The sequence below is a fragment of the Nocardia arthritidis NBRC 100137 genome (assembly GCF_001612765.1).
Classification (GTDB): domain Bacteria; phylum Actinomycetota; class Actinomycetes; order Mycobacteriales; family Mycobacteriaceae; genus Nocardia; species Nocardia arthritidis.
The window spans coordinates 1-45,112 of record NZ_BDBB01000010.1 but is presented as its reverse complement, the minus strand read 5'-3'; the positions used below and the strand labels follow the sequence as shown (position 1 = coordinate 45,112).

At 69.1% G+C, this 45,112-nt stretch carries 46 protein-coding genes and 1 pseudogene; 40 read left to right on the top strand and 7 right to left on the bottom strand.

All coding sequences use genetic code 11. The annotated features are described in order from the left end of the window. Window positions 1-49 precede the first annotated feature (49 nt). From NA8_RS09975 to NA8_RS09935, 9 genes are all read left to right on the top strand, one after another. Window positions 50-649 carry an ATP adenylyltransferase gene (locus NA8_RS09975; RefSeq protein WP_063050105.1) on the top strand — a complete coding sequence of 200 codons (600 nt, stop codon included), beginning with the start codon at window positions 50-52 and terminating at the stop codon, window positions 647-649. A gap of 23 nt (window positions 650-672) precedes the next feature. Beyond that, on the top strand, window positions 673-1,368 hold the full coding sequence (pgsA, locus tag NA8_RS09970) for a phosphatidylinositol phosphate synthase (protein ID WP_063050104.1): 696 nt from the start codon (window positions 673-675) through the stop codon (window positions 1,366-1,368). An 88-nt stretch (window positions 1,369-1,456) separates the two neighbouring features. Continuing rightward, complete coding sequence (locus NA8_RS09965) at window positions 1,457-2,425, top strand: phosphatidylinositol mannoside acyltransferase (RefSeq protein ID WP_063050103.1); 969 nt, start codon at window positions 1,457-1,459, stop codon at window positions 2,423-2,425. Further along, the gene (locus tag NA8_RS09960; protein ID WP_063050102.1) at window positions 2,422-3,546 is read left to right on the top strand and encodes a glycosyltransferase family 4 protein; all 1,125 of its coding nucleotides are present in this window, start codon (window positions 2,422-2,424) and stop codon (window positions 3,544-3,546) included. Before NA8_RS09965 ends, NA8_RS09960 begins: the two co-directional genes overlap by 4 nt. Continuing rightward, complete coding sequence (locus NA8_RS09955; protein ID WP_063050110.1) at window positions 3,546-4,589, top strand: NUDIX hydrolase; 1,044 nt, start codon at window positions 3,546-3,548, stop codon at window positions 4,587-4,589. Before NA8_RS09960 ends, NA8_RS09955 begins: the two co-directional genes overlap by 1 nt. A gap of 424 nt (window positions 4,590-5,013) precedes the next feature. Further along, the gene (pdxS, locus tag NA8_RS09950; protein ID WP_063050101.1) at window positions 5,014-5,934 is read left to right on the top strand and encodes a pyridoxal 5'-phosphate synthase lyase subunit PdxS; all 921 of its coding nucleotides are present in this window, start codon (window positions 5,014-5,016) and stop codon (window positions 5,932-5,934) included. Between the two features lie 24 nt (window positions 5,935-5,958). Continuing rightward, window positions 5,959-6,843 carry a LysR family transcriptional regulator gene (locus NA8_RS09945; protein ID WP_063050100.1) on the top strand — a complete coding sequence of 295 codons (885 nt, stop codon included), beginning with the start codon at window positions 5,959-5,961 and terminating at the stop codon, window positions 6,841-6,843. Between the two features lie 162 nt (window positions 6,844-7,005). Continuing rightward, window positions 7,006-7,500, top strand: a complete 495-nt coding sequence (locus tag NA8_RS09940) for a WKL family lipoprotein (RefSeq protein WP_063050099.1) — start codon at window positions 7,006-7,008, stop codon at window positions 7,498-7,500. 150 nt (window positions 7,501-7,650) lie between these two features. Beyond that, entirely contained in the window at window positions 7,651-8,385 is a 735-nt protein-coding gene (locus NA8_RS09935) for an SDR family oxidoreductase (protein WP_063050098.1), read from the top strand. 198 nt (window positions 8,386-8,583) lie between these two features. On the opposite strand, the gene NA8_RS09930 is transcribed toward NA8_RS09935, so the two are convergent. Further along, the gene (locus NA8_RS09930) at window positions 8,584-9,243 is read right to left on the bottom strand and encodes a nucleoside/nucleotide kinase family protein (RefSeq protein WP_063050097.1); all 660 of its coding nucleotides are present in this window, start codon (window positions 9,241-9,243) and stop codon (window positions 8,584-8,586) included. Between the two features lie 106 nt (window positions 9,244-9,349). Between NA8_RS09930 and NA8_RS09925 the strand changes: the two genes are divergently transcribed. From NA8_RS09925 to NA8_RS09915, 3 genes are all read left to right on the top strand, one after another. Next, window positions 9,350-10,171 carry an acyl-CoA thioesterase gene (locus NA8_RS09925; protein ID WP_063050096.1) on the top strand — a complete coding sequence of 274 codons (822 nt, stop codon included), beginning with the start codon at window positions 9,350-9,352 and terminating at the stop codon, window positions 10,169-10,171. 78 nt (window positions 10,172-10,249) lie between these two features. After that, on the top strand, window positions 10,250-10,900 hold the full coding sequence (pdxT, locus tag NA8_RS09920) for a pyridoxal 5'-phosphate synthase glutaminase subunit PdxT (RefSeq protein WP_063050095.1): 651 nt from the start codon (window positions 10,250-10,252) through the stop codon (window positions 10,898-10,900). Window positions 10,901-11,064: 164 nt separating this feature from the next. Then, window positions 11,065-11,817, top strand: coding sequence for a YebC/PmpR family DNA-binding transcriptional regulator (locus tag NA8_RS09915; protein WP_063050094.1), 753 nt, complete (start codon window positions 11,065-11,067; stop codon window positions 11,815-11,817). Between the two features lie 211 nt (window positions 11,818-12,028). Here NA8_RS09915 and NA8_RS09910 read toward each other — a convergent pair whose 3' ends face one another. Then, window positions 12,029-12,235, bottom strand: coding sequence for a DUF5988 family protein (locus NA8_RS09910; protein ID WP_040867713.1), 207 nt, complete (start codon window positions 12,233-12,235; stop codon window positions 12,029-12,031). A gap of 169 nt (window positions 12,236-12,404) precedes the next feature. Continuing rightward, a pseudogene (locus tag NA8_RS34620) lies at window positions 12,405-13,162 on the bottom strand (alpha/beta hydrolase); the annotation flags it as partial. A gap of 112 nt (window positions 13,163-13,274) precedes the next feature. Here NA8_RS34620 and NA8_RS09895 point away from each other — a divergent pair. The 5 genes from NA8_RS09895 to ruvB all read left to right on the top strand — a co-directional run bounded on the left by NA8_RS09895 (window position 13,275) and on the right by ruvB (window position 16,845). Continuing rightward, on the top strand, window positions 13,275-13,790 hold the full coding sequence (locus tag NA8_RS09895; RefSeq protein WP_063050091.1) for an O-acetyl-ADP-ribose deacetylase: 516 nt from the start codon (window positions 13,275-13,277) through the stop codon (window positions 13,788-13,790). Window positions 13,791-14,050: 260 nt separating this feature from the next. Then, window positions 14,051-14,503, top strand: coding sequence for an acyl-CoA thioesterase (locus NA8_RS09890; RefSeq protein WP_063050090.1), 453 nt, complete (start codon window positions 14,051-14,053; stop codon window positions 14,501-14,503). 82 nt (window positions 14,504-14,585) lie between these two features. Next, a complete protein-coding gene (gene ruvC / locus NA8_RS09885; protein WP_063050089.1) occupies window positions 14,586-15,155 on the top strand; it encodes a crossover junction endodeoxyribonuclease RuvC in 570 nt (189 codons plus the stop codon). Continuing rightward, window positions 15,152-15,754 (top strand): Holliday junction branch migration protein RuvA, encoded by a 603-nt coding sequence (gene ruvA, locus NA8_RS09880; protein WP_063050088.1) that lies wholly within the window; start codon window positions 15,152-15,154, stop codon window positions 15,752-15,754. Before ruvC ends, ruvA begins: the two co-directional genes overlap by 4 nt. An 8-nt stretch (window positions 15,755-15,762) precedes the next feature. After that, window positions 15,763-16,845, top strand: a complete 1,083-nt coding sequence (gene ruvB, locus NA8_RS09875) for a Holliday junction branch migration DNA helicase RuvB (RefSeq protein ID WP_040867707.1) — start codon at window positions 15,763-15,765, stop codon at window positions 16,843-16,845. 27 nt (window positions 16,846-16,872) lie between these two features. Here the strand turns inward: ruvB and NA8_RS35510 are convergent, their stop codons facing one another. Both NA8_RS35510 and NA8_RS09865 read right to left on the bottom strand, forming a co-directional pair. After that, window positions 16,873-17,436, bottom strand: coding sequence for a DivIVA domain-containing protein (locus tag NA8_RS35510; RefSeq protein ID WP_063050087.1), 564 nt, complete (start codon window positions 17,434-17,436; stop codon window positions 16,873-16,875). Window positions 17,437-17,587: 151 nt separating this feature from the next. Beyond that, complete coding sequence (locus NA8_RS09865) at window positions 17,588-18,253, bottom strand: TetR/AcrR family transcriptional regulator (protein WP_063050086.1); 666 nt, start codon at window positions 18,251-18,253, stop codon at window positions 17,588-17,590. 36 nt (window positions 18,254-18,289) lie between these two features. Here NA8_RS09865 and NA8_RS09860 point away from each other — a divergent pair, with 36 nt between their 5' ends. From NA8_RS09860 to NA8_RS09810, 11 genes are all read left to right on the top strand, one after another. Then, window positions 18,290-19,780, top strand: a complete 1,491-nt coding sequence (locus tag NA8_RS09860; protein ID WP_063050085.1) for a flavin-containing monooxygenase — start codon at window positions 18,290-18,292, stop codon at window positions 19,778-19,780. A 171-nt stretch (window positions 19,781-19,951) separates the two neighbouring features. Then, complete coding sequence (yajC, locus tag NA8_RS09855; protein WP_063050084.1) at window positions 19,952-20,308, top strand: preprotein translocase subunit YajC; 357 nt, start codon at window positions 19,952-19,954, stop codon at window positions 20,306-20,308. A gap of 119 nt (window positions 20,309-20,427) precedes the next feature. Beyond that, window positions 20,428-22,107: a protein translocase subunit SecD gene (gene secD, locus NA8_RS09850; RefSeq protein ID WP_063050083.1), complete on the top strand. Its 1,680-nt coding sequence runs from the start codon at window positions 20,428-20,430 to the stop codon at window positions 22,105-22,107. A 7-nt stretch (window positions 22,108-22,114) separates the two neighbouring features. Next, window positions 22,115-23,350: a protein translocase subunit SecF gene (gene secF / locus NA8_RS09845; protein ID WP_063050082.1), complete on the top strand. Its 1,236-nt coding sequence runs from the start codon at window positions 22,115-22,117 to the stop codon at window positions 23,348-23,350. Window positions 23,351-23,367: 17 nt separating this feature from the next. Further along, window positions 23,368-25,089 carry an ABC transporter substrate-binding protein gene (locus NA8_RS09840; RefSeq protein WP_063050081.1) on the top strand — a complete coding sequence of 574 codons (1,722 nt, stop codon included), beginning with the start codon at window positions 23,368-23,370 and terminating at the stop codon, window positions 25,087-25,089. A gap of 37 nt (window positions 25,090-25,126) precedes the next feature. Continuing rightward, window positions 25,127-25,699, top strand: a complete 573-nt coding sequence (locus tag NA8_RS09835; RefSeq protein WP_063050080.1) for an adenine phosphoribosyltransferase — start codon at window positions 25,127-25,129, stop codon at window positions 25,697-25,699. A gap of 90 nt (window positions 25,700-25,789) precedes the next feature. Beyond that, window positions 25,790-26,395: a DUF4291 domain-containing protein gene (locus NA8_RS09830; RefSeq protein WP_063050079.1), complete on the top strand. Its 606-nt coding sequence runs from the start codon at window positions 25,790-25,792 to the stop codon at window positions 26,393-26,395. Window positions 26,396-26,560: 165 nt separating this feature from the next. Then, a complete protein-coding gene (locus NA8_RS09825; RefSeq protein WP_063050078.1) occupies window positions 26,561-28,150 on the top strand; it encodes an ABC-F family ATP-binding cassette domain-containing protein in 1,590 nt (529 codons plus the stop codon). 284 nt (window positions 28,151-28,434) lie between these two features. Further along, window positions 28,435-29,382 carry a hypothetical protein gene (locus tag NA8_RS09820; RefSeq protein WP_063050077.1) on the top strand — a complete coding sequence of 316 codons (948 nt, stop codon included), beginning with the start codon at window positions 28,435-28,437 and terminating at the stop codon, window positions 29,380-29,382. A 14-nt stretch (window positions 29,383-29,396) separates the two neighbouring features. Beyond that, window positions 29,397-30,650 carry an adenylosuccinate synthetase gene (locus tag NA8_RS09815; RefSeq protein ID WP_063050109.1) on the top strand — a complete coding sequence of 418 codons (1,254 nt, stop codon included), beginning with the start codon at window positions 29,397-29,399 and terminating at the stop codon, window positions 30,648-30,650. Window positions 30,651-30,718: 68 nt separating this feature from the next. After that, window positions 30,719-31,345 carry an NUDIX hydrolase gene (locus tag NA8_RS09810; protein ID WP_063050108.1) on the top strand — a complete coding sequence of 209 codons (627 nt, stop codon included), beginning with the start codon at window positions 30,719-30,721 and terminating at the stop codon, window positions 31,343-31,345. A gap of 46 nt (window positions 31,346-31,391) precedes the next feature. Here the strand turns inward: NA8_RS09810 and NA8_RS09805 are convergent, their stop codons facing one another. Then, window positions 31,392-31,724, bottom strand: a complete 333-nt coding sequence (locus NA8_RS09805; protein ID WP_063050076.1) for a YnfA family protein — start codon at window positions 31,722-31,724, stop codon at window positions 31,392-31,394. Then, on the bottom strand, window positions 31,721-32,503 hold the full coding sequence (locus NA8_RS09800; RefSeq protein WP_245663749.1) for a metallophosphoesterase family protein: 783 nt from the start codon (window positions 32,501-32,503) through the stop codon (window positions 31,721-31,723). The genes NA8_RS09805 and NA8_RS09800 overlap by 4 nt, the downstream gene beginning before the upstream one ends. 202 nt (window positions 32,504-32,705) lie before the next feature. On the opposite strand from NA8_RS09800, the gene NA8_RS09795 reads away from it, so the two are divergent. From NA8_RS09795 to NA8_RS09740, 12 genes are all read left to right on the top strand, one after another. Next, window positions 32,706-33,737, top strand: a complete 1,032-nt coding sequence (locus NA8_RS09795) for an alkaline phosphatase family protein (RefSeq protein WP_245663748.1) — start codon at window positions 32,706-32,708, stop codon at window positions 33,735-33,737. 371 nt (window positions 33,738-34,108) lie between these two features. Beyond that, window positions 34,109-36,508: a RelA/SpoT family protein gene (locus tag NA8_RS09790; RefSeq protein ID WP_063050075.1), complete on the top strand. Its 2,400-nt coding sequence runs from the start codon at window positions 34,109-34,111 to the stop codon at window positions 36,506-36,508. Between the two features lie 291 nt (window positions 36,509-36,799). Further along, complete coding sequence (locus tag NA8_RS09785; protein WP_063050074.1) at window positions 36,800-38,398, top strand: cutinase family protein; 1,599 nt, start codon at window positions 36,800-36,802, stop codon at window positions 38,396-38,398. Between the two features lie 57 nt (window positions 38,399-38,455). Continuing rightward, complete coding sequence (locus tag NA8_RS09780; protein WP_063050073.1) at window positions 38,456-39,424, top strand: DUF8176 domain-containing protein; 969 nt, start codon at window positions 38,456-38,458, stop codon at window positions 39,422-39,424. Between the two features lie 15 nt (window positions 39,425-39,439). Beyond that, complete coding sequence (locus tag NA8_RS09775; protein WP_063050072.1) at window positions 39,440-40,318, top strand: MinD/ParA family ATP-binding protein; 879 nt, start codon at window positions 39,440-39,442, stop codon at window positions 40,316-40,318. Further along, window positions 40,315-40,977 (top strand): DUF6668 family protein, encoded by a 663-nt coding sequence (locus NA8_RS09770; protein ID WP_063050071.1) that lies wholly within the window; start codon window positions 40,315-40,317, stop codon window positions 40,975-40,977. Before NA8_RS09775 ends, NA8_RS09770 begins: the two co-directional genes overlap by 4 nt. A 51-nt stretch (window positions 40,978-41,028) precedes the next feature. Next, window positions 41,029-41,325 carry a hypothetical protein gene (locus NA8_RS09765; RefSeq protein WP_039799032.1) on the top strand — a complete coding sequence of 99 codons (297 nt, stop codon included), beginning with the start codon at window positions 41,029-41,031 and terminating at the stop codon, window positions 41,323-41,325. 7 nt (window positions 41,326-41,332) lie between these two features. Beyond that, on the top strand, window positions 41,333-41,608 hold the full coding sequence (locus NA8_RS09760) for a hypothetical protein (RefSeq protein WP_040867663.1): 276 nt from the start codon (window positions 41,333-41,335) through the stop codon (window positions 41,606-41,608). Window positions 41,609-41,639: 31 nt separating this feature from the next. Further along, entirely contained in the window at window positions 41,640-42,296 is a 657-nt protein-coding gene (locus NA8_RS09755) for a DUF8175 domain-containg protein (protein WP_245663747.1), read from the top strand. Beyond that, window positions 42,293-43,105 carry a DUF8175 domain-containg protein gene (locus NA8_RS09750; RefSeq protein WP_063050070.1) on the top strand — a complete coding sequence of 271 codons (813 nt, stop codon included), beginning with the start codon at window positions 42,293-42,295 and terminating at the stop codon, window positions 43,103-43,105. The genes NA8_RS09755 and NA8_RS09750 overlap by 4 nt, the downstream gene beginning before the upstream one ends. Window positions 43,106-43,227: 122 nt before the next feature. After that, window positions 43,228-43,935 carry a DUF8175 domain-containg protein gene (locus tag NA8_RS09745; RefSeq protein WP_218019433.1) on the top strand — a complete coding sequence of 236 codons (708 nt, stop codon included), beginning with the start codon at window positions 43,228-43,230 and terminating at the stop codon, window positions 43,933-43,935. A 38-nt stretch (window positions 43,936-43,973) separates the two neighbouring features. After that, the coding region (locus tag NA8_RS09740) for a conjugal transfer protein TraG N-terminal domain-containing protein (RefSeq protein WP_245663746.1) at window positions 43,974-45,112 on the top strand (1,139 nt) is incomplete at its 3' end.

Below are 45,112 nucleotides of genomic sequence, written 5' to 3'. Positions count from 1 at the left end.
GCCACGGCATGAGCGGTCAGGCCCGGAGGCGGCAGGGGAGGGACACGGCATGACCGAGCGGACGGTGCCGGACGGGTTCGCGGATCTGAACGGAACCGCAACCCCGGACGAGCCGGGCAGCATCGTGGACAGCGGCGCAGGCGAACCGGATCGGCTGCTGCGGCTGTGGACGCCGTATCGGATGTCCTACATCGCGGAAGCGGCCACCGGGCCCAAGGATTCGACCGGCCATCCCTTCACCGACATCCCGAAGATGTCCGATGAGGACGGACTGGTCGTCGCGCGAGGCGAGCTGGTGTACGCCGTGCTCAACCTGTACCCGTACAACCCGGGGCACATGATGGTCGTGCCGTACCGCAAGGTGGCCAACCTGGAGGACCTCACCGAGGCGGAGAGCGCCGAACTGATGGCCTTCACTCAGCAGGCGATCCGGGTGATGAAGAAGGTGTCGCGGCCGCACGGGTTCAACGTCGGGCTCAACCTCGGCGGGGTGGCCGGTGGGTCGCTGGCCGACCACCTGCACCAGCACATCGTGCCGCGCTGGGGCGGAGACGCGAACTTCATCACCGTCATCGGCGGGGCGAAGGTGATGCCGCAACTGCTGCGGGAGACCAGGGCGCTGCTGTCGGCGGCCTGGAAGGAGGCGTAGATGAGCGACCGGGTGGATCGGCCGTGCTGAGCTTCTTCGGCCGCGAGACGTTCGCCAAGGCGACGGCTCCGCTGGGCCGGGCGCTGGTCGGCACGGGACTCACACCCGACGCCGTGACGCTGATCGGCACCACCGCCTCCATCGTCGCCGCGGTCACGCTGTTCCCCACCGGGCACCTGTTCTGGGGAACCATGGTGATCTGGTTGTTCGTCATGTTCGACATGCTCGACGGGGCGATGGCCAGGGCGCGCGGCGGCGGTACGAAGTACGGCGCGGTGCTGGACGCCACCTGTGACCGGCTGGCCGACGGTGCCATCTTCGCCGGGCTGGCCTGGTGGGCGGTCTTTCACGAACAGCACAAGCCGCTGTTCGCCGCGACGCTCGTCGTTCTGGTGACCTCGCAGGTGATCTCCTATGCCAAGGCGCGCGCGGAGGCCAGCGGACTGTCCGCGGACGGCGGCATCATCGAGCGGCCGGACCGGCTGATCATCGTGCTGGTGGGCGCCGGATTCACCGGCATCGCCGGCTACTGGGGGATCGAGTGGCTCACCTACGCCGTGCACGCGGCCATGTGGATCCTCGCCGTGCTCAGCATCGTCACCGTCGTTCAGCGGGTACTGGCCGTGCGCAACTCGCCGGGGGCGCGCACCGTGATTCCAGCCGGACGGCCGCAGAGCCCGAGCGCGGGAACCGCCGACACCCCGGGACTTCCGTCGTGACCTCACGCCGTGCGGGGCGCCGGCCGATCGGCGGCGGCGTCCGGGTATTCGCGACGATGGACTACCAACCTGCGGTGCGGGAGTGCGGATGACGATAGGGGAGCAGCTCGCCGCCGCCGGATACGCGGCGGGCTGGCGGCTGGTGCGTGCGCTGCCGGAGTCGACGGCCCGGCGACTGTTCGAGTGGGGCGGGGACCGGGTCGCCCGCAGCGCCAATCGGGAGTTTCACGCGGGCGGCGCGCCGGACCAGTTGCGGCGCAACCTGGCGCGCGTGCTCGGCGTACTGCCCGCCGACGTGCCGGACGAGCTGATCAGCGCCAGCATGCGGTCGTACGCGCGATATTGGCGGGAAGCATTCCGGCTGCCCGGGATGGATCATGCCGCGATCGACTACTTCGTCGCGGGGCTGCAATACCTGGACGCCGCACTCGAGCAGGGCCGAGGCGTGATTTTCGTGCTGCCGCATTCCGGCAATTGGGACATGGCGGGCGTCTGGCTGGTGCAGCACTACGGCGGCCTATCCACGGTGGCCGAGCGGTTGAAGCCGGAATCGCTGTTCGAGCGGTTCGTCGCCTACCGGGAGAGCCTGGGCTTCGAAGTGTTCCCGCTGACCGGTGGGGAGCAACCGCCGTTCGACCAGTTGGCGTCCCGCCTGCGGCAGAACAGGATCGTGTGCCTGATGGGTGAACGCGACCTCACCGGCAAAGGCGTTCCGGTCCAGTTCTTCGGTGAGCGCACCTGGATGCCCGCGGGCTCGGCGAAACTGGCCATCGAGACCGGCGCCGCGCTGCTGCCGGTGCACGCGTGGTTCGAGGTCGAGGCCGACGGCCGCGAGAACTGGGGCCTGAAGGTCGAGGCGCCGGTAGACGTTTCCGGTGGCGTAGCCGCGGCCACGCAGGCGCTGGCGGATCGCTTCGCGGCGAATATCGCCGAGCGCCCCGCGGACTGGCACATGCTGCAACCATTGTGGGAGAGCGATCTCTCGCCCCGGCGGCGCGCGATGATCGCCACCGCGCAGGCGAGCATCAAGGGCGAGCAGGGAGAAGTATCGCCATGAAGATCGGCATGGTCTGCCCCTATTCGTTCGACGTCCCCGGTGGGGTGCAGGCACATGTGGTCGAGCTGGCTCGGGTGTTCATCGAGCGGGGGCACAAGGTCAGTGTGCTCGCGCCCGCGGGCGAGGACACCCCGTTGCCGGAGTTCGTGGTGTCGGCGGGCCGCGCGGTGGCCATCCCGTACAACGGGTCGGTGGCCAGGCTGTCGTTCGGGCCCATGGCCTACACCAGGATTCGCCGGTGGATCGACGGCAACGACTTCGACGTCCTGCACATCCACGAACCGAACGCGCCGAGCCTGTCCATGCTCGCCTTGAAGATCGCTGAGGGTCCGATCGTCGCGACCTTCCACACCTCGACGACGAAGTCCCTGGTGCTGAGCACTTTCCAGGGCGTGCTGCGGCCGTATCACGAGAAGATCTCCGGCCGTATCGCGGTCTCCGAGCTGGCGCGCCGCTGGCAGGTCGAGGCGCTGGGCTCGGACGCGGTGGAGATCCCCAACGGGGTCGACGTCCCGGCGTTCGCCCGCGCGCCGATGCTGCCCGGCTATCCGCGCGCCGGCGGCACGGTGCTGTTCCTGGGACGCTACGACGAGCCGCGTAAGGGCATGGAGGTACTACTCGGCGCGCTGCCCGATCTGGTGCGCGGGCATCCCGACGTCGAGATCCTGATCGTCGGCCGCGGCGACGAGGACCGGTTGCGCCGCGAAGCGGGCAAGCTGTCCGGCCATCTGCGCTTCCTCGGCCAGGTGTCCGACGAGGAGAAGGCTTCGGCGATGCGCAGCGCGGACGTGTACGTGGCGCCCAACCTGGGCGGGGAGAGCTTCGGCATCATCCTCATCGAGGCGATGGCGGCCGGCACGGCGGTGGTGGCCAGTGAGCTGGACGCGTTCCGCCGGGTACTGCGGGACGGTACGGCGGGCATGCTGGTCCCGATCGGCGATTCGGCGGCCCTGGCCGCCGCGCTGCACACCGTGCTCACCGACGAGGTGCGCAGAGAGGCCCTGGTGCGCACCGCGACACAGGTGGTCGGCGAGTACGACTGGCCGGTGGTGGCCGAACAGATCCTGCGCGTCTACGAGACGGTGACCGTCGGCGACACCCGAGTGCGGGCCGCCGGATGATCACGTTCTCCGCCACGACCGTTCTCGTCCTCGCGCTGGTCGCGGCGATCGTCGTCGCGATCGGTCTGTGGGCGTACTCCACCGCCAACCGGCTCGACCGGCTGCACGTGCGCTCCGACCAGTCCTGGCAGGCGCTGGACGCGGCGCTGGCCAGGCGGGCGGTGGTGGCCCGGTCGGTCGCCATGGCGATCGCGGGCCCGGTGTCCGATCCGGCCATGGCGGAGAAGGCCAGACAACTCTCGGCCCTGGCCGATCGGGCCGAGCGCGCCGGGCCCGCTGAACGGGAAACGGTGGAGAACCGGCTGTCCTCCGCGTTGTCGGCGGTGGACATCGGCACGCTGCGCCCGCAACTGGTCGCCGAACTGGCCGACGCCGAGGCCCGGGTGCTGATCGCCCGCCGCTTCCACAACGACGCCGTGCGCGACACGCTGGCGCTGCGCACCCGACGTCCGGTCCGGATCCTGCACCTCGGCGGTACCGCCCCGCTGCCTTCCTACTTCGAGATCACCGAGCGCGCTACTCCGGCGGCGTCCACCGGCCTGGCGGTCGACACCATCCGCACCACGGCGCGAGTCGTGCTGTTCGACGAGAACGACCGGACGTTGCTGATGCGCGGCAACGACCCGAAGACGCCGGAGGTGTCGTTCTGGTTCACCGTCGGCGGCGGCGTGGAGCCGGGGGAGAGCCTGCGCGCGGCGGCCGTGCGGGAACTGTACGAGGAGACCGGCTACCGCGCGGATCCAGCTGACCTGCGCGGCCCGATCTGGCGGCGGGTCGCGGTGTTCCCCTTCGACGGCGAGCTGATCCGGTCCGAGGAACTGTTCTTCGCGCTGCGGGCGCGTGGTTTCGAACCGCACGCGGCGAATCGGACCCTGATCGAGCGTCGCTCGATCACCGGGCACAAATGGTGCACCGCGGCCGATATCGTCGAGCTGGACCGCTCCGGTGAAACCGTCTACCCGTATCACCTGGACGAGCTACTCGCCGAAGCCGCCGAGGCGGCATCGGGCACCGCCGACCCGGAGGTCCGCTCCATCCGCTGACCGGCCCCGAACGCATGTGATGTGTTTCACGATCGTGATAGCGTCGCGATGATTCGGCGCGCCGGAGGGTACTGCTGTCAGGGACGCATGTCAGTTCGGTGTCGTGGTCCTGCCGATGGCGGGGCCGTTCCTGCTCGGTTGTGGAGGTAGTTCGTTCATGTCGTACCTGCTGTTCGATTTCCTGTTGCCGCTGATCGGCCCCGCGGCCGCGGAGTACTGGGCGACGTTGCTGGTGGTCGGCCCGCTGTGATCCAGCGCCCGGCAACGGCCGGGCAGCCGGGATGGCGCGCTGGCCGAGCCTTCCCGGCCCAGGGCGCCATAACCGAGATCACACCAGGCCAGTGCCCTCCAACTGGCTATCAAGTGGCCTTTCGCGACCGGCTTAGAATCGTGGCGTTCGCATCCGAGCGACCGATTGGCGCACATGCTGGAGGAATTTGCCGTGACCACCCCCGAGACCACCCAGACCGTCGGCACCGCCCGCGTCAAGCGCGGCATGGCCGAGATGCTCAAGGGCGGGGTGATCATGGATGTCGTCACGCCGGAGCAGGCCAAGATCGCCGAGGACGCCGGCGCGGTCGCGGTGATGGCGCTGGAGCGGGTGCCCGCGGACATTCGTGCCCAGGGCGGCGTGTCCCGGATGAGCGATCCGGACATGATCGACGGCATCATTTCCGCGGTCTCCATTCCGGTCATGGCGAAGGCCCGTATCGGCCACTTCGTGGAGGCGCAGATCCTGCAGAGCCTCGGCGTCGACTACATCGATGAGTCCGAGGTGCTCACCCCGGCCGACTACGCCAACCACATCGACAAGTGGAACTTCACCGTGCCGTTCGTCTGCGGCGCCACCAACCTCGGCGAGGCACTGCGCCGAATCACCGAGGGTGCGGCCATGATTCGCTCCAAGGGCGAGGCAGGCACCGGCGACGTGTCCAACGCGACCACGCACATGCGCAAGATCCGGCAGGAGATCCGCCGCCTGTCGTCGCTGCCCGAGGACGAGCTGTTCGTCGCGGCCAAGGAGCTGCAGGCACCCTACGAGCTGGTCCGTGAGATTGCCGAGACCGGGAAGCTGCCGGTCGTGCTGTTCACCGCGGGCGGCATCGCCACCCCCGCCGACGCCGCGATGATGATGCAGCTCGGCGCCGAGGGCGTGTTCGTGGGTTCGGGCATCTTCAAGTCCGGCAACCCGGCCCAGCGCGCCGCCGCCATCGTCAAGGCCACCACCTTCTACGACGACCCGGACGTGCTGGCCAAGGTGTCGCGCGGTCTCGGCGAGGCCATGGTAGGCATCAACGTCGAGGACATCGCCCAGCCGCACCGCTTGGCCGAGCGCGGCTGGTGATCCCGGACCGGTAGCGTCTGCCGCGTGGAGTTGCGGCAGTTGCGGTACTTCGTGGCCCTGGCGGAGGAGTTGCACTTCCGCCGGGCCGCGGAGCGATTGTTCATCTCGACGCCCACGCTCAGCCAGCAGATCAAGGTGCTGGAGCGGGAGCTGGGCGGCCCACTGCTGATCCGTGAGCCGCGAGTGGAGCTGACGCCCGCGGGCGCGGTGCTGCTGCGCTCCGGCAAGACCGTGCTGCGCGCGATGGACGAAGCGGTCAGGCAGACCAGGCGCGCTGCCGTCTCCGATGCCCCGGTGTTGCGCCTCGGGCTCCTCAACGGCGTCCCGCCTCGGCTGCCCATCCGCATCGAACGCCTGCTCACTGCCGCGGTGCCCGGCGCCAGGATGGTGCTCACCGGCGGGACCACCGCCGATCAGGTGCGCTTCCTCGATGACGACGAGGTCGACCTCGCGCTCGTCCGCACGCCGGTCGACCTGCCCGAACGCTTCGCGCAACGGGCAGTGGCCCACGAGGAGCTCGGCGTGCTGATGTCGCAGCGGCATCCGCTCGCGAGCGCGGCACTGCTCGACCCGGCCGACCTCAGCGGTCAGGAGCTGATCTTGTTCGCGCGCGAAGCCGCGGTCGGCCTGCACGATTCGCTGTTGCGCACACTTGCCGATCACGGCGCCAGGGTGCGGCTGAGCGAGAGCGCGATGGGGCACGCGCAGATGCTCGCGGTGCTGCCCGCGCGGACCGACGTGATCGGGCTCAGCTCCTCCCGCGCGAACGCAGTACCCGGTCTGGCCTGGCGGCCGCTGCGCGGCGCGCCCCTGGTGGTGACCTACGCGGTTGCCTGGCGCGCGGCGGTGCGCGATCCGGCCGTCGCGGCGCTGATCGCCGCCCTCGAGGGCGAATCGTCGGAGGAATAGACCGCGCGGACCGCTCCCGGTGCTAGGTTCAACTCTTACGGCGGCCAGAAAGTCGCCACATGGTTCTCACAATCACGCTCAGTAGCTTCGCCATTCGATGGCCGTCCCGGCCATATCGCGCCCTCTCACCGTCGGAACGATCCGAACGCAAAGGACGAACAGTTGAAGCTTCCCAAGACCGGACGCACCGCAGTAGCGGGCTTGGCCCTCGTGGCCGCCCTCGGCCTCGCCGCCTGCGGCAGTGATGACTCGAGCGACTCACCCACGTCGACCCGTGCCACGGCCGGTGCCTCGGCGACGGCGACCATACCCCCCGCGCCCACCGTCGACGAGCTCAACGCCCTCCTGCAGAAGGCCCTCGACCCGGCGGTGCCGAACGAGGAGAAGCTCGACTCCGTTCAGGGCATCGAAGCCGACCCCGGCCTGCCCAACCGCTTGGCCGAAGCGTTCCGGCAGGCGAACGCCACGGCCGTGGTCACCGGAGTGACCGCTTTCGGTGACAGCGTGAGCGCACAGGCCAAGTTCACCATCAACGGGCAGGAGAGCCAGGTCGATGTGCCGTTCGTCCTGGACGGCGGCAAGTGGAAGGTGCAGAAGACGTGGGCTTGCCAGGCGCTGGCCAACCTGAACCAGCAGTCCCCGGCCTGCACCCCGTGACGGCCGGAGCCGCCCTCGCGCGCACGGACGGTGCTGTGCATCGCCCGCGCCGCCCCGAATCGGTCCGCGGCCTGCGGTGTTAGGTCCCGGCTAAGGCGTATTCGGCAGTGCGACATGGACACCCGGCCGTCGTGATGGTCGGCTGGAGCCATGACAGCAAGCAACACAAAACCCGAACGTGTCGTCGTTGTGGGCGGCAGTTCCGGCATGGGACTGGCGCTGGCGGCCGCGCTGATCGCCGACGGCACGGAGGTGACCATCGCGGGCCGTTGCGCCGAACGGCTCGCCGCGGCCGAGCGCACCCTGTCCGCGGGGCCGGGCACGGTGCGCGCGGTCGTCGCGGACATCACCCGCGAAGCCGACCTCGAGCGTTTGTTCGCCGAGCTGGAGCCGGTCGATCATGTCGTCACCACCGCGGCCGACGTCACCGGCGCCTATCAGCCAGTGGCCGGGTTCGACCCCGACATGGCCTGGAATCTGCTCTCGTCCAAACTGATCGGACCCACCCTGCTGGCCAAGCACGCGCGGGTGGTCCCCGGCGGATCGGTGACCTTCACCTCCGGCGTCGCCGCTGACCGGCCCGCACCGGGCGGCGCCATGGTGGCGGCCGTCAACGGCGCCCTCGCCTCGCTGGCCTACGCCCTGGCCCTCGAGCTCGGCCCGGTCCGCGTCAACGTGGTCTCACCGGGGTGGGTCGACACCCCGATCTGGGACACCATCGCGGGGCCCGCCAAGACCGAACGTCACCGGCAGCTCGCCGCGCGCCTGCCGGTCGGGCGCATCGGCCATCCGTCCGATATCGCGCAGGCGATGCTCGGTGTGATGCGCAATCCCTTCATCACCGGCACCGTCCTGCACGTGGACGGCGGGCACCGGTTGGTGTGAGTGGTGGGGGAGCGTTGGACAACTCCGGCCGTGCGACGGTGTCGAGTCCGGTTGTCATGACGAAACGCTGATCGGGCCGAGCGCGCCGACAGTGATGGCGCAGGATGTGGACCGACCGCACCGAAGGGCTCACCACGGCGAGGGGTGACACATATGGATACATGGATATGCGCATCTGACAATGAGTCTCGCGGAACACTATCCAGCAGTCCGATGTCGGCGAGACGGAGGCTGGTTCGCTCGCTCCTCGTCGACTCGAAGCGCCGGACGCTCAGGATGATCCCACCGCACGAAGAAGGTCGGCGTATAGGGGTTCTCGGCGTCGTGCCGCAGCAGAGCGGGGATGGTCCACTGCGCGTCGGCCGCGGTGCGGCGGCGGAGCGCGGGTTCGGACAGGTCCAGCCGGAGGCTCAGGTCGGCGTCCAGGTGGCGTCCGGCGAGCATCGGGCCCGCGAGGACGATCGTCGTCGCGGGCGGCGCCGTGCGGATCGCGGCGCGCGCGGAGCGGTCGGCGCCTTCGTCCCAGAGCGAGGGCAGCCACCGGCCGTGGCCGCGGAGCGCGTCGATCACTTCCCGGCGCAGCGCGGCGTAGTCGAACCACGCGGTGCGATAGGACATCTCGTCGGTGCGGCCGAACTCCATGCGCAATGAGGCAGGACGCACGTAGTCGTGTAGGGAGACCACGTCGGCCGACCGGCCTGCCTCGCGCAGCGCCTCGACGATCCGCTGGGCGAGCGCCACCGGCTGGGCCGCGTCCGCGCCGTCGACCGCGATCACGGTGTGCGCAGCCGCGGTCAGCACGGGTTCGATCACCTGCTCGACGAGTCCGTCCGGAGTGATGGGCAGAAAGCGGGGCACCCGTCCATCTCAGCAAATCGCGACGGCTTGGGGAGGCGTGGGCGTTGCCGGACGTTCACCGGCGGCCGAGCGGCGACATCGTGAGCGGCCGGGATAATCTCTGCGCATGGCGACAATCGAAGAGGCGCTGGAGATAGAGCGGCTGGAGCGGGACATCTTCCGTGGCGCGTCCACCAAGACCCAGCTCCCGCGCACGTTCGGCGGCCAGGTTGCCGGCCAGGCGCTCGTGTCCGCGGTCCGGACGGTGGAACCGCGATTCCAAGTGCACTCGCTGCACGGCTACTTCCTGCGTCCGGGCAATCCGCAGGAACCGACGGTCTACCAGGTCGAGCGCATCCGCGACGGCCGGTCGTTCTGCACGCGGCGGGTGACCGGCATCCAGGACGGCGCGGCGATCTTCACCATGTCGGCGTCGTTCCATGTCGGTGACCAGGGGCCCGAGCATCAGGACGTCATGCCCGGCGTTCCGATGCCGGAGGATCTGCCCGACGCGAGCACCACGATGAGTCCGGAACGATTGTGGGCGATGCGCGAGTGGGAACACTGGGACATTCGCATGGTCCCGCCGGAGAACGTGTCCCGCCGCGACGGCGTGGTCTCCCAGCAGCAGGTATGGTTCCGCTACCGGCACCCGCTACCGGACGATCCGCTGGTGCACGTGTGCACCCTCGCCTACATGAGCGATATGACGCTGCTGGGTTCTTCGAAGGTCGTCCACCCCGACGAGCCGACCCAGAACGCCTCGCTCGATCACGCGATGTGGTTCCTGCGCCCGTTCCGGGCCGACGAATGGCTGCTCTACGATCAGTCCTCGCCGTCGGCGGCCTTCGGCCGGGGCCTGACCGGCGGCAAGATCTTCACTCGGGAGGGCACGCTGGTCGCGGCCGTGGTTCAGGAAGGTCTCATCCGCACGCTGCGCGAAGAGTGATCCTGGCCTTGCGGCGATCCGCGTGCGGCGGACGACCGTGAGCGCGCCCACATCGGCACGGCTCGTAAGCTTTCCGGCGTGAACGCTACCTCGGTCACCGCCCCCGCCGCCGACACCGGACAGGCGCCGTCCCGGCCCGTCATCGGCGTGCTCGCGTTGCAAGGCGACGTCCGAGAGCACGTCGCCGCGCTCGCCAGCTGCGGCGCCGAGCCCGTGCTGGTCCGGCGCGAGTCGGAGCTCGCGGCCGTGGACGCGCTTGTGCTGCCCGGCGGCGAGTCGACCGCGATCAGCAAGTTGCTGGCGGCCTTCGAACTGCTGGAGCCGCTGCGCGCGCGGCTGCGCGACGGCCTGCCCGCGTTCGGCTCCTGCGCGGGCATGATCCTGCTCGCCTCGGAGGTGCTCGACACCCGCCCGGACGCCGAACATCTGTCCGGCATCGATATGACGGTGCGGCGCAACGCGTTCGGCCGTCAGGTCGACTCGTTCGAAACCGACCTGCCGTTCGCGGGCCTGCCCGGCGGCCCGGTGCGAGCGGTGTTCATACGAGCGCCCTGGGTCGAGCGGGTAGACGAGGGCGTCGAGGTCCTGGCCACCGTGCCGGACGGCCCCGCCGCGGGCCGGATCGTCGCGGTGCGGCAAGGGAATGTCCTGGCGACCTCGTTCCATCCCGAGGTGACCGGCGATCTGCGGGTGCACCGGATGTTCGTGGAGATGGTCCGCTCGGCTTGACGGGCGCGCTCGGACGCAGTCCCCGCGACGACGAGTCGGTGCGGAGCCGGGGCCGCTTTGCATGGCCGTAGTGGACGCCCGAGTAGGCTGGGGAAGCTGTCCGCCCGGCCGTGCCGGTACCGTACACACGACCGAACGTGCCATCGACCTGAAGGAAGTAGGGAATGAGCGGCCACTCCAAATGGGCCACCACCAAGCACAAGAAGGCTGCGATCGACGCGAAGCGCGGCAAGCTGTTCGCGAAGTTGATCAAGAACATCGAGGTGGCGGCCCGTACCGGTGGCGGTGATCCGGATGGCAATCCGACGCTGTTCGACGCCATCCAGAAGGCGAAGAAGTCGTCGGTCCCCAACGACAACATCGAGCGCGCCCGCAAGCGCGGCGGTGGCGAGGAAGCCGGCGGCGCCGACTGGCAGACGATCATGTACGAGGGCTACGGACCCAACGGCGTCGCCGTGCTGATCGAATGCCTCACCGACAACCGCAACCGGGCCGCGGGCGAGGTCCGGGTCGCGATGACGCGCAACGGCGGCAACATGGCCGATCCGGGCTCGGTGGCCTACCTCTTCCATCGCAAGGGCGTCGTCACCCTGGAGAAGAACGGCCTGTCCGAGGACGACGTGTTGATGGCGGTGCTGGACGCGGGCGCCGAGGAAGTCAACGACCTCGGTGACGCGTTCGAGATCATCAGCGAGCCCGGCGATCTGATCGCGGTGCGCACCGCGCTGCAGGGCGCCGGTATCGACTACGACTCCGCCGAGTCCGGTTTCCAGCCCTCGGTGTCGGTCGCGGTGGACGCCGACGGCGCGCGCAAGGTGATCAAACTCGTGGACGCCCTCGAAGACAGCGACGACGTGCAGAACGTCTACACCAACGTCGACATCTCGGACGAGGTGCTCGCTCAGCTCGACGACTGAGTCGAGCTACCTCGGGTAGCACTGCGCGAAATCGGGGCGGCCGGTCTACTGACGGCCGCCCCGAAGCATGTCCGGACCGGACAGTCCACCCCGTAGCGGTCGATGGCGCACGGAGAACGCAGATGCGGGCGGGTGATCGCGGAATGCCCGGTGATCTCCCCGGCGGTGCGCCGGGTGCCGACGTCACCGTCGCCGGGGAGGGGAGCCGGGATTACTCCGCGATCTTGGTGCGCTCGCACCATTCGTATACGCGCAGTCGCCCTTCGGGTGTGTCCTGCTCCCGCTGGGTGACCTTGAAGTGCTCGTATCCGCCGCGGAACGGCACCTTCAACTCCACTCCGGGCGGGGTGATCGGGACGATGCGCGCGGGCAGATCTTGCGGCCCGCCTTCGAGGACAGCTTTTGCACCAATGCTCATCCTCGGATGGTAGAAGCGGGAACGGCCTGATCGTGGCACATTCAGGGCACGGTCAGTACCAATTTGCCGACGGTTCGCCCGTATCGCCCAACGCGCGCGCTTCTGCCGCCTTCGAGAGGGGGAACGACGCGGCGATTCGCCGGGCCAAGGGCGCCGGATCCGGTCAGCGGTCGAACGCCTCCCACGCGGCGGCGTCGCCACCGAAGAGACGGGAGACGGTCTGCTCCTCGGTGCCGGAGGACGGCCCGAGATCGCCGGCGATGTCGACGAACGTGTGCACCAGATCGGGATGCATGACCGCCAGGTCCACCGCGCAGGTGCCGCCCATGGACCAGCCGACCACCGCCCAGCGCGCGGGATCGGCGGAGGCGCCGAACCGTGCTTCGACGTGAGCGGGCACGTCCTCGGTCAGATGCGAGGCGGCGTTGCCGCGCGGCCCGTTCACGCATTCGGTGTCGTTGTTGAAACTGCCGCCGGCGTCGACGAAGACGAGTATGGGGGCGAGGCCGCCGTTCGCCTTCGTGAAACCGTCCAGGGCGGGCATTATCTGGCCGCTGCGGATCCAGTCCGCCGGGGTGTTGAACTCGCCGCCGATCATCATCACCACCGGCAGTGCCGGCGGGGCGGTTCGGTGGGCGCGGGGTCGGAGGCCAACCCCTCGTCGGCGACATACCAGGCGGCGGCCGCCGCCGCGACGCCGACCGCCGCGCATGCCGGTAGCCGGAACAGCCACCACCGCCTGGTTCGCCGAGCGACGGCGACCAGCAGGACAACCCCGGCGAGCAGTTCGACGGTCGGCGGCAGCCAGCCGTGCAGCAGTGAGATCCCGTGGTGGAACGCGTGCTGCTGATTCAGCGCCGGACTCGCCGGAGGTGAGCGCGGTGGCGCCGGAGTCGGGGGAGCGGCGAGTACCGGCACGTCCGGCATTGTCGCGGCCATTCCTCGAGGCAGGCAGGCTGTGAATCGGCTCGAGCACCGCTGGGTGACCGGGCCTTCGGTGTGCTCGATGCGCCGTTGGTTCGCGAGGCAGAATGCGAGCATGGTCGAACTGGTGCTGGTGCGCGGCGACATCACCGAACAGGAGGTCGACGCGGTGGTGAACGCGGCGAATTCGTCGCTGCTCGGCGGCGGGGGAGTCGACGGCGCGATCCACCGGCGCGGCGGCCCGGAGATTCTGGCGGAATGCCGCAGGCTGCGTGCGTCCCGCTACGGCTCGGGATTGGCGACCGGGGCCGCGGTCGCGACCACGGCCGGTCGCCTGCCCGCGCGCTGGGTGATCCACACGGTCGGTCCCGTGTGGTCGGCCACCGAGGATCGCTCGGCCTCGCTGGCCTCGTGTTATCGGGAATCTCTGCGCGTCGCGGACGAATTGGGGGCGCGGACGGTCGCGTTCCCGGCGATCTCCACCGGCATCTACGGCTGGCCGATGGAGGACGGAGCCCGGATCGCGGTCGACACGGTTCGCGCGACTCCCACGGCCGTGCCGGAAGTCCGGTTCGTTCTCTTCGATGAGCGTGCTCACGCTGTGTTCGCGAGACAGGTCGCCAGGGCTTGAGGCCGGCCGCCCCACTCGCGTGTAACGCACGGTTTCCCGTGCCGAGTGGCGGAGTCGTTGTCGAGCGTCGGCGACTATGCGCCGTGCCTGACGCCGGTGCCCGGCCTCGGCGTGGACCATCGATATCGAGTGGCGGCCGCTGCCGAGGTGTCATCGGTGCGCCGTTGTGCGACGCCGGAGTCCGGGCGATCTCTGCGGTGCGGGCCGCGATCCACCTCGGCACGCCCTGCTTGTCGGTGGCCGCTGGCATAGTTCGGCGCGTGTCGTTCACTACCCGTCTCGAAGTCCGGGTGTCCGACTTGGACCCGCAATTGCACGTCACCGGCGCGGCTTACCACCAATTCGCCGACCACGCGCGATTCGCGTGCGTCCGAGCGGCGGGCGTGTCGGTCGACGAGCTGCTCGCCTCCGGCCTGGGGCCGGTCAACCTGGAGACCGTGCTGCGCTTCCGGCACGAACTACGCGGCGGCGACACCGTCGACGTGTCGTGCGCTTGGCAGTGGGGTGCGGGCAAGACCTATCGGGTCGAGCACACCCTGACGCGCGCCGACGGCGTGGTCGCCGCGACGGTGTCCAATGTCAGCGGCTTGCTGGACCTGGCGGCACGGCGCCTGGTCACCGATCCCGCGCAGCAGTGGGCGGCGCGTGCGAGTCGTCCGGAGTTGCTCGGCCTGCCGGGCGCGTCGCGGGAAGATGGTGACCTCGGCGGATAGCCGGGCCGTGTCGCGGGGCGGCGAAAGAGCAAGCCTCCGCTAGACTCTCGAACAGTTGTTCGTGTCCGGGAGAGGGGTTGTCGTGCGGGTGATGGGCGTCGACCCCGGACTCACCCGATGCGGCCTCAGCATCGTCGACGGCGGGTCGGGGCGGAAGGTCACCGCCGTGGACGTCGACGTGGTCCGCACTCCCGGTGAGATGGACCTGGCCCATCGCCTGCTGGCGGTGGCCGACGCCGCCGAACGCTGGATGGACACCCACAAGCCGGGTGCCGTCGCCATCGAACGCGTCTTCGCTCAACACAATGTCCGCACTGCCATGGGCACCGCGCAGGCGGGCGGAGTGATCGCGCTGGCCGCCGCGCGCCGGGGGATCCCGGTCGCGTTCCACACACCCAGCGAGGTGAAGGCCGCGGTCACCGGCAGCGGCACCGCGGACAAGAAGCAGGTGACGGCCATGGTCACCCGGATCCTCGGCCTGCACGTCGCGCCGAAACCGGCGGACGCGGCGGATGCGCTGGCGCTGGCGATCTGCCATTGTTGGCGGGCGCCGCTGCTGGAGCGGATGGCGGCGGCGGAGGCCAAGGCGGCCGCGGCGCAGCGCCGGTACATCGAACGGCTGGCCGAACAACGGAAGGCGGTGCACGGGTGATCGCGTCGGTACGCGGTGAAGTGCTGGAAATCGCCCTCGACCACGCGGTGATCGAGGCGGCGGGCGTCGGCTACCGGCTCAACGCCACCCCGTCCACACTGGCCGGGCTCACCCGCGGCGAGGAAACCCGGCTCTACACCGCAATGATCGTCCGCGAGGACTCGATGACCCTCTACGGGTTCGCCGACACCGAGGCGCGCGACCTGTTCGGCCTGCTGCAAACCGTCTCCGGCGTCGGACCCCGCCTCGCCATGGCGGTGCTGGCCGTCCTCGAGCCCGAGGCGCTGCGCAAAGCGCTGGCCGAGAGCAACGTGGCGGCGCTGACCAGGGTGCCCGGCATCGGCAAGCGCGGCGCCGAACGCATGGTGGTGGAACTGCGGGACAAGGTGAACCTCGTTCCGGTGCCCTCCGGCCCGCCCGGATCGGCGCCCGCGGCGGCCACGCCGGTGCGTGATCAGGTCACCGAGGCGCTCGTCGGCCTCGGTTTCGCCGCCAAGCAGGCCGAACAGGCGATCGATGCGGTGCTGGCCGAACAGCCGGCCGTCGACACCTCCGCCGCCCTGCGGGCCGCGCTCGGTCTGCTCGGCAAGAACCGGTAAGGCGCGTCATGGACCACCACGAGGAACCTACCGAATCCCAGGTCAGCGCAAGCTATCTGAGGTCCGACGGCGAGATCGAGGCGAGTCTGCGCCCACAGTCGCTGGACGACTTCATCGGCCAGCCCCGAGTGCGCGAACAGCTCGCGCTGGTATTGCGCGGAGCCAAACAGCGCGGCGGCACACCGGACCACGTCCTGCTGTCCGGCCCGCCGGGTCTCGGCAAGACCAGCATGGCGATGATCATCGCCGCCGAACTCGGCACCGCCCTGCGGATCACGTCGGGTCCCGCGCTGGAGCGGGCGGGCGATCTCGCCGCCATGCTCAGCAACCTGGTCGAGGGCGACGTGCTGTTCATCGACGAGATCCACCGGATGGCGCGTCCCGCGGAGGAGATGCTCTACCTGGCGATGGAGGACTTCCGGGTGGACGTGGTCGTCGGCAAGGGGCCCGGCGCGACCTCCATTCCCCTGGACATCGCGCCGTTCACCCTGGTCGGCGCCACCACCAGGTCCGGAGCGCTGACCGGCCCGCTGCGCGACCGTTTCGGTTTCACCGGGCACATGGACTTCTACGAGCCCGGCGAACTGCTGCGCATCCTGAAGCGCTCGGCGCACATCCTCGGTGTCGTGATCGAGGAGGAGGCGGCGGCCGAGATCGCGGGGCGCTCGCGCGGTACGCCCCGCATCGCCAACCGCCTGCTGCGCCGCGTCCGCGACTACGCCGAGGTGCGCGCCGACGGCCGCATCACCCGCGCGATCGCCCACGCCGCGCTCGAGGTCTACGACGTGGACGTGCTCGGCCTCGACCGACTCGACCGCGCGGTCCTCGGCGCCCTCGTCCGTAGTTTCGGCGGTGGCCCGGTGGGGGTGTCCACCTTGGCCGTTGCGGTCGGAGAAGAGGCCGCGACCGTGGAGGAGGTATGCGAACCGTTCCTGGTGCGCGCGGGCATGGTCGCGCGCACACCGCGCGGCCGGGTCGCCACCGCGGCCGCCTGGGAACACCTCGGTCTCGTTCCGCCGCCCGACCTCGTGTTCGGCTCCATCGAAGTGCGCGGTCGCGAGCCACACCCCACGCTCGATCTCTTCGAATGAATCGCCCGTCCGGGTGACCGACCGCGGTCAGCGGCGATCGCGCAGGGCGGCGGCGACCAGGTCGAGGAAGGCGTCGACCTCGTCGCGTTGATAGCCGCGGGTGCCGAGGCGGGCCTCGGTGAAACGGACGGCCTCGACATCGGCGATGGTGAGACTGCCCGGCCCGCCGTGCACGAGGGTCGCGGCGACCAGGTCGAGGAAAGCGCCGACCTCCTCCTCGTCGTATCCGCGCCGCCCCACCGCGGCTCGGCTGAATCGCATGCGCCGCACGTCATCCGGAGTGAGGATGGCGTGGCCGTTGCCGTTCGCGGCCGGGACCGGCCGGACGCCGCGCTGACGGAACTCCAGCTCGACGCGCAACTGGTCGAGATATTCGTCGACCTGGTCGGCGCGGTAACCACGCTGGCCGAGCCGCGGCGCGCCGAAACCGACATGCCGTAGATCGTCGGCGGCCAGCGCGCCCTCCCCGGCCAGGGTCGCGGCGACGAGTTCGAGGAAGGCGTCCACCTCGTCCGCGTGGTAACCCCGGTGCCCGAGCGTGGGGGTCGCGAAACGGGTGCGGCGCACGTCCTCGGGAGTCACGGGCGACATTCTGTCAGGCGCGGCGCGCCGGGCCGATCGGAAGGGAAATTTCGTGTTTCCCTGGCCTTTTGCGAACAAGGGCCGTCCCCCTGGCGAAAGCGTCGGATCAGTGCGCCTCACCCTAGCGTCGGTGGCGATGTCAGGGGGATTGCCGAGCCGCTCAGTCCTTGCGAACGCCGTCCACGAGCAGGCGGCGGATTGCCTGGGTCAGCCCGGCGATCGCGGCCTCGTCGGGTTCGCGCAGCGAGTAGACGATGCCCGCGATCAACATGCCGGTCACCGCCCGCGCGGTGTTCATGGTGTCCAGGTCGGCGCGCAGGTAGCCCTGCTCGACGCCGTGGTCGAGATAGCCCGCGGTCAACGCGTCGGCCGTGTCGAGCAGCCCGTACAGCCGCTGGGTGAGCTCGTCGTCGATGCCGGTGGCGTGGAACAGCAGCAGCTGGGCCACTCGGCGATCGGCCAGCAGGATCTCGGTGAGGGCCACGCCGATGCGGTCGATCTGGGCGCGGTACTCGTCGAGGGAGGCGGCGGCGTCCGGGGCGTTCTCGGTGCCGAGGGCGGCGATGATGCGCGCGGCCAGATCGTCGATGACGTGGTCGATGATGTCGCGCTTGTTGCTGAAGTACCGGTAGAAGGTGCCGTGACCGATGCCCAGCTGTCCCGCGATGTCGGCGATGCCGGTGGTGTGATAGCCCTTCTCGGCGAAGCAGACGAACGCGGTGTCGATGATCTCCTGACGCAGTTCGGCTTTCCGTCGCTCGGCACGCGTGGATGGCTTCGTCACCTTGCCGATGATACAGTCATCACAAACGGAATGATGTGTCATTCCGTGATATGTGGTTCAGCTAGCAGGAGGTTCGGTGTGGCGCCTCAATACGACGCGGTCGTGGTCGGTGCGGGGTTCGGGGGCATGGGAGCGGGGATTCAGCTCGATCGGCTCGGCCTGGGCAATTACGTCATCCTCGAACGCGAGGACGATCTCGGTGGCACCTGGCACGTCAACCACTACCCGGGTCTGGCGGTCGACATCGCCTCGGTCACCTACTCCTACTCCTTCGAACCGAATCCGCGCTGGTCGCGGCTGTTCGCGCCGGGCGAGGAGCTGAAGAAGTACGCCGAACACGTCGCCGACAAGTACGGCCTGCGCCGCCGCATGCGCTTCGGCACCGTCGTCGACGGCGCGCGCTGGGACGAAGAGCAGCAGCACTGGGTGGTCTCGATCGCGGGCGGGCAGACCGTCACCGGCCGTTATCTGCTGACGGCGACCGGATTCCTGTCCCAGCCCTACACGCCGCCGTTCCCCGGTATCGACTCGTTCGCAGGCAAGATCATTCACACCACCGCCTGGGAGGACGGCTTCGACCTCACCGGCCGCAGGGCCGCGATCATCGGCACCGGCGCCACGGCCGTGCAGCTGGTGCCGGAGGTCGCCAAGAAAGCGCGGGCGCTCACGGTGTTCCAGCGCACCCCGATCTGGGTGGTCCCGAAGATCGACACCGCGATCCCCGCGCCGGTGCGGAAGCTGTTCGAGCGGGTCCCCGCCACGCAGAAGGCCGCGCGACTGGTCAACACCAGCCTGCTGGAGGCGCTGATGGTGGTCGGGGTGCTGCACTTCAAGCAGGCCAGGCTGCTGAACAAGGGCGCGGCCGCGCTGGCCAAGGCGCATCTGCGGGCGTCCGTGCGGGACAAGGAAACCCGCAGGCGGCTGACCCCGGACTACGACTTCGGGTGCAAGCGGCCGACCTTCTCCAACCACTACTTCACCACGTTCAACCAGCCGCACGTGCGGCTGGAGACGAACTCGATCGACCACATCGAGCCGGACGGCATCGTCACCGCAGACGGGCACAAGACCGAGATCGACACGCTGATCCTGGCCACCGGCTTCAACCTGTGGGACGTGAACTTCCCGGCCATCGAGATCATCGGCCGGGACGGGGTGAACCTCGGAAAGTTCTGGCGGGACAACCGGTTCCAGGCCTACGAGGGCATCACGGTGCCGAAGTTCCCCAACTTCCTCAGCCTCAACAGCCCGTACTCCTACAGCGGCCTGTCCTACTTCACCACCATCGAAGCGCAGATGAAGCACATGGGCCGCCTGTTCGGCGAGCTGCGCCGCCGGGGCGAGACGACCTTCGAGGTCACCGAGCAGGCCAACGCGGCGTTCCTGGACCGGGTCACCGCCAAGCTGGGCTCCTCGGTCTTCTACGGCGGCGACTGCGCCACCGCGCGCAGCTACTACTTCAACCAGCACGGCGAGGCGGCCCTGCTGCGGCCCACCAGCACGCTCAACGCGCATCGCGAGGCGGTCGGCTTCCCGCTGGAGGACTACGCCTACGGCAGGACCGCCTGAGGTCGGCGCCCCGCCTCGCCCGCCGGAGTGTCGTTCGCCGGGCGAGCCGGTGCGCGGTGAGAACGTTGTAGCTGTCCAGCGGGTGTGCGGGTGTGGCACTCGCGCGGTGAACTGGCAGACTGTGTGGGTACTTGTCCATCCCACCCACGACACTAGGGACTGACTTCGACGATGGAACTGCTGTTTCCGCTGCTACTGGTAGCCCTGCTCGTGCCGATGTTCCTCGGTGTCCGCCGTCAGAAGCGGGAAGCCGAGAAGGTCGCAAGCATGCAGGACAACCTGAAGGTCGGCGATCAGGTCGTCACCACGTCGGGTCTGTACGGCACCGTGGTCGAACTCGATGACACCACGGTCGATCTCGAGATCGCCGAGGACGTGGTCACCACGTGGCTGCGCCAGGCCATCCGTGAGGTGCGCACCGAAGAGGTGGGCGCCGAGGAGACCGGTACGGAGACCGGCGGCTCGGACGCGACCGACGCCGTCGAGGAATCCGCCGAGCAGACCGAGACCCGCCTGACCAAGGACTGACCGTTCCGGTCGTGCCCCGGCTCGCCGGATGTCGCCGCGGCCGTTGGTCCGCGCACCCGGCGCCGCTGGCGCACGCCCGCTGTTCCATCCTCGACTTCCCGCCTAGGAGATGACGTACTGTGCCACCTTCCCAGGGATCGGCGCACCCGCTGCGGCTGATCGGTGTCTATGCCGCGCTGCTGGCCGTGGTCTATGCGCTGGTGTTCTTCACCGGTGACAAGTCCCCGACACCCAAGCTCGGTATCGACCTGCAGGGCGGCACCCGCGTCACGCTGTCCGCGCGCACGCCCGACGGCAGCAAGCCCAGCCAGGACAGCCTGAAGAAGGCGCAGGACATCATCGAGAACCGGGTCAACGGGCTCGGCGTCGGCGGCTCCGAGGTCGTCATCGACGGCGACAACATCGTGATCACCGTGCCCGGTGACGACGGGCAGCAGGCGCGCGCGCTGGCGACCACCGCCAAGCTTTACATCCGGCCCGTATTGCAGGCCGTGCCCGCGGCGGGACGCGGCGCTACCCCGCAGCCGACGCCGGGCACGCAACCCGCGCCGGCCGCGCAGCCGACGACGCCGGAGACGACGCAACCCGCGACACCGGAAACCGCCGAGCCTGTCCCGGCTCCGCAGCAGCGCGTGTTCCCCGCTCAGCAGCCGACGCAGCCCCCCGCCGATCCCAGCCTGACGCCCACCGAAGAGGCGACGAAGGAGATCCAGGCGGCCAGGGCGCTGCGGCAGAGTTCCGACCCGTCCGTGCAGCAGACCGCGCTGGCCACCCTCGACTGCGGAAAGTCCGATCCACTCGCGGGTAACGACGACCCTGCTCTTCCGCTGGTGACCTGCTCGACCGACGGCACCGAGGTCTTCCTGCTGGACAAGAGCCGCATCGACGGCCAGGAGATCAAGGACGCCACTTCGGGGCTGAACCAGCAACAGGCCAGGCACGAGGTCTATCTGGACTTCAAGTCCGCCGGCAGCGACGCCTGGGCGACGCTGACCGGCGAGTACGTCTACAAGCGGGTCGCCTTCGTGCTCGACTCGAAGGTGGTCAGCGCCCCGGTCGTGCAGCAGGGCCCGCAGCAGGGCGGCCGCACCCAGATCTCGGGCAACTTCACCGCCACATCGGCGAAGGAACTGGCGAACACGCTGAAGTACGGCTCGCTGCCGCTGTCGTTCCAAACCTCCGAGGCCGAGACAGTCTCCGCGACGCTGGGCCTGTCCTCGCTGAAGGCGGGCCTGCTCGCCGGTGCGGTCGGCTTGATTGTGGTGTTGCTCTACTGCCTCACCTACTACCGGATGCTGGGTTTCGTCACCGGTTTGTCGCTGGTGGCCTCCGGATTCGCGGTGTACGGCATCATGGTGCTGCTCGGGCGCTGGATCGGGTTCACACTCGACCTCGCCGGTATCGCCGGTCTGATCATCGGTATCGGTATGACCGCCGACTCGTTCGTGGTGTTCTTCGAACGCATCAAGGACGAGATGCGCGAAGGACGCAGTTTCCGTTCCGCGGCTCCCCGTGGCTGGCAGCGCGCCCGCCGGACCATCCTGTCCGGCAACGCCGTCAGCTTCATCGCCGCGGCCGTGCTGTACATCCTGGCCGTCGGCCAGGTGAAGGGCTTCGCGTTCACCCTCGGTCTCACCACGATCCTCGACGTGGTCGTGGTGTTCCTGGTCACTTCGCCGCTGGTGCTGCTGGCTTCGCGGACGGCGTTCTGGTCCAAGCCCTCGGTGAACGGCCTCGGCGCGATCCAGCAGATCGCCCGCGAGCGGAAGGCGGCCGAGGCCGCACTCGGGAAGGCGTGAGGACGCGATGACCAACAGCCACACCACCCCCTCGCTCGACAAGACGAGCGCTACCGAGATCACCGACGTGTTCGCGGCGGTCGGCGGCCCGCAGCAGCCCAAGCACGGCTTCCTCAACCGCCTCTACACCGGTACCGGCGCCATCGACGTCATCGGCAAGCGCCGGATGTGGTACCTGATCACCGCCGCGATCGTGCTCGTCTCGCTGGGCAGCATCCTCTTCCGCGGCTTCAACTTCGGCATCGACTTCGAGGGCGGTTCGCGCATCCAGTTCCCGGCGGGGAACGCGACCACCAGCGCGGCGGAGGAGGCCTACCGCGGCGCTATCGGCACCGATCCGGTCTCGGTGCAGACCGTCGGTACCGGCGGATCGGCCACCATGCTGATCCGGTCCGAGGCGCTGGACCAGCAGCAGGTCGAGGCGCTGAACAACGCGCTGTTCGCGAAGTTCCAGCCGAAGGACAAGTCCGGCAACCCGAGCCGGGCCGCGATCAGCACCTCCGACGTCAGCGAGACCTGGGGTAGCCAGATCACCCGCAAGGCGCTCATCGCGCTCGCGGTGTTCCTCGTGCTCGTCGCGGTATACATCGCGGTCCGATTCGAACCGCACATGGCCATCGCGGCGCTGGCGGCGCTGGCCTTCGACGTCACGGTCACCGCGGGCGTGTACTCGCTCGTCGGCTTCGAGGTCACCCCGGCCACGGTCATCGGCATCCTGACGATCCTCGGCTTCTCGCTCTACGACTCGGTCGTTGTGTTCGACAAGGTCGAGGAGAATACCCACGGCATCCTGCACCTGACCAGGCGCACCTACGGTGAGCAGGCCAACCTCGCGGTGAACCAGACCCTCATGCGCTCGATCAACACCGCCTTGATCGGTATTCTGCCGATCGTCGGCTTGATGGTGATCGCGGTCTGGATGCTCGGCGTGGGCACCCTCAAGGACTTGGCGCTGGTGCAGCTGGTCGGTCTGCTGGTCGGCACCTACTCCTCGATCTTCTTCGCGACTCCGCTGCTGGTCTCGATCAAAGAGCGCTGGGGGCCGGTGGCGGCGCACACCAAGAAGGTCCTCGCCAAGCGGGCCGGTGCGGCCGGCGCCCGGGCAGGCGTCGCGGCCGAGCGCCGGGCGAGCATGGCATCGGGCCGGGATTTCGGCGAGACGCCGCGCGGACAGCGTGCGGCGGGGCAGACACCGCGACCCGGTGCGCGCCCGAGCGGTAAGCGGCACAAAAGGCGGAACTGACACCAGACAGGGGTTTCATGCGACAGCCACGCGGTGCGGTACGACTGATCGGAGCGCTCGCTGCGGGCACGCTGGCCGCCGGGTTGATGGTCGGCTGCTCCAGTAAGAACCAGGTTCCCTCCATCGGCTACGCGACCGATGCCACCATCGCCACCTATAACGGCGGCAGCACACTCGGAACGAGTTCCGGCTCGTCGGCGGTGTTCTCCCGGGTGCTCACCGGTTTCTTCTACACAGGTCCGGACGGCCAGCAGGTCGCCGACACCGACTTCGGGACCGCCAAGGAGGTGCCGGGCGAGTCGCAGACCATCCAGTACCGCCTCAATCCCGACGGCGTGTACTCCGACGGTGTGCCGACCTCATGTGACGACTTGGTGCTGGCCTGGGCCGCCCGCAGCGGGCGGTACACCAAACCTGGTGACCGCGGCGCGGTTCCGCTCTTCGACGCCGCGAGCACCAGCGGCTACGACGACATCGAGCGCGTCGACTGCCAGCCCGGTTCGCGGGATGCCACGGTGGTGTTCCGGCCCGGTCGGCGTTACCTGCCGTGGCGCACTCTGTTCACGGCGGGCGAGTTGGTGCCCGCGCACGTCGCGGCCCGAGTCGCTAACGTGCCCAATGTCGTGTCGGCGTTGCAGACCGGCGACCCGAATGCTCTCGGCAGGATCGCGGAATTCTGGAACACCGGATGGACCATCCCGGCCGACGGCCGGCTGGACCTGTCGCGGTTTCCTTCGTCGGGGCCGTACCGCATCGAGTCGTTCGGCAGCGAGGACGGCTTGGTGCTGGTCGCCAACGAGCGGTGGTGGGGCAACAAACCGGCGACCGGGCGAATCGTCGTCTGGCCCAAGACCTTCGACCTGAAGCAGAAGGTCGGCGACAACGCCGTCGGTGTGCTCGACATCGGTGCGCATTCGGTGAAAGACCTGAATCTGAACGGCTTCTCGGTGCAGACCATGCCCGGCCGGGGCGCCGAGCAACTGGTGCTGTCGACCGGCGGCGTGTTCGCCTCGGTCGAGGCGCGCCGCGCGTTCGCGTTGTGCCTGCCACGTCAGACGCTGTTCGACAAGCTCGGCAAGGCGCCGGACGCACCGAAGACCGGGCTCGGCTCAGGCCCGCTCGACGCGCACGTGGTGCAGCAGGACTCCCTGTTCTACCCGGCGGTCATCGGCGCGGCGAACAAGTACTCCGGTGGCGACGTGGCGAACGCGACCCGGGCGGTCGCGGCCTCCGGTGCGCCGAACCCGACCGTCCGGATCGGCTATCAGGGTCCGGACGATCGCCGCGCGCAGACCGTCGCCATGATCGCCGAGGCCTGCAAACCGGCGGGCATCACCGTGGTGGACGCCGGTGCGCCCGACTTCACTCCCGCCCGGCTCACCGAGGGCAAGGTCGACGCCGTCCTGGGCAGCACCGCCGCGGCGCCCGGTCCGGCGGGCTCGCTCGGGGGCGAGGCCGCGACCAGCGCGTTGCGCACCGGTAGCGGGCTCAATTTCGGACGGTTCGGCAACGGCCGTTACGATGCGATCACCGATCAGCTCGGGGCCGACGACAGCGCGGCCGTACAGCTGAATCTGCTCACCGAGGCGGAGAACCTGCTGTGGGCGGAGCTGCCGAGCATCCCGTTGTTCGCCACTCCGCGCACGATCGCCTTCGGCAAAGGGCTGCGCAACGGGATCGCCGCCCCCACCCAGGCCGGCTCCGGCTGGAACATGGACCGGTGGGTGCTCGAGCGGTGACCGACGGTGTGGGTGATGGGATCATGGAGAGGTGTCGATGAGTAAGCACGCGGCAATCGAATCCGCGGACGTAGCCGCCGAACGGACCACCAAAGCCGCCGAGGTGGTCGACCGTTTGACCCGTTGGCACGACGACTTTCCCACGTCCGGTGTGCGTTTCGCGGATCTCACCCCCGTGTTCGCGGACGCCGAGGGCTTCCGCGCGGTGGTCGACTGCCTGGCCGCGTGCGCGCCCGACGCAGATCTGGTGGCGGGCGTCGATGCCCGCGGCTTCCTGCTCGGCGCCGGTGTCGCCGCATCCCTCGGCACCGGCGTGCTCGCCATCCGCAAGGCGGGCAAGCTGCCGCCGCCGGTGATCAGCCGCGAATACAGCCTCGAGTACGGCACTGCCGCGCTGGAGATTCCCGCGGACGGCATCGAACTGGCGGGCCGTCGCGTCCTGTTGCTGGACGACGTGCTCGCCACCGGCGGCACGCTCGCGGCCGCCGCCGAAATCTTCAAGCAGGCGGGCGCCGAGGTGGCCGCCGCCGCGGTGGTGCTGGAACTCGGCTTCCTCGGCGGGCGCGCACGGCAGGGCGACTACCCGCTGACCTCCATCGTCCAGCTCTGAGCCATGCCTCGGATCCGCTCGCCACTCGCAGCGGGTTGCGCGTAGCGGAAATCCGTTGCCCTGGACCGCGGTGGCTGTCAGGATCGCGGCATGCGAGCTGACGAGCCGCCGCGCCGGATTCGGGCGGTCTACGACGAGAACACGATCGTCGTCTATCAGGCATACGCCCCGGAGATCGCGGAATCCGCCCTGGCCGCAGGAACTTTCGTAGCCCCGTTCCGCCGCGAGCGGATGACGTGGATCAAGCCCTCGTTCCTGTGGATGATGTATCGCTGCGGTTGGGCGAGCAAGCCCGGCCAGGAACGAGTTCTGGCGGTCACGATCACCCGTTCCGGGTTCGAGTGGGCGCTGGCGCATGCCTGTCTAAGCCACTACGAGCCGAAACTGTTCCCGGATCGGCGGGCATGGGCGGAGCGGCTCCAAACGAGTCCGGCGCGCATCCAATGGGACCCGGAACGAGATCTCGCACACCGGCCCCTGTCGTACCGCTCTGTGCAGGTGGGCTTGGCGGGTATCGCGGTAGAGCACTACCTCGACCGATGGATCATCGGCATCCGCGATGTCACCGAGGAAGCGCGGCAGCTGCGCCGGATGATAGCCGCGGGGGAGTTGGAGGCGACGGCGCGGGCTCTCCCCGAGGAACGTCCCTATCCGCTCCCTGCGGCCGCGTCCGTCATCATCGGCGCGTCGTCCTGAAGCGGACGTGTGATCCGAATTGCACTGGCGCAATCGGCCGAGTTGTGTCTAATCTGGACAGGTCTTATCCCCGTTGATCGGAGTTCTGCCGTTGCTCATTTGAGGTAGCCACTCGTGCGGCCCGCATTCGCGCGCCGTCATTCGTCGCAACCTCCAGGAGCAGGCATGACCAATCTGTCTTTTTCCGATCTCACTTTCGGCTGGCCGGACGGCACCCCCGTTTTCGACGGCCTCGACGCCGTCCTCGGTCCCGGTCACATCGGCCTGGTGGGCGGTAACGGTGCGGGCAAGTCCACTTTGCTGCGGTTGATCGCGGGGGAGCTGAAGCCCGTTCGCGGGTCCGTCACCGTCATCGGGCATCTCGGGTATCTGCGCCAGGATCTCGGCCTGGGTGCGGGGCAGCGCGTCGATTCGGTCCTGGGCATCGGGGAGGTGCGAAAGGCATTGCACCGCATCGAGTCCGGGTCGGGCGGTGAAGCCGACTTCGATCTGGTCGGTAATCACTGGGATGTCGAGGAGCGGGCGTTGGCGTTGCTGGCCCGGCTCGGACTGCACTACGTCGCCGACTCGGTGGAGCAGCTCGATCGCACGCTCGACACCCTCTCCGGCGGCGAGACGGTGCTGCTCGGACTGATCGCCGAGCTGCTCGCCGAGCCGGACGTGCTGCTGCTGGACGAACCGACGAACAACCTTGACCGGATGGCGCGCGCACGGCTCTACGAGGTGGTCGAACAGTTCTCCGGCACGGTGCTCACGGTCAGCCATGATCGTGAGCTGCTCGAGCGGATGACCTCCATCGCGGAGCTACGCCACGGCGAATTGCGGCTGTTCGGTGGAAATTTCAGCGAGTACGAGCGGATCGTCGCCGCCGAGCAGGAAGCGGCTCGTGCCGCGATCCGCGACGCGCGCAGCGATGTCCGCAAGCAGGCCCGCGAACTCGTCGAGGCGCGCATCAAGCTGGACCGCAGGCAGCGATACGGGCAGAAGATGTGGGATCAGAAGCGCGAGCCGAAGATCATCATGAACGAACGCAAACGCCAGGCGCAGGTGTCGGCCGGCAAGCTGCGCAACAACCACATCGAGAAGCTGGACACCGCCAAGGAGCAGCTCGAGCAGGCGAAGGAGCTGTTGCGCGACGATCGGGAGATCCGGGTGGAGCTACCCGGCACGCGGTTGTATCCCGGCCAGGACGTGATCGAGCTGGAACGGGTCGAGCTGGCGTGCGGGCCCACGGTGACGTTGCGGGTGTCCGGTCCGGAGCGGATCGCGCTGACCGGACGCAACGGCGTCGGCAAGACGACGTTGCTGCGGCGCATCGCGCAGGAGGGGCCGAAGGTGCCGTGGCGGATGCTGCCGCAGCGGCTGGACGTGTTCGACGAGCGGCGATCGGTCTTCGAGAACGTCGCCTCGACGGCGCCGCACGCGTCCGCGGAGCGGATCCGGGCGCAGCTGGCCCGCTTCCTGTTCCGCGGCGCGGACGCCGATGTCGCGGCCGCGGCGCTGTCGGGCGGTGAACGGTTGCGCGCGGCGCTGGCCATGCTGCTGCTGGCCGATCCGGCGCCGCGACTGCTGTTGCTGGACGAGCCGACCAACAATCTCGACCTGCCCAGCCTGGAGCACCTGACCCAGGCGCTGGCGAGCTTCGAGGGGGCGCTGATCGTGGTCAGCCACGATCCGCGTTTCCTCGACGACATCGGGGTGACTCGTCGTCTCGAGCTCACCGCGGAGGGATTGGCGGAGACGCTGGTGACCTGACCTGCCGTCGCCGTCGAGAGCCGCTGCGGGCGCGGAACCGGCCTCCCGGCGACAGGCGGAGGCCGAGCCGGCAGCGGTGCCTGATAGCAGGGTGGGGCGCGAACCGCGCGGGCTGCGACCATGCGCCTGCACGTGCACGGGAGCCAGGCACCGATTGGTGGTGCCCGGCTCCGGTGCGCGTCGTCGAGGTACTACCCATAGCTCGGGCGGACGGCCGATGTTCGCGATCCTTGACCGCCCTAGTTTTAGTCACGTACACTAAAACAAAGAGAGGGCGTGATCACATGGGATACGGAAACTGGGACGACTCCGCCTACCGCGCGGCGAAGACCTTCCGCGCCGCTCGCGGCATCGACGACTTCGGCTACACCGCCGACATGCGGGCCGAGCCGCACGCCGAGTGGCGGGTGCACCCGACGCTGGATCCACTCGGCGTCACGGTGCGCGAATGCCGGGATTCGGCCGAGCACGGCAGTTCGCTGCCCATCGCGGTGCTGTTCGACGTCACCGGATCGATGGGGCGGGTGCCGCGGATCATGCAGGACAAGCTGGGTACTCTGCACGGTCTGTTGCGGCGCAAGGGTTACGCGGACGACCCGCAGATCCTGTTCGGCGCGATCGGCGACGCGGACACCGACCGCGTGCCGTTGCAGATCGGCCAGTTCGAATCCGACAACCGGATGGACGAGCAGTTGCGCGCCATCTTCCTGGAGGGCGGCGGCGGTGGGCAGAAGTCCGAAAGCTACGAACTGGCCGCCTATTTCCTGGCGACGCACATCGCGACCGACGCCTGGGACAAGCGGCGCAAGAAGGGCTATCTGTTCCTGATCGGCGACGAGCTGAACAAGCCGCGGCTGGCCTCCCGTCACATCCGCGCGATCATCGGCGACAGTGTGCGCCAGGACATCTCGGTGGAATCCATCTACCGCGAACTCGCCGAACGCTGGCACGTGCACTACATCCTGCCCAACCAGTCCAGCTACTTCCACGACCCGGAGATCGCCGAGCACTGGCATGAGCTGCTCGGCCAGAACTTCCTGCGCCTGGACGACCCGGCCGCGGTGTGCGAACTCATCGCGCTGACGATCGGATTGGCGGAAGGTCGCGTCGACCTGGCCGCCGGACTGGCGGACTTGCGTGACGTCGGGTCCGTGGCCGAGGCCGCGTCGGTGGGCAAGGCGCTCGGGGCCGTCGGTGGGCGAGCGCGGGCATTGCCGCGCGGCCGCGGGTGAAGCCGGGGCGAACGATGTTCGGATCGCACATCATCGTCGTGGATCTCGGTTTCGGGGACGCGGGCAAGGGCGCGACGGTCGACTGGCTCTGCGCCCCCGGGTCGGGATTCCAGGTCGCCGCCGTGGTCCGGTTCAACGGCGGGGCGCAGGCGGCGCACAACGTGATCGCCGACGGACGGCATCACACGTTCGCGCAGTTCGGATCGGGGACGTTCGCGGGTGTCCCGACACTGTTGTCGCGCCACATGCTGGTCGAACCGATCGCGCTGGCCGCCGAGGCTCGGGGATTGGCCGCGCTGGGCGTCCGGGATCCGCTGTCGTTGTTACGGATCGACGGGCGGGCATTGCTCACCACGCCGATCCACATCGCCGCCAACCGTGCCCGCGAGGATGCGCGGGGTCGCGCGCGGCACGGTTCGTGCGGCCGTGGGATCGGCGAGACCGCAGGGTACGCGCTGGCGCACACGGCACCGACCGTGTCGGATTGCCTGCGACCCCGGGTGCTGCGCCGCAAGCTGCGGGCGCTGGCGGCGTACTACGGGCCGCTCATCGCGTCGAGCGAACATCGTTACGAGCCGATCGATGACCTGGTCGACATGTACCGGGAGTTCGCCGCAGCGGTCCCGATCGTCGGCGACGACCAGTTGGCTCGGTTCGCGCGGCGCGGCACGGTGGTGTTCGAAGGCGCCCAAGGCGTCCTGCTCGACGAGTGGCGCGGGTTCCATCCGCACACCACCTGGTCGACGGTCGAGCCGCGCAACGCGCGCGCGATGCTCGCCGAGATCGGTGCGCGCGGTTATGTGCTCGGCGTCACCCGCACCTATCAGACCCGCCACGGCGCGGGCCCTTTCCCCACCGAGGATCCAGGTCTCGCCCTGCCCGAGCCGCACAATGCGGCAGGCCGCTACCAAGGCGAATTCCGTCTCGGGCACTTGGACACGGTGCTGCTGCGCTACGCCATCGAGGTATCGGGCGGTGTCGACGGTCTCGCCGTCAACCACTTGGATGTGCCCGGAAGGCGTTACGCCGCAACCGGTTACACCGTGGAGGGCGTCGCCTGGGATCGGGTGCCCGCCGGACGCGTGCAGGACCTGGACCACCAGCGGGAGCTGACCCGGTTGCTCTCGCGCGCCGAGCCCGTCCTCGCCGAAATGCCGGACGACCCGGTGCCGTGGCTGGCCAGGACGCTCGGTGTGCCGGTCGTCCTCACCGCCGACGGCCCCGGCCGCCGCCACCGCACCCGCACGGCGTATCCCGTCGCGGCGTGATCGTCCGCGCAGACATTCCGGGAGATGGGTCCGCCTGCCGCGCGGCGGTTCGGGCAGGATGGGTGGCCGTGGAGCAGTCCGTTGTGTCGGTGGATGTCGTGGCGTTGCGGTTCTGGGACGAGGACGGCGGCGTCCGATTCGGGATCGCACCCCGGGCGATGGAACCGTTCGCGGGGCAGCTCGCCTTGCCCGGTGTGCTGCTCGGACGGGGGGAGCGGCTGGCCGTCGCGGCACGGCGCGCGGTGCACACCAAATTGGACGTCCCGGAGGCCGCCATCGGCTCGGTGGGGCAATTGGTGACCTTCGACGAGCCGAACCGCGACCCGCGCGGGCCGACGCTCTCGATCGCGATGTGGGCGGTGGTGGGACCGCACGAGGGACCGGCGCGGTGGACCGCCTTCGACGAGGTGCCCGAATTGGCCTTCGACCACAATCGCATCGTCGCGGTGGCCCGCGACGTCCTGACGCGGTTGCTGTGGAAGGACCTGACATTCACCAGGGCCCTGCTCGGCGAGGAATTTCCGGCGACCAAGGCGGTGGAGGCCGTCACAGCGCTGTCCGGAGCCCGTCCCGACGCCGCGAACCTGAACCGGACGCTGGCGGCCATCCCGGGGCTGGCGCGCACCACCGAACGGCGTCGCGTCAAAGCGACCGGCCGACCCGCGGCAGTGTGGGCCTTCGGCGCGCAGGAGTGAACGACAGTGCGGGATGTCGCGTCGAGGTCGATCGAAGGGCCTGCGGTCAGCGGCGCGGTGCGTACATGATGATCCCGACCCCGACCAGGCAGATCGCCGCGCCCAGATAGTCCCAGCGATCGGGGCGGAACTTGTCCACCAGCATGCCCCAGGCCAGCGATCCCGCGACGAAGACACCGCCGTAGGCGGCGAGGATACGGCCGAAGTTCGGGTCCGGCTGGAAGGTCGCGACGAAGCCGTAGACGCCGAGAGCGAGGACGCCCGCGGCGATCCAGACGACGCCACGCTGTTCCCGCCAGCCCTGCCACACCAGCCAGGCTCCGCCGATCTCGGCGAGCGCGGCGAGGGCGAACAGCAGCAGCGAGCGGGCGACCGTCATGGCGGGGACGGAACTTGCTCGCGATCCGTCGGACGCGAGCCAGGGTCGACCTCATAGACGGCGTAGGCGCGCCCGAGCACGGGGTAGGAGACATTGCGCACCGGCACGCCGCCCTGGGTGCGCCCGAATTCCGTTCCACCGTGGGCATGTCCGTGGACGGCCAGCACCGCTCTGCCCGCGTCGATGGCCCCGGCCAGATCATCGCAGCCGAGTCCGGCGTAGATCTTGGGCGGTTCACCGGCCAACGTGTCGATGACCGGCGCGAAATGCGTGAGCGCGATGCGGGTTTCGCAGTCGAGCAGGTCGAGGGCCTGGCGGAGGCGAAGGGCGTCGAGTGGGCCGCGGCGCATGCGGGCGCGGTGTTCGGCGGAACCCTCCTCCGGTGTGCCTGGATGGCCCGGGAAGCCGCCGCTGCCGCCCATGACTCCGGCGATGCCCACCCGGATTCCCCCGATGTCGAGGCTGATCGCGGTGCCGTCCAGCACGTGGACGCCCAACGCGGTGAGCTGTGCCGCTATCAGGTAACCCGATCGTTGATCGTGGTCGTGATTGCCGAGCACGGCGACCACCGGTACAGGAACACCGTCGAGTTCGGCACAGAGCAATTCCGACTCCACGCGGGTGCCGCCATCGGTGAGATCGCCTGCCAGTAAGAGGATGTCGGCGTTCCCGGAAAGGCGCAGGAAGTCGGAGCGGAAACGTCCGGCGACCGCCGCGCGCATATGCAGGTCGCCGACGGCGGCGACGCGGAGGCATTCGGTGTTGCGCGCTGCGGTCACGACGGCCAGTCGGCCACAGCGGCGAAGGCGTGTCAAGCGATGGTGCGAAAGCCGTGCGCGACGGTCGATCGGCACACGGATGCGGAACTCGACGTTCACCTGGCCGCGACCGGCCGTGAAGTTCGGATATAGCTTGCCGCTATTCATTGTTCAGAGCGTGTTCAGTGAGGCTACCGACAGTGTGGCCCTTGATGAAACGTCCATGAACACTGCCGTGGCGGGCTATCGCGTCTGCCCGCGGGTCCCGCATGGTCGCGGTATGAGCCGAGCGCAACTGCTGTCCAAAGTCGTTGCCGCCGCGACGGCCGTCTTCCTTCCGCTGTCCGCGACCGGAGTCGCCGAGGGGGAGGCTCCGACGGCGAAGGTGGTCGTGATCGGCCTGGACGGCTTGATGTACGGCAAGGTCGAGCAGGTGCGGGCGCCGAATCTGCTGCGGCTCAGCGGAGAAGGCTTGCTGAGCCGTTCCTCGATCGCTCCGCACATCACCATCTCGGGTCCGTCCTGGGCCACCGTGCTGACCGGCGTGTGGGATCGCAAACACGGCATCACCGACAACCGGTTCACCGCCGCCCCGTTCGCGCGGTACCCGACGGTGTTCACCCGGCTCGAGCGGGCTCGACCGGCGCTGAAGACCCAGTCCATCGCCACCTGGGACCAGATCGCCACCATGACCGGCAGCGGCGACCCGCGCGCCGACGTCGTCGTCTCCACCGCGCCCGTGCCGGACGATCCGGACGAGTCCCGCACCGACGCCGCCACCACCGACGCCACGGTCGCCGCGATCGGCCGATTCGCGCCCGACCTGCTGTTCACCCATCTGGACCAAGTCGACCGCGCCGGTCACGACGCGGGCGGCGCTTCGCGGGCCTACCTGAACGCCGTCACGCGCGCCGACGCTCTGGTCGGTCGCATCGTCGCCGCGGTCGACGCTCGCGCCGCCGCCCATCCCGCCGAGCGGTGGACCGTACTCGTCACCGCCGACCACGGCCACCTGCCCAGGGGCGGGCACGGCGGCCAATCCCCGGACGAGACGACCAACTTCGTCATCGCTCGCGGCCCGGACTTCCGGCCCGGCGCCACCAGTACCCGAGCGACGCTGGTCGACGTCACCCCCACGGTGCTCGACCTCTTCGACGTCGCCCCCGGCGCCGATCTCGACGGTCGCACTCTCCGCTTCGAGCCCGGACCCGGCCGGACACCGATGTCCGAACCCATGCCCGCCGCGATCCGCTGATAGGCCCTCGCCCGGCATCGTTCCCCGGCTCTCGCTCCGACCCGTGTGTCCGACATGTTCGGATCCACGAGGCGGCAAATTCACCCCGAGGTGGTCGAAGGGCCGGTTTTCGCAGGTGGGAAGGAGTATCAGTGGTGATGGGTCACGCGATGGCCACCGCGTCCGGCGCATCGTGAACCTGCCATATGTGACGGTTGTCCGGAGTGGTCGGGACCTCTGCGGGCCCGCCTGCGTTCTGCGTCGCGACACCCTCGCGCGCATCCTTGGTTCGTGGAGCGGACGTTGCTGCTGCGCCCGGACTAAAGTTGGTGGTCCGGGAGGTTGCACCGGTCGGATAGGGTGGTCCGATCGAGGCGCGGAGAGGTGGTGGCATGACTCAGCATCTGGGCGAGGCGAAAGTCGAGCAATCGACGTCGGGCCCGCAGCCGAACGGTGCGGGCGCCACCGATGCCGCGAAACCGCAGGCGCCGGCGAATGCGTCGCCTCCGCGTCAGCCGGGCACCTCTTCCGCGGTCCCGACCTCGGCCTCGCGCCGGGTGCGGGCGCGGCTGGCCCGCCGCATGACCGGTCAGCGCGGTATCGCCGCGGTCAAGCCGGTACTCGAGCCCCTGGCCACCGTGCATCGCGAGCTGTACCCGAAGGCCAACCTGACGTTGCTGCAGCGGGCGTTCGACGTGGCCGACGAGCGACACAAGCATCAGTTCCGCAAATCGGGTGATCCCTACATCACCCATCCGCTCGCCGTGGCCAACATCCTCGCCGAACTGGGCATGGACACCACCACGCTGGTGGCCGCTCTATTGCACGACACGGTGGAGGACACCGGATACAGCCTCGAACAGCTCACCCAGGACTTCGGCTCCGAGGTCGCCCACCTCGTCGACGGCGTCACCAAGCTGGACAAGGTCAATCTGGGCGCCGCCGCCGAAGCGGAGACCATCCGCAAGATGATCATCGCGATGGCCCGCGACCCACGCGTGCTGGTGATCAAGGTGGCCGACCGGCTGCACAACATGCGCACCATGCGGTTCCTGCCGCCGGAGAAGCAGGCGAAGAAGGCCAAGGAGACGCTGGAGGTCATCGCTCCGCTCGCCCATCGCCTCGGTATGGCGACGGTGAAGTGGGAGCTGGAGGACCTCGCCTTCGCGATCCTGCACCCGAAGAAATACGACGAGATCGTCCGGCTGGTCGCCGACCGCGCGCCCTCGCGCGACACCTACCTGGCGAAGGTGCGGGCCGAGATCGTCAACACGCTGGCCGCCTCCCGGATCAACGCGATCGTCGAGGGTCGCCCGAAGCACTACTGGTCGATTTACCAGAAGATGATCGTCAAGGGTAAGGACTTCGACGACATCCACGACCTGGTCGGCATCCGCATCCTGTGCGACGAGGTGCGCGACTGCTACGCGGCCGTCGGCGTGGTGCACTCGCTGTGGCAGCCCATGGCGGGGCGGTTCAAGGACTACATCGCCCAGCCGCGCTACGGCGTCTACCAGTCGCTGCACACCACCGTGGTCGGACCGGACGGCAAGCCCCTGGAGGTGCAGATCCGCACCCAGGACATGCACCGCACCGCGGAGTTCGGCATCGCCGCGCACTGGCGCTACAAGGAGACTCGCGGCAAGCACTCCAACGACACCGCCGAGGTCGACGACATGGCGTGGATGCGCCAGCTGCTGGACTGGCAGCGGGAGGCCGCGGACCCGGCCGAGTTCCTGGAGTCGCTGCGCTTCGACCTGAAATCGCCGGAGATCTTCGTGTTCACGCCGAAGGGCGACGTGATCACGCTGCCGCAGAAGTCGACGCCGGTGGACTTCGCCTATGCCGTGCACACCGAGGTGGGGCACCGCTGCATCGGCGCCCGGGTGAACGGGCGGCTGGTCGCGCTGGAGCGCCAGCTGGAGAACGGCGAGGTCGTCGAGGTGTTCACCTCCAAGGCGCAGAACGCCGGACCCAGCCGTGACTGGCAGAACTTCGTGGTGTCCCCGCGCGCCAAGGCGAAGATTCGCCAGTGGTTCGCCAAAGAGCGGCGCGAGGAGGCGCTGGAGAGCGGCAAGGACCAGATCTCCAAGGAGGTCCGCCGGGTCGGGCTGCCGCTGCAGCGGTTGATGAGCGTCGACGCGATGACCGCGGTGGCCCACGAGCTGCACTACACCGACATCTCGACGCTCTACACCGCCGTAGGCGAGCACCAGGTCTCCGCGCACCACGTGGTGCAGCGGTTGATGGCGCAACTCGGTGGCATCGGCGACGTGGAGAACGAGCTGGCCGAGCGCTCCACCCCGTCGACGACCCCGAGCAGGCAGCGGGTCACCGGTGACGCGGGCGTGCTGATCCCCGGCGCCGCGGGCACCGTCGCCAAGCTGGCGAAGTGCTGCACTCCGGTGCCCGGCGACGAGATCATGGGCTTCGTGACCCGCGGCGGCGCGGTGAGCGTGCACCGCACCGACTGCACGAACGCCGGCTCCCTCCGGGAGCAGGCCGAGCGGATCATCGAGGTGTCCTGGGCGCCCTCGCCGTCCTCGGTCTTCCTGGTCGCCATCCAGATCGAAGCGCTCGATCGCACGCGACTGCTGTCGGACGTGACCAAGGTACTGGCCGATGAGAAGGTCAACATCCTGTCCGCTTCGGTGGCCACGCACGGCGACCGGGTGGCGATCAGCAAGTTCACCTTCGAGATGGGCGATCCGAAACACCTGGGGCACCTGCTGAATGTGGTGCGCAACGTGGAGGGCGTCTACGACGTCTATCGCGTCACCTCCGCCGCGTGATCAACCTGCGAGTAGCTGTCAAATAGCCAACGGCTCAAGGCGTTTCGGTTGCCGCGAAGCCGGTTCCGGCCTTGCCATTCGGGGCGGACTGTCGGAAACTTGTCGGACTGAAACCAGGAACGCGCCAGAGTGTGGTGCGTTCACTTCGGTGTGTCGTGGAAGTTTTCCGCCGATGCGGCAGTAATAGCCGGAATCTGTTACCGTCTATTGCGTTTCATGGCGTTGAGGTACCTGCGGCAGACGACTTGATTGCGGATCGCTATGACTGGATACACGGCAAGACTCTCGGGGATGCTGGTAGCACTCGCCGTGGCTGTGGCGACCGCCGGTGTCGCCGCAGCGGAGCCGTCGGTTCCCGCCGGGCCCTCCACGCAGATCCGTCTCACGACCTGTCCCGCGTTGTACGCCTTGGGAATTCAGGGCACCGGTGAGTCCTCTCCGGACGCCGCGCCCAGCACCGACACGGGCATGCTCTCCACCGTTTTCCGGCCGATGATGGCGAAAGCTTCCGACACCGGTCTGGTCGACCGGGCCTACGTGCCATACGAATCCGGCTTCGGCGGGGCGACAGCCGGTGGCGTGGTGCCTTATTGGGATTCGGTGTCCGGCGGCCTCACCCGTTTGCGGAGCATGGCCGAGACCGTCGCCGCCGCCTGCCCGAACAGTCGTTTCGCGGTGGTCGGGTACTCGCAGGGCGCGCATGTCGCGTCGATGTTCGCGCAGGAGATCGGCCAGGGCCGCGGCGTGCTGCCCGCCGAGCGGGTCGCGGCGGTCGCGTTGTTCGCCGACCCGACCCGCAATCCCGGCGCACCGCTGTTCCCCGGCGCGCCGGGCAAGGCGACACCGGACCCCGCGCCGGGAACCTCGGGCGACCGGCTGGAATCCATCGCCGCGCTGCCGCAGGCCCCCGCCACCGGCGGCGGCATCGGCCCGGAACGGGACAAGGCCGCGAACTTCGGGGCGCTCACCGGACGGGTGGCGAGTTTCTGCGCGGCGGGCGATCTCGCCTGCGACGCTCCGGACGGCGCGCCGATCCTGCGGGCGGTCGCCAACGTAGCCGGTCAGTCCAAACTCAGCGGCGGCGACCCGATCGGCTCGCTGGTATCGATCGCGCAGGCGCTGGCGTTCACCTCGATCAAGACCGCGACCCGGGTGCTCGACGAGGACGTTCAGGGCAATTCGCTGGCCACCCTGTCGATCTCGCCGGAGAAGTCGATCTCGCAGCGCCTCGCGGACGCCTCGGACCCGCGTACGCCGCTGAATCTGCCCGGGGCGCTGCAGGCGCTGCTGAAAATCGGCATGATCGGCTTGAACTCGGTGATCGCAGTGGTGCGGACGGTGATCGACTCGGCGAACATCTCCGAACTGGCCACCGCGGGCCTGGCCGATCCGCCCGCCGCCCTGCTGAGGCTCGGCGCCGAACTGGTCGGCGCCGTTCCGCAGCTGATTCCGCCGACCACCGGGGTCCGGCTGATCACCCAGGCATTCGACGCGGTGGTGCAGAACATCACCGACAACAGCGAGCTGCTGAACACGACGACGTGGGTGCGCTACTGGGACACCGTGCAGCGCCATACCGCCTACACCAGCGCGACCGTCTCGGCCGACGGCGCCGCGCCCACGCAATTCGTCGCCGACTGGCTCGCGGCGCTGGCCCGCGACATCGCCGACGCCTTCGGCGGTAAGGCCGAGCCACGGCCGGTGCTGGAGAAGCTGCCGACCGGATTCTCCGGGGACGGCTCCGGCGCGTCTCCCACGCCGACTTCGTCCGGTACGGGACAATTTCCGTTCGGGACAGGAGCCGATGGCGCCTCATCCAGCGGCGTGACATCGATTCCGCCCACCGACCGAACCGGCATACCCAACGCCTACCCGTTCTCCACGAACTGATCGCCGAGAGGGTCCGACGATGCGATACTGCGTGCCCTGCTCCGCGGGAATGGGGGAATGTTGAAGTCGTACAAACAGCTTTCCCGCTGGTACGGCGCTTTGGAGCCGGAGACCGGTGCACAGGAGAAAGACAAGCCGGATGAGGCGAATGTCATCATCCCCGCGGACGACGAGGGGCCCGCGCGGTTCCCAGACTACATCCGCGATGACGACCAGCCGTGGCAGCGCAAGCCCGAGGAGGTCCCCGCGGACCTGCCCGCCCAGCGCAGCGAGTTCACCGGTGGGTGGTCGGACTGGGTGGTGACCGGCCATGCGCCCGGTCCGGACGACGACTACGTCGCGCCCCGGCCGGTCGATCCCGTGCCGTTCCCGTGGGCCGACGACGACGAGCACGAGCCGGTCGAGCAGCCGCGTCCCGCGGCGTCGCGTGCGCTGCGGAAGGCCGCCCGTGACCACCCGGCGGTGCGCCGGGCCCGGCTGCTGCTCATCGTGATCGCGGCGGTGCTGATCATCGCCGTCGCGGCCGTGGGAGTGCTGCTCCTGCTGCGCGCCGCCGCCGATCGCGCCGCGCTGCCGAGGGACTCGCATGTGTCCGCGTCGGTGCAGCTCACCGTCGGCGGAGCCCAGGCGGTCGGCAATCCGCGCGCGGTGGGTTCCGGCGCCTGCCCGACCGAGCGCAGTGACGCGATCATGCGCAGCTCGGAGGCGGGCGGCACGAACTCCGGGCCGGATGTGGTGCTGTCGTTCCAGTACGCGTACTACGTGGAACGCTCCGGGGAGCGAGCCCGCGCGGTCGTCGCACCGGATGCCAATGTCCAGCCGGCCTGGGTCATCCAGCGGGGCATCGACTCCGTCCCGGCGGGCACGACCCATTGCGTGCGGATCGTGACAGTCGGTGACAACCGGTACTCGGTGGAGGTCACCGAGTACCGGCCCGGCGGTGCGCCCGCCACGTACAACAGGCAGACGGTCACCACCGCGGTGATCGACGGCCGCACCCTGATCACGGGCATCGCGGCCGGATAGAGGAGAGCAGAAGCGATGGGAGAGGACTGGAGCCGCTGGCTCGACGAAGCGCCCGGGGATGGCGCGGCGCCGAGCCGGCCGGTGCGTTCCAAGGCTCCGGTGGTGCGGTTGCGGCGCGGCAAGGATGACGGCTCCGAGGCGGATCATCCGGCGCAGCGGCCGATCCTGGTGGTCGGGGGGTGCGGTGGCGCGGGTACCACCACGACGGCGTTGGGCTTGGCGGGTGAACTCGGCACGGGCGGTACCCCGACGGTCGCGGTGGATGCCACCACGGCCGGTAGCGATCTCGCGCTGCGCGGCGCGGACGAGCATCTGCACCCGATCAGCCTGCAGTCCTGGTTGTACGGACGCGGTGACGACGAACCCGCCCCGCTGAAGGAATGCCTGTCGCGCGCGACTTCGGGCATCGGTCTGCTCTGGCGTGACGCCGCGCCGCTGCGCAGGCGTGCGACCTATCTCACGGTTGCCCGTGCGGTGCGCGACGCCGGATACACCGCCGTCTACGACGGCGGGCATCCGATTGCCGCCCGGCAACTGCTCCCTCTGCTCGATGACGCGGATGTGGCTCTGGTGCTTGCCATTCCAGCCCGCACGGATGCGGCCAACCGACTGCGGGTCGCGCTGGAATGGCTCGACGACCAGTTCGGGGATACCGGGGAAGGGCACGGCGGCGGTGTCGTCGGCGACACGACGATCGTCATCTCCCATCAATATCCCGGCGACGACTCCCGGGTAGCCGAGCATTTGCGTGAGCACCTGTCAGGCTGGGTCCGCGATATCACGGAGATTCCCTACGATCCGCACCTGGCCCGTGGTGAACTCGTGCGGCACGCCTCGCTGGCCGCCGAGACGCGCCGGGCGTATGGGCGCTTGCTCGCCGGGGTGGCATCATGACCGCCGCCATGATTTTTCCGCGTCAGCCCGACCCCGCGCCCGCCGGTGTGATCGCCCCGCCGGAGTCCCGCCGTGCCGCCATCTGGGACCGCCCCGTACCGGGTGTCGGCCGTGCGCCGCTGGTCTGGCTACTGGGTGTGCACGGGGGAGCCGGAGCCAGTACCCTCGCGCATGTGCTTGCGCCCGCGGCGGATTCGGGCCGCCGCTGGCCCGGCGTCTTCGACCGCGAAAGTCCGTTCGTCGTCCTCGTCGCCAGAGAGACCATCGCCGGTCTGTCCCGCGCGCACGACCTTCTGCGCCAACATCTTTCGGGTTTCGCCGGTCCCTCCGACGTACTCGGCCTGATCACCGTCGCTGCGCGGCCCGGCCGGATGGCTCCCGAGATCCGGCGCTACCGCGACGTGGTCGGCTCCCTGGCCGGACAGGTGTGGCAGGTGCCGTGGTACGAGGAGTGGACGCTGGTCGAACCGGAGCAACTGCCGGTGTGGTCGCCCGGCGATCCGATGCCATCCAGGAAACGCAAGCTCGATCTGCTGGAGGAAGTCCCGCTCGATGTCCGGGAGCTCGGCGCCGACATCGTGGCGGCCGCTCGGACGGCACTGGAGGAGGCCAGCTACGACCGCCGGTCACCGGATCTTCGTAAGCCGTCCGATGAGTGATCGTCCGCATCGGATCGGCGACAACCACCTACTATTCGAGAAAGGCATCCGATGAGCACGCTCCTCCTCGCCGTGCAGGACACGTACGGCACCGTCCTCGCGCAAGTCGGTAATCCGACGCCCGAGGCGCCGCCGGGCTCGGAGAAGATCCTGCAGCTGGTGCGGTATCTCACCTGGTTCGTGCTGTTGTCCGGAATCTGCGGCATCGTCTACGCGGGTGGCAAGTTCGCCTGGGAGAAGTGGACCGGCGGTGGTCTGGAGTCGCCGAAGATGGTGGCGGGCGCGATGATCGGCGGCGTGGTCGCCACCAGCGCGGGCACCATCATGAACGCCGTCATCGGGACCTGAGGTCGCGATGAGTACCGTGCGCATGCCCGCAGCCGAATTGCTGGCCTACAAGCAGATGCCCGCCGATGTCCTCGCACCGCTGATGCAGCTGCTGAACTGGCTGCTGTGGTTCGTCCTTCTGGTCTGCCTCGCCTGGATGATCGTGTCCGCGGGGAAGCTGTGGCTGACCTTCCGCAGCGACCTGGCCATGAACGACGCCTCGCACGGCGTGCTGATGAGCCTGCTGGGTGCTGTGGTGGCGAGCACGGCGTCGGGGATCGCCCTGGCGTTCCTGCCCGCGTGAGCCGCCGGAACGGGACGGGGACGACGCGGGAATGACTTCGACAGTACTGCGGCCGGCGGACTCCGCGGCGTGGCGGCGCGACATCCGCCGCCCCGCGGCCGGAGTCGTGGGCGCCGCGCTGCTGTTCGCGGCGGTCGGCTGCGGCGGTAACGCGGACCCGGCGGGGCCGGACCTCTCGGCCGCGCCCACCGATGTGCGATGGCAGCCGTTCCAAGGCGTGCCGCTGCCGCACACCGCCCAAGGGCCGCGATCGACGGCCGACGGCGCGGCGACCGGTTTCGAGCACTCGCCACGCGGCGCGGCCATCGCCGCGCTGACCCATTCGGTGCGGCTGGCGGTAGCCGCCGACACGCAATGGGCGAAAGTTGCTGCCCGAGAGGTCGTTCCGGGCTCGGCCAAGGACGAGTGGGCGATCAACCGGGTGCAGCTGTCGATCACGGGCCCGGCGGCCCCGGAGTTCGCGCCCCGTTTGCTCGGCTACAAGATCACCGGTTACACCGACCGGCACTCCACCGTCGACGTGTACACCGAATACTCCGACCGATCGAAGGCGGTGCACCACACGGCCGTCGAGTGGTTCGGCGAGGACTGGAGATTACGGCTGCCCGATCCGGATGCGACCGCCAGACCCATCGATCCGATCGACGCAGTACCTACCGACATCGTGAAAGTGGAGGCACCGACGTGAGCGACAGGGAGTCGTACGCGCGCGACCGTGTCTCCTTCGGCATCGTCGCCTCCGCCGCCGTGCTGGCGCTCATCGTGGTGGTCGGCATCTTCGTCTTCGTCAGCCGCGACGAGGAGCAGGCCGGCGGGGCCCCCGCCGTCACCGCGGGTTCCGGCGGCACCGGCTTCGCGAGCCCCGAGGTGGACATCCTCGGCAGGCGCGTGGATATCCCGAACAACCCTGCCGGACAACCGCTTCCGCAAGATCCCTCCCGGCAGCGCAAGCCCACCGACCCGGACTGGCTGACCGCGGCGCCGCAGGGCACCGCCGAACCGCACGGCTGGCAGCGGGTGTACGGCGCCTCCGTCCCGTTCTCCACATCCGACGGGCCGACGCGGATCGAGGACGACCTGGCCGTCGGGTACGCGCACACCCCGCAGGGCGCGGTACTGGCCGCGGCGCAGATCACCTACCGGCTCAATGCCCGACCCGCCGACCGCGACCTGTACGTGCGCCAGGTCCGCGTCTCCGCCCAGCAGATCGCCGCCTACGACAAGGCCCTGGCCGACGACCGCCTGCCCGAGCAGCAGCCGGAGAAGGTGACCCGCTACTTCGTCGCCTCGGACGCGTTCAAAGTGGACGACTACGCCGACGATCTCGCCATCGTCCGGCTGGCCACCAGGGGACCGGTGGTGGACGGCAAACGGCTGTGGGTGGCGACGCGCCTGGTCATGGTGTGGGACGCGGGCGACTGGCGTCTGAAGCCGTCGACCAACAACAACACGCAGATGGAGTATCTCGAGTCGCTGACGGGGTGGACGCAGTGGTGAGCCGTAGAAGGCCTTCCGGGCACATGCCGCCGGCTGTGCTGGGCGCGGGTGCCGTACTCGCGGTGGCGGTCGCGGCAGTCGTCACTGTGGTTGCTGTCCGGGATGACGCGCCACATGATCGAGTGGCGCAAAAGACGACCACATCGGCGAATCCGTCTGGCGGGCCGACTGCCGCGTCGTCATTCGTGAGTTCCGGTGCGGACTCTTTCGGCCATCGTTTCGATATCTCGAACAATCCTGCCGGACAGGCTCTTTCGCAGTCGGGCGCGCCCCGGACGCCGACCGATCCGGAGTGGCAGACCGGTGCGCCGGGCGGGACGACTCAGCCGGGCGGTTGGCAACAGGTATACGGCGGCCCGATCATTCCCTTCTCGACGACCGATGGACCGGCGCGCATCGACAACGGTGTGCCGTCGGGCTTCGCCAAGACCCCGCAGGGTGCCGCGCTGGCCGCCGAGCAGATCTACTGGAGGACCGTGGCGCGACCCACTGACCGCACGCTGTGGCAGCAGTTGGTGATTCTCGCGCCCGAGGAGCTCGCCGATCGGGAGCGCAAGATCGCCGCGGGCAAAGTGCCCGACGTCTTGCCGGAGAGTGCCAAGCCCCTGCTTTACGCATCCGACGCTTTTCGAATCGAAAGCTATGGTGACGATTTCGCTGTTGTTCGGGTCGCCCGCAAGACACGTGAGTTCCTGCACGGCGGGCGAAGTTGGGTGGCCATGAGACTCAACGTGATATGGCGTGACGGCGGCTGGAAACTGAAGTCGTCCGCGGGCGACGCACAGCCGCTCGAGACGATCGGTTCGATCGATGGGTGGACACAATGGTGAGGCGGCTAGTCACAATCCTTGCGGTCATCTTCACAGTGATGATCGCAACTCCGACCGTGGCCTACGGACAGACGTACGGCTTCGACGATACGTGCAATGAAATTCACGACACTCTCGACGGCGTCGGACTGCCCGGCTTCAGCCTCGGCGACGCCGCGTCCGCCGCCTGCAAGGCGGGTAATGCCGCCTCGCATCCCGACCAGGCGGCGACGGCGGTGAAGGACAAGGCTTGGGATTCCACCTTCGGCAAGGTGGTCGATTCGCTGATGAACGGTCTCGGTGAGGCCATCATCCTGGCGTTGACCTTCTGGATGAAGGTGCCCAACGAGGCGGCCAGCGATTCCGGTTCGCTGTTCACCAAGATCAACGACTACACCTATCAAGCGCAGATCCTGCTGTTGATAGCGTCGGTGATCCTCTCCGGGGCGCGATTGGCCGAAGCCAGACGCGGGGCCGCGATGAACGAGGCGGCCGAATCGTTCCGGATGTTCACCCGCGTCATATTCAGCTCCTGGATGCTCGGCGCGGTGATCGTCGCGGGCACGCAGGCGTCGGACCGCTTCGCGGAGTGGATCATCGACGACTCGACCAACGGCAACGCCAAGGACCTCGCCGAGCTGATGGTGAAAACCAGCAAGCTGCAAGCGTTTTCGCCGGGCCTGGTGCTGATCATCGCGATCGTCGGCCTGCTCGGTGCGCTGGCGCAGATCGTGCTCGCCATCGTGCGGCAGGGCCTGCTGGTGATCGCGGCCGGAGTGCTGCCGCTGGCGGCGGCGGCCTCCGGGATGAACATCGGCAAGCAGTCCTATCAGAAGCTGATCGGCTGGATCATCGCCTTCATGCTGTGGAAACCGGTGGCCGCGATCGTCTACATGATCGCGTTCACCACGGCAGGCCACGTCGACTCGCTCACCCCGACGGGCGGCCTGCCCGACGGTGAGCAGGCCCAGCGCATGCTGGTCGCCATCGTGCTGCTGTGCAGCGTGGCGTTCGTGCTGCCCGCGCTCATGCGACTGGCCACTCCGGCCGTCGCGATCGTCGGCAGCGGCGGCTCCGGTTTCACCGCGGCGGGCGGCACCCTGGTCGGTGTGGCGGCCTTGGGCGCCATGGGCACCAAAGCGGTTGGCGTCAAGGGCACCGCGGCCCCGGGTAGGGCCGGCTACGTGAGCGGCAGCGG

Coding starts and splice junctions, on each gene's coding strand:
- NA8_RS09895 (WP_063050091.1), top strand. CDS start 13,275: ATGGTCGAACTGGTGCTGGTGCGCGGCGACATCACCGAACAGGAGGTC.
- NA8_RS09965 (WP_063050103.1), top strand. CDS start 1,457: ATGACGATAGGGGAGCAGCTCGCCGCCGCCGGATACGCGGCGGGCTGG.
- NA8_RS35510 (WP_063050087.1), bottom strand. CDS start 17,436: ATGTCGCCCGTGACTCCCGAGGACGTGCGCCGCACCCGTTTCGCGACC.
- NA8_RS09825 (WP_063050078.1), top strand. CDS start 26,561: ATGACCAATCTGTCTTTTTCCGATCTCACTTTCGGCTGGCCGGACGGC.
- pdxS (WP_063050101.1), top strand. CDS start 5,014: ATGCTGGAGGAATTTGCCGTGACCACCCCCGAGACCACCCAGACCGTC.
- NA8_RS09865 (WP_063050086.1), bottom strand. CDS start 18,253: ATGACACATCATTCCGTTTGTGATGACTGTATCATCGGCAAGGTGACG.
- NA8_RS09815 (WP_063050109.1), top strand. CDS start 29,397: ATGTTCGGATCGCACATCATCGTCGTGGATCTCGGTTTCGGGGACGCG.
- NA8_RS09785 (WP_063050074.1), top strand. CDS start 36,800: ATGCTGGTAGCACTCGCCGTGGCTGTGGCGACCGCCGGTGTCGCCGCA.
- NA8_RS09910 (WP_040867713.1), bottom strand. CDS start 12,235: ATGAGCATTGGTGCAAAAGCTGTCCTCGAAGGCGGGCCGCAAGATCTG.
- NA8_RS09795 (WP_245663748.1), top strand. CDS start 32,706: ATGAACACTGCCGTGGCGGGCTATCGCGTCTGCCCGCGGGTCCCGCAT.
- NA8_RS09790 (WP_063050075.1), top strand. CDS start 34,109: ATGACTCAGCATCTGGGCGAGGCGAAAGTCGAGCAATCGACGTCGGGC.
- NA8_RS09935 (WP_063050098.1), top strand. CDS start 7,651: ATGACAGCAAGCAACACAAAACCCGAACGTGTCGTCGTTGTGGGCGGC.
- NA8_RS09760 (WP_040867663.1), top strand. CDS start 41,333: ATGAGTACCGTGCGCATGCCCGCAGCCGAATTGCTGGCCTACAAGCAG.
- NA8_RS09975 (WP_063050105.1), top strand. CDS start 50: ATGACCGAGCGGACGGTGCCGGACGGGTTCGCGGATCTGAACGGAACC.
- NA8_RS09755 (WP_245663747.1), top strand. CDS start 41,640: ATGACTTCGACAGTACTGCGGCCGGCGGACTCCGCGGCGTGGCGGCGC.
- NA8_RS09925 (WP_063050096.1), top strand. CDS start 9,350: ATGGCGACAATCGAAGAGGCGCTGGAGATAGAGCGGCTGGAGCGGGAC.
- NA8_RS09960 (WP_063050102.1), top strand. CDS start 2,422: ATGAAGATCGGCATGGTCTGCCCCTATTCGTTCGACGTCCCCGGTGGG.
- NA8_RS09820 (WP_063050077.1), top strand. CDS start 28,435: ATGGGATACGGAAACTGGGACGACTCCGCCTACCGCGCGGCGAAGACC.
- yajC (WP_063050084.1), top strand. CDS start 19,952: ATGGAACTGCTGTTTCCGCTGCTACTGGTAGCCCTGCTCGTGCCGATG.
- NA8_RS09835 (WP_063050080.1), top strand. CDS start 25,127: ATGAGTAAGCACGCGGCAATCGAATCCGCGGACGTAGCCGCCGAACGG.
- NA8_RS09780 (WP_063050073.1), top strand. CDS start 38,456: ATGTTGAAGTCGTACAAACAGCTTTCCCGCTGGTACGGCGCTTTGGAG.
- NA8_RS09765 (WP_039799032.1), top strand. CDS start 41,029: ATGAGCACGCTCCTCCTCGCCGTGCAGGACACGTACGGCACCGTCCTC.
- NA8_RS09915 (WP_063050094.1), top strand. CDS start 11,065: ATGAGCGGCCACTCCAAATGGGCCACCACCAAGCACAAGAAGGCTGCG.
- NA8_RS09840 (WP_063050081.1), top strand. CDS start 23,368: ATGCGACAGCCACGCGGTGCGGTACGACTGATCGGAGCGCTCGCTGCG.
- NA8_RS09770 (WP_063050071.1), top strand. CDS start 40,315: ATGACCGCCGCCATGATTTTTCCGCGTCAGCCCGACCCCGCGCCCGCC.
- NA8_RS09775 (WP_063050072.1), top strand. CDS start 39,440: ATGGGAGAGGACTGGAGCCGCTGGCTCGACGAAGCGCCCGGGGATGGC.
- ruvB (WP_040867707.1), top strand. CDS start 15,763: ATGGACCACCACGAGGAACCTACCGAATCCCAGGTCAGCGCAAGCTAT.
- NA8_RS09805 (WP_063050076.1), bottom strand. CDS start 31,724: ATGACGGTCGCCCGCTCGCTGCTGCTGTTCGCCCTCGCCGCGCTCGCC.
- NA8_RS09830 (WP_063050079.1), top strand. CDS start 25,790: ATGCGAGCTGACGAGCCGCCGCGCCGGATTCGGGCGGTCTACGACGAG.
- secF (WP_063050082.1), top strand. CDS start 22,115: ATGACCAACAGCCACACCACCCCCTCGCTCGACAAGACGAGCGCTACC.